This window comes from Pararobbsia alpina (assembly GCF_902859895.1).
GTDB classification, from domain to species: Bacteria; Pseudomonadota; Gammaproteobacteria; order Burkholderiales; family Burkholderiaceae; genus Pararobbsia; species Pararobbsia alpina.
In genome coordinates this window covers 1-57,671 of record NZ_CADIKM010000016.1, presented here as the reverse complement: position 1 = coordinate 57,671, position 57,671 = coordinate 1, and the positions used below count along the sequence as shown (strand labels likewise).

The 57,671-nt window shown below is 62.5% G+C and carries 41 protein-coding genes and 1 riboswitch (1 of these 42 running past the window's edge); of the genes, 18 read left to right on the top strand and 23 right to left on the bottom strand.

The window, feature by feature from the left end:
- From HV670_RS16800 to HV670_RS16775, 6 genes are all read right to left on the bottom strand, one after another.
- Positions 1–1,545, bottom strand: the 5' portion of a protein-coding gene (locus tag HV670_RS16800) for a magnesium chelatase subunit D family protein (protein WP_175105932.1). It extends 705 nt beyond the left edge of the window; the window shows 1,545 of its 2,250 coding nt (coding positions 1–1,545); the start codon lies at positions 1,543–1,545; its stop codon lies beyond the left edge, outside the window.
- Positions 1,546–1,690: 145 nt separating this feature from the next.
- Complete coding sequence (locus tag HV670_RS16795) at positions 1,691–5,830, bottom strand: cobaltochelatase subunit CobN (RefSeq protein ID WP_246257540.1); 4,140 nt, start codon at positions 5,828–5,830, stop codon at positions 1,691–1,693.
- A 138-nt stretch (positions 5,831–5,968) separates the two neighbouring features.
- Positions 5,969–6,188: riboswitch (cobalamin riboswitch) on the bottom strand.
- 95 nt (positions 6,189–6,283) lie between these two features.
- Positions 6,284–7,798: an FGGY-family carbohydrate kinase gene (locus tag HV670_RS16790; RefSeq protein ID WP_175105931.1), complete on the bottom strand. Its 1,515-nt coding sequence runs from the start codon at positions 7,796–7,798 to the stop codon at positions 6,284–6,286.
- Positions 7,799–7,812: 14 nt separating this feature from the next.
- Positions 7,813–8,619, bottom strand: a complete 807-nt coding sequence (locus HV670_RS16785; RefSeq protein WP_175105930.1) for a BtpA/SgcQ family protein — start codon at positions 8,617–8,619, stop codon at positions 7,813–7,815.
- A 34-nt stretch (positions 8,620–8,653) separates the two neighbouring features.
- Positions 8,654–9,451, bottom strand: a complete 798-nt coding sequence (locus HV670_RS16780) for a DeoR/GlpR family DNA-binding transcription regulator (protein ID WP_175105929.1) — start codon at positions 9,449–9,451, stop codon at positions 8,654–8,656.
- 70 nt (positions 9,452–9,521) lie between these two features.
- Positions 9,522–10,391: an inositol monophosphatase family protein gene (locus HV670_RS16775; protein WP_175105928.1), complete on the bottom strand. Its 870-nt coding sequence runs from the start codon at positions 10,389–10,391 to the stop codon at positions 9,522–9,524.
- A gap of 105 nt (positions 10,392–10,496) precedes the next feature.
- Between HV670_RS16775 and HV670_RS16770 the strand changes: the two genes are divergently transcribed.
- Genes HV670_RS16770 through HV670_RS16750 form a run of 6 tightly spaced genes read left to right on the top strand, consistent with a single transcriptional unit; the run spans position 10,497 to position 16,285 of the window.
- Positions 10,497–11,447, top strand: coding sequence for an ABC transporter substrate-binding protein (locus tag HV670_RS16770; RefSeq protein ID WP_425511434.1), 951 nt, complete (start codon positions 10,497–10,499; stop codon positions 11,445–11,447).
- Between the two features lie 19 nt (positions 11,448–11,466).
- Complete coding sequence (locus HV670_RS16765; protein WP_246257537.1) at positions 11,467–13,071, top strand: sugar ABC transporter ATP-binding protein; 1,605 nt, start codon at positions 11,467–11,469, stop codon at positions 13,069–13,071.
- A 10-nt stretch (positions 13,072–13,081) separates the two neighbouring features.
- A complete protein-coding gene (locus tag HV670_RS16760) occupies positions 13,082–14,149 on the top strand; it encodes an ABC transporter permease subunit (protein WP_175105927.1) in 1,068 nt (355 codons plus the stop codon).
- 58 nt (positions 14,150–14,207) lie between these two features.
- On the top strand, positions 14,208–15,104 hold the full coding sequence (locus tag HV670_RS16755; protein WP_175105926.1) for an NAD(P)-dependent oxidoreductase: 897 nt from the start codon (positions 14,208–14,210) through the stop codon (positions 15,102–15,104).
- Positions 15,105–15,143: 39 nt separating this feature from the next.
- The gene (locus HV670_RS30585; protein ID WP_217478446.1) at positions 15,144–15,479 is read left to right on the top strand and encodes a hypothetical protein; all 336 of its coding nucleotides are present in this window, start codon (positions 15,144–15,146) and stop codon (positions 15,477–15,479) included.
- Entirely contained in the window at positions 15,377–16,285 is a 909-nt protein-coding gene (locus HV670_RS16750) for a M42 family metallopeptidase (RefSeq protein ID WP_217478445.1), read from the top strand. Before HV670_RS30585 ends, HV670_RS16750 begins: the two co-directional genes overlap by 103 nt.
- A gap of 88 nt (positions 16,286–16,373) precedes the next feature.
- Here the strand turns inward: HV670_RS16750 and pgm are convergent, their stop codons facing one another.
- From pgm to HV670_RS16730, 4 genes are all read right to left on the bottom strand, one after another.
- Positions 16,374–18,041, bottom strand: coding sequence for a phosphoglucomutase (alpha-D-glucose-1,6-bisphosphate-dependent) (pgm, locus tag HV670_RS16745; protein ID WP_175105925.1), 1,668 nt, complete (start codon positions 18,039–18,041; stop codon positions 16,374–16,376).
- Positions 18,042–18,172: 131 nt separating this feature from the next.
- Positions 18,173–18,370, bottom strand: coding sequence for a hypothetical protein (locus HV670_RS16740; protein WP_175105924.1), 198 nt, complete (start codon positions 18,368–18,370; stop codon positions 18,173–18,175).
- Positions 18,371–18,423: 53 nt separating this feature from the next.
- Complete coding sequence (locus HV670_RS16735; protein WP_175105923.1) at positions 18,424–23,994, bottom strand: trifunctional serine/threonine-protein kinase/ATP-binding protein/sensor histidine kinase; 5,571 nt, start codon at positions 23,992–23,994, stop codon at positions 18,424–18,426.
- A gap of 379 nt (positions 23,995–24,373) precedes the next feature.
- Positions 24,374–25,117, bottom strand: coding sequence for an SDR family oxidoreductase (locus tag HV670_RS16730; RefSeq protein ID WP_175105922.1), 744 nt, complete (start codon positions 25,115–25,117; stop codon positions 24,374–24,376).
- Positions 25,118–25,247: 130 nt separating this feature from the next.
- Here HV670_RS16730 and HV670_RS16725 point away from each other — a divergent pair, with 130 nt between their 5' ends.
- Positions 25,248–26,168 carry a LysR family transcriptional regulator gene (locus tag HV670_RS16725; RefSeq protein ID WP_175105921.1) on the top strand — a complete coding sequence of 307 codons (921 nt, stop codon included), beginning with the start codon at positions 25,248–25,250 and terminating at the stop codon, positions 26,166–26,168.
- Between the two features lie 166 nt (positions 26,169–26,334).
- On the opposite strand, the gene HV670_RS16720 is transcribed toward HV670_RS16725, so the two are convergent.
- The 5 genes from HV670_RS16720 to HV670_RS16700 form a co-directional block, all read right to left on the bottom strand.
- On the bottom strand, positions 26,335–27,861 hold the full coding sequence (locus HV670_RS16720; RefSeq protein ID WP_175105978.1) for an FAD-dependent oxidoreductase: 1,527 nt from the start codon (positions 27,859–27,861) through the stop codon (positions 26,335–26,337).
- A gap of 541 nt (positions 27,862–28,402) precedes the next feature.
- The gene (locus HV670_RS16715; RefSeq protein WP_175105920.1) at positions 28,403–29,785 is read right to left on the bottom strand and encodes a sugar ABC transporter ATP-binding protein; all 1,383 of its coding nucleotides are present in this window, start codon (positions 29,783–29,785) and stop codon (positions 28,403–28,405) included.
- 95 nt (positions 29,786–29,880) lie between these two features.
- Positions 29,881–30,891 (bottom strand): sugar ABC transporter substrate-binding protein, encoded by a 1,011-nt coding sequence (locus HV670_RS16710; RefSeq protein WP_175105919.1) that lies wholly within the window; start codon positions 30,889–30,891, stop codon positions 29,881–29,883.
- 32 nt (positions 30,892–30,923) lie between these two features.
- Positions 30,924–31,925, bottom strand: coding sequence for an ABC transporter permease (locus tag HV670_RS16705; RefSeq protein WP_175105918.1), 1,002 nt, complete (start codon positions 31,923–31,925; stop codon positions 30,924–30,926).
- 324 nt (positions 31,926–32,249) lie between these two features.
- Positions 32,250–38,048 (bottom strand): ATP-binding sensor histidine kinase, encoded by a 5,799-nt coding sequence (locus HV670_RS16700; RefSeq protein WP_217478444.1) that lies wholly within the window; start codon positions 38,046–38,048, stop codon positions 32,250–32,252.
- A 533-nt stretch (positions 38,049–38,581) separates the two neighbouring features.
- Between HV670_RS16700 and HV670_RS16695 the strand changes: the two genes are divergently transcribed.
- The gene (locus HV670_RS16695; RefSeq protein WP_175105977.1) at positions 38,582–39,289 is read left to right on the top strand and encodes an aspartate/glutamate racemase family protein; all 708 of its coding nucleotides are present in this window, start codon (positions 38,582–38,584) and stop codon (positions 39,287–39,289) included.
- Positions 39,290–39,323: 34 nt separating this feature from the next.
- Here HV670_RS16695 and HV670_RS31080 read toward each other — a convergent pair whose 3' ends face one another.
- Positions 39,324–39,671, bottom strand: coding sequence for an EamA family transporter (locus tag HV670_RS31080; RefSeq protein WP_246257557.1), 348 nt, complete (start codon positions 39,669–39,671; stop codon positions 39,324–39,326).
- Positions 39,672–39,722: 51 nt separating this feature from the next.
- Here HV670_RS31080 and HV670_RS16690 point away from each other — a divergent pair, with 51 nt between their 5' ends.
- Positions 39,723–40,019, top strand: a complete 297-nt coding sequence (locus HV670_RS16690) for an ABC transporter permease subunit (RefSeq protein ID WP_246257534.1) — start codon at positions 39,723–39,725, stop codon at positions 40,017–40,019.
- 1,624 nt (positions 40,020–41,643) lie between these two features.
- On the opposite strand, the gene HV670_RS16685 is transcribed toward HV670_RS16690, so the two are convergent.
- Positions 41,644–42,660 (bottom strand): zinc-dependent alcohol dehydrogenase family protein, encoded by a 1,017-nt coding sequence (locus HV670_RS16685; protein ID WP_175105916.1) that lies wholly within the window; start codon positions 42,658–42,660, stop codon positions 41,644–41,646.
- Positions 42,661–42,787: 127 nt separating this feature from the next.
- Here HV670_RS16685 and HV670_RS16680 point away from each other — a divergent pair, with 127 nt between their 5' ends.
- Positions 42,788–43,699, top strand: a complete 912-nt coding sequence (locus HV670_RS16680; RefSeq protein WP_175105915.1) for a LysR family transcriptional regulator — start codon at positions 42,788–42,790, stop codon at positions 43,697–43,699.
- Positions 43,700–44,013: 314 nt separating this feature from the next.
- Here HV670_RS16680 and HV670_RS16675 read toward each other — a convergent pair whose 3' ends face one another.
- Positions 44,014–45,276 (bottom strand): transporter substrate-binding domain-containing protein, encoded by a 1,263-nt coding sequence (locus HV670_RS16675; protein ID WP_175105914.1) that lies wholly within the window; start codon positions 45,274–45,276, stop codon positions 44,014–44,016.
- Positions 45,277–45,601: 325 nt separating this feature from the next.
- Here HV670_RS16675 and HV670_RS16670 point away from each other — a divergent pair, with 325 nt between their 5' ends.
- Positions 45,602–45,940 (top strand): hypothetical protein, encoded by a 339-nt coding sequence (locus tag HV670_RS16670; RefSeq protein WP_175105913.1) that lies wholly within the window; start codon positions 45,602–45,604, stop codon positions 45,938–45,940.
- Positions 45,941–46,031: 91 nt separating this feature from the next.
- Here HV670_RS16670 and HV670_RS16665 read toward each other — a convergent pair whose 3' ends face one another.
- The 4 genes from HV670_RS16665 to HV670_RS16650 form a co-directional block, all read right to left on the bottom strand.
- Entirely contained in the window at positions 46,032–46,751 is a 720-nt protein-coding gene (locus tag HV670_RS16665) for a 2OG-Fe(II) oxygenase (protein ID WP_175105912.1), read from the bottom strand.
- Complete coding sequence (gene ada, locus HV670_RS16660; protein WP_175105911.1) at positions 46,748–47,911, bottom strand: bifunctional DNA-binding transcriptional regulator/O6-methylguanine-DNA methyltransferase Ada; 1,164 nt, start codon at positions 47,909–47,911, stop codon at positions 46,748–46,750. The genes HV670_RS16665 and ada overlap by 4 nt, the downstream gene beginning before the upstream one ends.
- A gap of 250 nt (positions 47,912–48,161) precedes the next feature.
- Positions 48,162–48,917 carry a class I SAM-dependent methyltransferase gene (locus tag HV670_RS16655; RefSeq protein WP_175105910.1) on the bottom strand — a complete coding sequence of 252 codons (756 nt, stop codon included), beginning with the start codon at positions 48,915–48,917 and terminating at the stop codon, positions 48,162–48,164.
- Positions 48,918–49,033: 116 nt separating this feature from the next.
- Positions 49,034–49,417 carry a VOC family protein gene (locus HV670_RS16650; protein WP_175105909.1) on the bottom strand — a complete coding sequence of 128 codons (384 nt, stop codon included), beginning with the start codon at positions 49,415–49,417 and terminating at the stop codon, positions 49,034–49,036.
- Positions 49,418–49,600: 183 nt separating this feature from the next.
- Here HV670_RS16650 and HV670_RS16645 point away from each other — a divergent pair, with 183 nt between their 5' ends.
- Together HV670_RS16645 and pal are read left to right on the top strand one after the other, a co-directional pair.
- Positions 49,601–49,957, top strand: coding sequence for a sugar ABC transporter ATPase (locus tag HV670_RS16645; protein ID WP_175105908.1), 357 nt, complete (start codon positions 49,601–49,603; stop codon positions 49,955–49,957).
- 71 nt (positions 49,958–50,028) lie between these two features.
- Positions 50,029–50,577, top strand: coding sequence for a peptidoglycan-associated lipoprotein Pal (gene pal, locus HV670_RS16640; RefSeq protein ID WP_175105907.1), 549 nt, complete (start codon positions 50,029–50,031; stop codon positions 50,575–50,577).
- 93 nt (positions 50,578–50,670) lie between these two features.
- On the opposite strand, the gene HV670_RS16635 is transcribed toward pal, so the two are convergent.
- Complete coding sequence (locus tag HV670_RS16635; RefSeq protein WP_175105906.1) at positions 50,671–51,636, bottom strand: threo-3-hydroxy-L-aspartate ammonia-lyase; 966 nt, start codon at positions 51,634–51,636, stop codon at positions 50,671–50,673.
- A 326-nt stretch (positions 51,637–51,962) separates the two neighbouring features.
- Here HV670_RS16635 and HV670_RS16630 point away from each other — a divergent pair, with 326 nt between their 5' ends.
- The 5 genes from HV670_RS16630 to HV670_RS16610 all read left to right on the top strand — a co-directional run bounded on the left by HV670_RS16630 (position 51,963) and on the right by HV670_RS16610 (position 57,049).
- Complete coding sequence (locus HV670_RS16630; protein ID WP_175105905.1) at positions 51,963–52,517, top strand: type 1 glutamine amidotransferase domain-containing protein; 555 nt, start codon at positions 51,963–51,965, stop codon at positions 52,515–52,517.
- Positions 52,518–52,535: 18 nt separating this feature from the next.
- A complete protein-coding gene (locus HV670_RS16625; protein WP_175105904.1) occupies positions 52,536–52,829 on the top strand; it encodes a DUF1488 family protein in 294 nt (97 codons plus the stop codon).
- A gap of 613 nt (positions 52,830–53,442) precedes the next feature.
- Complete coding sequence (locus HV670_RS16620; RefSeq protein WP_175105903.1) at positions 53,443–54,501, top strand: branched-chain amino acid ABC transporter permease; 1,059 nt, start codon at positions 53,443–53,445, stop codon at positions 54,499–54,501.
- Between the two features lie 2 nt (positions 54,502–54,503).
- Complete coding sequence (locus tag HV670_RS16615) at positions 54,504–56,288, top strand: branched-chain amino acid ABC transporter ATP-binding protein/permease (protein WP_175105902.1); 1,785 nt, start codon at positions 54,504–54,506, stop codon at positions 56,286–56,288.
- Complete coding sequence (locus HV670_RS16610) at positions 56,285–57,049, top strand: ABC transporter ATP-binding protein (RefSeq protein ID WP_425511433.1); 765 nt, start codon at positions 56,285–56,287, stop codon at positions 57,047–57,049. Before HV670_RS16615 ends, HV670_RS16610 begins: the two co-directional genes overlap by 4 nt.
- Positions 57,050–57,671 lie beyond the last annotated feature (622 nt).

The window sequence follows — 57,671 nt, the reverse complement described above, 5'->3', positions numbered from 1 at the left end:
GACCTTGTCATGGAGATCGTCCCGCGTGACCTGGAGCCGCCCCGGCTCGCGAAGGATCGCATGACGCAATGTCGCATCCACGGCGAGGTGCTTCGGCCGCACGGCGGCGACTGCATGCGTGTAGGCACCGCGTGCCGCGGCCGTGGCGATGCTGCGGCGTCCTTCGGCACCCCCTTCGTCGCGGCTGGCGATGCGCAGCGTGGGCGCCTCGGTCGCCGCGCCCGTGGCAAAGACGGTCGTAGCGGCGGGTGAGGGTTCGCCCTGTGTCGAGGTGGAACGCGTATCCGCCTGTACGTCTGACGAATCTTCGGCGTCCTTCGTTTGATCGGTACCGTCCTCTAGTTCAGCGTTCGCTGATGCATGGGCATCGGCTTCGGTATCGACAGGTTCATCCGCGTGTCCTTCCGCTCGCGGCTCCGATGGATCCTTCTCGTCGTGCTGGCCCGCGCCCTGAGCCAGGTCGTCCTGCTCGTCGGTCCCGGAGCTTGAATCCTTGGCTTGTCCCGTGGGTGCCCGAGCGGCGTCGCGCATCCGATCGAGTGCTTCCTCGAGACGCTCGCGATCGAGGCCCGGCTGTTCGAACGGTTTGCGCCGGCGCCGGTGTGGCAACACGAGTTCGGCCGCGGCGGCGATATCGTCGACATCGACGACCAGGCGGCCTTCGAGAGCCGCATGTGTCAACGCGACCTTGTTCAAGGTGATATCGGCACGCAAGCTGGTCGCGCCGAATTCGCAGCACAGCGTGCTGACGAAATCGAGCAGGGAATCGGGCAGTTCGACATCCAGCAGCCGCGCACGCGCGTCGCTCACACGCTGCCGCAGGATTGCCGTCTCGCCTGCCCAACGCGCGACAAAACCCGGCCTGTCCGCATCGAATGCGAGCCGGCGGCGGACGACCTCGCTTCGCACCGCGGGCACATCGGGTGCCGCCACTTCGACCATCATCGCAAAGCGGTCGAGCAGTTGCGGCCGCAGATCGCCTTCTTCGGCGTTCATCGTGCCGATCAGCGTGATCTGCGCCGGATGGCTGATGGACAGGCCTTCACGCTCGATCGTATGCTGGCCCATCGCCGCCACGTCGAGCAGCGAGTCGACCAGATGGTCCGGCAGCAGGTTGACCTCGTCGATATAGAGCATGCCGCGATGCGCGGCCGCGAGCAATCCGGGCTGGAAGGCGCGCTTGCCGTCCTTGAGCACGCGCTCGAGGTCGAGGCTGCCGAGCACGCGGTCTTCGGTTGCGCCGAGCGGCAGATTGACGAAGGGCACCGGCGCGAGTACGGTCGTATCGGGCTCGACCGCGTCGATCCGGCTGCATGCTTCGCATTGGCCGAGCGCGGCGCCGGGCGCGCAGTTGTAAGGACAGCCCGGCACGCGTTCGATCGGCACGAGCAGTTCGCGCAGGCCGCGCGCAGCGGTGCTTTTCGCGGTGCCTTTGTCGCCGCGTATCAGTACGCCGCTCAGCGACGGGTTGACCGCGCACAGCAGCAGCGCTCGCTTGAGCGTGTCCTGTCCGACGATAGCCGTGAATGGAAAGATGGAATTCATAAACTCGGCCGACCCTGCTGCGAGGTCCGTTGCATGATTCCCTCCATTGTGGTCTCGGTTGCCATCTTCAGTTGCCGCGCTCGTTTGACATCCTCATTGACCCTCTTCACTTGCGCGCTTCGCCGTCGATCTTCACTATCCGTCTTCATTCACCGCGCCCTTCGAGCTGCGCATCGCTGTCGAGATGGAGCTGCGTCAGCGCGCTTAGTGTGCGCGCATCGGGCTCCTCCCACATGCCGCGCTGCGCGGCCTCGAGCAGGCGCTCGGTGATGGCCTGCAAGGCCCAGGGATTGCTCTGCGACAGGAATTGCTGGATGCCTGGATCGAGCGCATAGGCTTGCGCGACGTCTTCGTACATCCAGTCGTCGAGAATGCCGGCCGTTGCGTCGTACCCGAACAGGTAGTCGACTGTCGCATTGAGTTCGAGTCCGCCCTTGTAGCCGTGCTTCTGGATGCTTGCAAGCCACTTCGGATTGACCACCCGCGCGCGGAACACGCGCAGCGCTTCCTGTTTGAGATCGCGCACGCGCGGATTGGCCGGGTCTTGCGTGTCGCCGAAATAGTGGCGCGGGCGATGCCCGGTCAGTCCCTGGACTGCGGCGATCATGCCGCCGTGAAACTGCAGGTAATCGTCGCTATCGAAGATATCGTGTTCGCGATTGTCCTGGTTGTGCAGCGCGATCTCGACACCGGCAAGCCGGGTGCGGAATGCATCGTGGGCGCTCGTGCCGTATTCGCCGCGCGTGTAGGCATAGCCGCCCCATTCGATATAGGCGCGCGCAAAATCGTCGCGCGTCTGCCAGTTCTGCTCCTGGATCAGCGGCAGGATTCCCGCGCCGTAGCTGCCGGGCTTCGCTCCGAAGATCCGGTACAGGGCCTGGCGTTCGGCGGCTTCGAGCGGATGCTTCGCGAGCAGGCCGGCCTGGACCTCGGCGAGATAGTGCTTGCGCACGAAGTTCACTTCGGGCGGTTCGTCGAGATGCGCGACGTGCTGGATCGCGTCGTCGACCAGGGCGATCAGATGCGGAAACGCATCCCGGAAGAAACCGCTGATGCGCAATGTCACGTCGATGCGCGGGCGTCCGAGCTGGGCGGCCGGGATGGCGGAAAAACCCGTCACGCGCCGGCTTTCGGCTTGCCAGACAGGTTTGACGCCGAGCAGGGCGAGCACTTCGGCGATATCGTCGCCATGCGTTCGCATCGCGCTGGTGCCCCAAACACTGATGCCGATCGATTCGGGGTAGCGGCCGCTTTCGTCGAGATGCCGGCGCAACACTTCGTCGGCGAGGCCCTCGCCGATGTTCGAGGCTGCCATTGACGGAATCGCGCGTGGGTCGACCGAATAGAAATTGCGGCCGGTCGGTAGCACGTGCGCCATGCCGCGGGTCGGGGCACCGCTCGGGCCGGCGGGCACGTAGCGGCCGTCGAGGCCGTCGAGCAGGTGGTCGATCTCGTCGCGGGTCTTGTGCAGGTTCGGCACGAGCGCAGCGCCGATGAATTCGAGCACGGTCCGCAATGCTGGCGTCGCGTGGCGTTTTAGAACGGACGATACGCTGGAGTCGATTGCGGTAGCGGCAAACTCATGTGCGTCGAAGTCGACGAGCAGTGCGCGTGACAGCGCGAGAATCGCATCGATCGCGTCGGCATGCGTGTGGAGTGGGCGATCGGAAACGGTGGCGAGTACCTGATCCGCGTTGAGGCGCGCACCCTTGTCATTTTGCAGGGTGTTCCAGTCGAGTTCGAACAGGCTGGCGACCGATTCGGGGAGACTCGGCGAATCGAGATTCGGAATGCGCGTGAGTGCGGCCAGCAGGTCGATCATGATCTCTCCTGAGGGGATCGCGCCCAGCGTGTGCAAGCCGTCGCGAATCTGTGCGGCGCCGAGCTCGCACAGGTAGCCATCAAGATCTTCGATCAGGTGCGCGAAGTCGCTGCCTGCCATGCCGGTGAGGGCCGCAGGGATGTCCGTAGCGTCACCCGGTGGCGCGTGTGAGTCGACATGCCCATGCTCATGCTCATGCTCATGCTCATGCTCATGCTCATGCTCATGCTCATGCGACATCGCAGGGGAAGAGCGGTTCACCTCGCCTTTGTGGTCGTGTCCGTGAGCATGATCATGTGTGTGGGCATGAGCTTGACGGTGCGCTCCGTGACCGTGAACATGATCATCGTGGTCGTGGTCGTGGTCGTGGTCGTGGTCGTGGTCGTGGTCGTGGGCATGACCATGATCATGCCCATCCTCATCCTCATGATGATGATGGTGCGCATGCAGGAGATCGAGGTCAGTGTCGAGTTTCGCCTTCCGGATCAGATCCCATATCTGCTGCTGCAAGAGCGGCAGCTTGACCGGGTCGAGCGCCTCGACCTGGTAGTACTCGTCGACCAGTTGCACGAGTTCCGCGAGCGGCCCATAGGTATCGGCCGTCGTCATCGGTGGCATCAGGTGGTCGACCACGACCGCGTGCCCGCGCCGCTTGGCTTGCGATCCTTCACCGGGATCGTTGACGATGAACGGGTAGAACAGCGGCATGTCCGCCAGGAACGCATCGGGATAGCAGTCTTCCGACAAGCCGACACCCTTGCCCGGCAGCCATTCGAGCGTACCGTGCTTGCCCACGTGGACGATCGCATCGGCGCGCCATGTATCGCGCAGCCACCGATAGAACGCATGGTAGTGGTGAGTCGGCGCAAGGTCCGGCTGGTGATAGATCGCGTCGGGGTCCATCCCATATCCGCGCGGCGGTTGCAGTCCCACAAACGCATTGCCGAACGTGAGACCCGAGATCATCAGGTCCCCATTCGTATCCGCATAGGCTTCGCCGGGTGCCGGACCCCACTGGTCCAGCATGCGCTGGCGCAGGTTGCCCGGCAAGGCATCGAGCCAGCGTGCGTAGTCCGCGAGTGGCACGCGCGCCGCGGCCGTTCGCATCTGTTCGGCCGTCAGGAAGTCTTCGTCATAACTGCCGCGATCGATCAATTGCTGCATCAGCGCATCGCTGCTCTCGGGCAGGCCATCGATCCGATAGCCGCGCAGCTGCATCGCACGCAGGATAGCCATCAGGGACGCGGGCGCGTCGAGGCCGACCGCATTGCCGATCTGGGCGGCCTTGCCACTCGAATTGGTGAAGACGAACGCGATGCGCTTGTCGGCCGGCGAGCGCGTGCGCAAGGCCGCGAGACGTAACGCGAGCCCGGCGATCCGCTCCACGCGGTCCGGCACGGCTTCATAGATTGCTTCATGGCGAGCCGCGGAGGCCGCGGCCGCCGGCGCGACGCTTCGAGCCGGCGCCTTGAACGACAGCGGCACACCGATGATCCGCCCGTCGAACTCCGGCAAGGCGACATTCATCGCGGTATCGAGCGGGTTCAGCCCGCGCGGCGACTGTAACCATTGTTCCCGGGTCATGCCGCTCGTGATGGCCTGCAGCACGGGCACGCCGAGCCGTTCGAACACATTGGCATTGCCATGATCCGCGCGTGCCGGCCCGTCGACGGTCGTGTCACCGATCGCGAACGAGGTCGTGTTGATCAGCAGGTCGATCCCGCCGGCCTGTTCGAACAGACCCAGCGCGAGCGGGAAGTCCTCCGCATCGGTTTCGCGCAGCGAGTGCGTGAAAACCGGCAGAACGTCGGCGCCTCGCTGTTCGAGCGCGTCGACGAGCGCATCGATGAAATGGAGGTTACCGCTGGTCCAGTGCGCCCGATAGAAGAGCAGGCCGATCGCCGCGGTGCCCGTGCGGCGACCGGACCTGAATGCGGCAAGTGCGGCTTCGGGCGTCGCGCCCCGGCGATAGACCCCATGCTGGGGCAGCGCACGCGGCGCTTCGTAGCCGAGCGCCGTCAACCAGAGCCGGTCCGACAGGTAACGCAGGCTTTGCGCGGCATTGTCGACACCGCCGGCCTGCCAATAGGCGTTCGCATCGCGCAGGATATCCGCGGGTACGTTCGAGAGCCGGTCGAGTTCGGGGTCGGTCTCGCCGGTCCCGCTGAGCGCCACGAAGGCGCACCCTTTTTCGCGTGCGCGCAAGGCAAGCGTGGCGAGCCCGGGGACTTCATTGGCGCGGCCCAGCACACGCACGATGACGATCCAGCTCGAACCGAGATCGCTGTCCAGCCAGGCACTCATCGTGTCGGTGCGGGAAACGGTGTGCAGAGACACGCCGCGTAGAGCGATATCCGGATCGCCGATCGCGTGGGCTGCGAGCTGCAACGTCGCGAGATCGGTATCCGCGTGCGAAAGCAGCACGATTTCGCGGGTCGCGGGGCGGGGCATGTCAATGGTCATCGGGCTTGCTGCGCGTCAATGGCCCGGGTGCGCGACGCATGACACACGCGTCGCCGTCCGGGCTCGGGCACCGGCATCCGTCCCCGCGGATTCGGCGGTCGGCGGCCACGGGGGCTGGAGATTCCAGCACTCCCGCAGGATTCGCCACTCGCGTTGGCCGGTATCCGGGCTGGCGATCAGGCCTCATTCGCCTTCCCGCGGATGCAGTGGCTGTTGAATGAGGCAGGCCGAAAACCTCGACCGGATCGCTTACCGTTGCGGGGGCAGCACAGGTTGGCGTCCGCGGACACGCCCTGTTTCCCGTTTAACTGCGCGTGCCAGAACGCACGCGCGAGCACCAAACGCGCCGGTACGATAGCACAGGACACCCCAACGGTGCCGATTCCCGCCCCTGCCGCCAAGGCTGGCGAGGCAGGGGAACCGCGTCACGGCGGGACTGGAGACGCGCCTTCGTCAGCCGAGCAGATGCATGAGGTCTTTCGTATTGAGGTAGAGCTCGCGGAAGATCCGGTGCTGCTTGTCGTAGACGGCCCGTGTCGAAGGGTCGGGGCTGACCTGTGCGGCGATCGGGTTGGCGCGGTGGATGGTGTCCGCCGTCAGCACGCCCGCGCCGATGCCCGCCAGCAAGGCGCTGCCGAACGAGGCGCCGAAGGTCAGCGACGGCACGTCTTGCTCGAAGTTGGCGCAATCGCTGACTGCCTGGAGCCAGAGCGGGTTCTTCGTGCCCCCGCCGACGGCGACCACGCGTCGCGGCGAGGCGTGCGCCTCGGCATAGGTTTCGAGCACATGCCGTACGCTGTTGGCGATGCCTTCGAGCGCCGCACGGTAGAGGTCGCCGCGCGTGTGCGTGAGATTCAGGCCGAGCACGCAGCCGCGTGCATGCGGATCGTGGATCGGCGTGCGCTCGCCCGACAGGTAGGGCAGCATGATCAGGCCTTTTGCACCGGGTGGCGATTGCGCGGCTTCCTGTGCGAGCATGCCGAAGGCCTCGTCGGCCGGCAGATCGCGCGCGAACTGTTCGCGGAACCAGACGGTCAGCGTGCCGCTCGTCGCAAGGCCCGACGAACTCGTATGGAGCCCGGGGAACAACCAGGGGGCATACCAGAGACGCGGATCCTGCACGGCACGGTCCGTCACCTGAATGATGAAGATCGTCGAGCCGTACATCATCATCATCTCGCCGGCGGCCAGCACGCCGACGCTCACGGCTTCGGCGGCCGCATCCGCCGTGCCGGCGATAACCGGCGTGCCTTCGGCAAGCCCGGTCTGCAGCGCGGCTTGCTTCGTCACGCGGCCCGCGATATCGGTCGTCCACGCGAGCGTGGGCAGCTTGTCGATGTCGATGATGCCGCCGTCGACTTCATCGGCCAGCGTGCTTGACCATTGCTGCGTTCGAATGTCGTAGAGCGGGGTGAACGATGCCGCCGTGTAGTGGTCGAGCACCGTCTCGCCCGTCAGCCGATAGACGAGGTAGGTCGTCGAAGAGACGATCTTCGCGGCCTGCGCATAGTGTTCAGGCTCGTTGCGCTTGAGCCAGAGAATCTTCGGGCCGACCGACTGCGACGTGAGCGCATTGCCGCAGTGGAGCAGCAGGCGTTCGCGTCCATATAGCGTGTTGAGTTCGTCGATCTCCCGGCTCGCACGCGTATCGACGCCATAGAGCACGGCATGACGCAAGGGGGTGCCATCACGGTCGAGCGGCAGCATGCACGGCGCAATCGCGCTGCACCCGACCGCGCGAATCCGGCTTGCGTCGATCCCCGCCTGCGCGGCTTGCTCGACAAGCTGCTTCGACAGCAGGCAGAAGTCGCCCCACCAGTCAGTCAGCGGGTCGTGTTCGGCCCAGCCGGGCTGCGGCACGCGCATGCGATGGGGTGTCGACGCACGTGCGATGACCGCGCCGTTCGCGTCGATGATCGTCCCCTTCGACTCGAACGTGCCGATATCGATGCCAAGCAGATAGTCCATGGCTCGGCGCGGCCTCAGGCGCGCGCGATATGCGCGAGCCGCATGAATTCCTTGGCGCGTGCGGGGTCGACCGGATTCCACGTGTTGCCGTCGACCTTGAGTGACGAACCGACGATGCAGCCGTCGGCGACACGGAAGACGTCGCCGACCGTTTCATGCCGCACGCCGGTGTTCGCGAGCACGGGAGTCGTCGGCAGGACCGCCTTGACGCCTTCGAGTTGTGCCATCGGCGCGGCTTCGCCGGTGATCGCACCGGACACGAGCACCGCATCAGGAATGCTCGAGAACACCGCCGAACGTGCGCGATCCGGCAACGGGCGGGCGTCGAGCGAATGCGCGAACTCGGCCGACAGGTTGTAGAGCATCGCGACATCCTTGCGGCCGAGACGGTTGCGATAGCGCATCGGCTCCGCGGAACGGCCGACCCAAGGGCCCATGTCGGACGCATAGAAGCCCGTGCAGATTTCGCGGATAAACGAGGCGCCGGTCGCGGCGGCGAGCGCGATCGAACTCATCGGGTCCCAGAGCACGTTGACACCGAACGGGACGGTGATGCGCGGGCGCAGTTGGCCGATCACAAACGCCATCGTCGAGGTCGAGGCCATGTCGACGTTCAGTTCGTACGGGCGATCGTTTTCATTGCCGAACATGACGGCATCGACGCCAGCGGCCTGCAGTGCGTCGAGGTCCTTGCGTGCTTCGTCCACGATGCGCGCGACGCCACCCTCTTCGTCATAGAGCGGCGTGCCGGGTAGCGGCAAGAGGTGGACCATGGCGATGACCGGCTTGGTATCGCCGAACACACGTCGGAAGTTCGTCATTTGGATAGCTCCGTGGGCACAGCATTCAGAATCGCTATGCGTACAAGATTTGCGCAAAGCGGCTTTCATACGGCGCGACAAGCGCGCGCGCGGGTTCATCCGTCACGAGGACATCGATCGCATCCAGCGTGCATACCGACACCAGCTTGCGATGGTTGAATTTCGTGTGGTCCGCGATGGCCACGCGCTTCTTTGCGCGGGCCAGCGCGACCTTCTTGAGTTCTGCTTCGTCGACCGTCGAGTTCGTCACGGCCTCGGCATCGATCGCGTCGGCCGAGAGGAAAAAGATATCCGCATGGATGCCGCGCAGCATGCCGTCGGCCCATGCGCCAACGAGGCTGAAGAGGCCATTGCGCACCCGGCCGCCGAGCAGCCAGACCTCGGTCGGGCCGCGCGCAGCGGCCTCGGCAACCTTGAGGTCCATCGTGATGAGCATCAGCGGCCGGCCGGCGAGCCGCTGCGCGAGCGCGAGCGCCGTGGTGCCGGAGTCGATGATCACCGTCGAATAATCTGGCACCAGTTCGGCCGCGACCGCGGCGATGCGCTTCTTCTCCTCGAGATTCGCGCGACGCTTCTCTGAGAACAACGGCTCTTCATCGGGAGCGTCCTCGACGGCCGTACCGACCGACATCACACCGCCATGCGTGCGCCTGATTTTTCCTTCGCGTTCCAGCGCGCGTGTGTCGCGTCGCACCGTCGCGAGCGACGCGCCGAGCATATGGGCGAGTTCGTCGGTCGCGAGGCGCCGATGCTGATTGACCAGTCGCATCAAGCGCTCGCGGCGCTCCTCCGGAAATACTCCGGGGCCCTCCTGCACGGATTCCGTTGTCATGTTGGCTACCTCAGTGAGTGGGATTTTTTCATGCAAACAATCACATGTCAACATTATCAATCACAATAGATCACAAAAAAGCGTGGCCATTGCTTGCGACGACGATGCGATCGAGCATGGCCTGATGGACACCCGGATTGGCCGCCAATATATGTCCGGTCGTCAGCCAGGTGTCGCCGCCGGCGAGATCGGATATGCGGCCACCCGCTTCACGCACGAGCAGCGCACCTGCTGCGACATCCCAGAGTTTGAGCGAGGTTTCCCAATAGCCATCGAGGATGCCTGCCGCGACATAGGCGAGGTCGAGCGAGGCGGCACCGGGCCGACGGATATTGCGGCAGTCGCGCCAGATCGCGCGCAGCGCGGCGAAGAACGCCTCGGCGTGAGGCGAGTCGGGCCAGGGCAGGCCGGTGGCGACCAGCGCCTGGTCGATCGTGGAGCGCTCGGAAACCCGGATCGGCGTGCCATTGAGAAATGCGCCGCCGCCTCGGGTGGCCGTGAAGGTCGCGTCCTTGGCCGCATCCATGACGACGCCCGCGACGAGTTCGAGTTGGCCGTCCTGCGGGCGCTTTTGCGCGGCGGCGATCGACACGGCGTAGTGCGGCAGGCCGTGCAGGAAGTTGGTCGTGCCGTCGAGCGGATCGATGATCCAGGTTATCGGGCCGCTACCCGTGCGGTCGTGCCCTTCTTCTGCAATCACGCTGTGATCGGGGAAGTGCGCGAGCAGCGTCCTGATGATGGCTTCCTCGGCGCCGCGGTCGATCTCCGAGACCAGGTCATTGGGCTTCTTGTGAACGATCGTCAAATGTTGGCGCTGCTGGCGCCCTTGCTGGATCACGTCGCGGGCCTGCCCGGCCGCCTCGAGTGCGACGGCCAGCAGGGCCGCGGGTTCGGTACGTTTTCCTCGGTCGCCGGCAGCACTTATTTGGGTGTTTGACATGATTTATACTGTTTTACTTGGATCGAAGATGATTGACAATGCAGTTTTGTGACTGTTAAATGGAGCCACTCTATCACGCTGTCTATTTCATGGAGAGGTTCCCCGATGTCACCGATGTTCAAACAATGGATGGCCGTGGCGATCGCGGCGTGCGGGATGTTTCTGCTGCCTTCGGCGCACGCCGAGAAGAAGCTGACCTCAGTCGGCATGACGGTCGGTGTGCTCGGCAATCCCTTCTTTTCCTCGCTCGCCAAGGGTGCGACCGATGAGGCGCGCAAGCTCGGCGGTCCAGACGTCAAGGTCACGGTGCTCGCCCATAACTGGGACGTCAGCAAGCAGGTCAGCCAGATCGAGAATTTCATCGCGAGCAAGGTCGACATGATCGTACTCGACCCGGCCGATCCCAAGGCACTTACGCCGGTGCTCGCCAAGGCGCGCGCGGCAGGCATCACGGTGGTCGCGCTGGATGACGCGTCCGAGGGCGTGCAGTACACGATCATGGCGGATAGCGTCGCGGCGGGCCGCAACTCGTGCGAATACCTTGCCAAGGAGATCGGCAACAAGGGCAACGTGATCCTCGTCTCGGGCCCGCCCGTCACGACCGTGTTCGACCGCATCAATGGCTGCAAGGAAGCACTCGCGAAACATCCGGACATCAAGATCCTGTCGGATGACCAGGATGCGAAGGGTACGCGCGAGGGTGCGCTGCAGGTGACGCAGGATCTGCTGACCCGGTTCCCGAAAGTCGATGCGATCTACAACATCAACGACCAGTGCGCGATCGGCTCGCTGCTGGCTGTCAAGCAGGCGCGGCGCACGGGCATTATCCTCACGTCGGTCGACGGTTCGCCCGAAGCCGTGAGCGAGATCAAGAAGCCGCATTCGATCTTTGTCGCGTCGTCCGCGCAAGACCCCAACGAGATGGGTAGGAACGCGGTCGAAGTCGGCTTCGGCATCATGAACGGCAAGGCGCCCGCGCAGACCCTGGTGCTCATGCCGACGCCGGTGATCACGAAGGAGAACGCGTCGACCTACGTCGGCTGGAAACCCCTGTAAGCACCCGAGTACGCCCTTCATGCCAGCTCAGACGACGCCCTCTCACATGCCGCACGATCGCGCGCGGCCGGTGCTGGAAATGCAAGACGTCAGCAAGCGTTTCGGCGCGACGAGTGCGTTGGCCGGCGTGAGCCTGCAGGTCCATGCGCACGAGATCCATGCGCTCATGGGCGAGAACGGTGCGGGCAAGAGCACCTTGATGAAGGTGCTCGCGGGCGTGATCACGCCGGACGCGGGCAGTATCAGCATGGACGGCCAGACCATTGCGATTGACGGCCCCGCGTCCGCGCGAGCACACGGCATCAACCTGATCTATCAGGAACTGAGCATTGCGGCGAATCTCAGCGTCGCGCAGAACGTGTTCATGGGCAGCGAGCCGAGGTCGCGGTTCGGCCTGCTCGACAAGCAGGCGCTCCATGCGCGGACCCGGCAGATCCTCGACCGGCTTGGCGCATCGTTCGCTCCTGAAACACCGGCCGCGTTGCTATCGATCGCGGAGCAGCAGCAGGTCGAGATCGCCCGCGCGCTGATTCATCGCAGCCGCGTACTGATCATGGACGAGCCGACCGCGGCACTGTCGGAGCGCGAAACGGAGCGATTGTTCGGCATCATCCGGAGCCTGCGCGAGGAGGGCATCGCGATCATCTATATCAGTCACCGGATGGACGAAGTCGACCTGCTTGCCGATCGCGTCACCGTGCTGCGCGATGGCCAGCGAATCGGCGAAATCCAGAAGGCCGATATCGAGCGCGGCCGGATCGTCCAGATGATGGTCGGCCGCCCGCTCGCCGAACTGTTCCCACGTGAGGAACGATTCAAGGCGGGCGATTGTGTACTGGAAGTCGAGCGCATCGCAAGCGAGCAGGTTCATGACGTGTCGTTCAAGGCCTACAAGGGTGAGATCGTCGCGCTCGCCGGGCTGATCGGAGCTGGCCGCACGGAGCTCGCCCGGCTGGTCTTCGGTGCTGACGTGCGGCGCAGCGGCACGATCAGGGTCAATGGCGCCGAGGCCAGCATCCGCAGGCCGCGCGACGCGATCCGCGCAGGCATTGCCTATGTCCCTGAAGACCGCAAGGGGCAGGGGCTGTTGCTCGATATGAGCGTCGGCGCGAACATGACGATGAATGTCGTAAAGCGCTTCGCGCGCTTCGGCATGGTGAACCGCGCGGCGATGGCCCGGGTGGCCGCCGAGCTCAAGGTACGCCTGAACGTCAAGGCTGCGAGCCTCGGCATGCCGATCGCGGGCCTGTCGGGCGGCAACCAGCAGAAGGCCTTGCTCGCACGGTGGCTGGCGATCAAGCCGGTGGTGCTGATTCTCGACGAGCCGACACGCGGCATCGACATCGGCGCCAAAATGGAAATCTACAATCTGATGCGCGAACTCGCGGCGAGTGGCGTCGCGATCGTCTGCATCTCGTCGGACCTTCCCGAGGTCATCGGCATCGCGGATCGCGTGCTTGTCATGCGCGAAGGCCGGATCGCCGCGGAACTGAGCCGCACGGAGATCTCGCAGGAGCGCGTGATGGCCGCCGCGCTCGAATTGCCGCAAGCAGACCGGCTCGTGGTCCCTGAGCATATCGATGCGCAGACCGGCCGAATGTCCTTCCGACCCGATGCTTCCTAGCAGAGCAGACATGACATCGAACTCGACGAACGTCGCCGCAACGGGCGGCGTGGTGCCGCCCAACAGCACGCAGAAGGTTGCGCTGCTGGCTTCACTCGGCATGCTGCCGGTCCTCGTGGTGCTGTATATCGGCTTTTACGGCGCGATGTATCTCCATGACCCTGGTGTCGCGTCGAACTTCATCTCACAGTCCAATACGATCAACATCCTTCAGCAGGTGTCGATCAATATGGTGCTCGCGATCGGCATGACGTTCGTGATCCTGACCGGTGGCATCGACTTGTCGGTCGGCGCGATGCTGGCCTTCTCGGCGGTGGTCGGGATGATCGTCGCGACACCGGGCGCGGTCACCGGGTCACTTCTCAACACGCTGCCGCCCTCGCTCGCGCTCGCCGCATTTCTCGGCAGCGGCCTGCTGATGGGCCTGCTCAACGGCGCGGTCATCGCCTTTCTCGACTTCAGCCCGTTCATCACGACACTTGCGACGATGACGACTATCCGTGGGCTCGCCTACCTCGTGGTCAACGGTTCGAATGTGCTGAACACGGACATCACGTTCGGGTGGATCGGCAACGGCGTCATGCAAACGCTTTTCGACCGGCAGACCGGTTTCGACATACCCTGGCTCGTCGTGATCGCGGCGATCGTCGCGGTGGCGAGCTGGTTCATCTTGCGGCGCACCGTGCTGGGCGGACATATCTATGCTGTCGGCGGCAACGCGCAGGCGGCACGCCTGACGGGCATCAACGTCTCGCTCGTCCTGGTCTTCAGCTATGCGGCGTGCGGCATGTTCTCGGGGCTCGCCGGGGCGATGACCGCGGCCCGCCTGCTGAGTGCGAATGGCAATCTCGGCGTCGGGTATGAACTCGATGCGATCGCCGCGGTGGTGCTCGGCGGTACGCGCCTGACTGGCGGCGTCGGCTCGGTGCTCGGCACGGTCATCGGTGCGTTGATCATCGGCGTGATGAGCAACGGGCTCACGATTCTTGGCGTGTCGTCTTTCTGGCAATACGTGGTCAAGGGACTCGTCATTCTGGCGGCGGTTTTTCTCGATCGCATGCGGCAGCGGCGGGGTTAGACGAACCGCGTGCGCGATTCGCCGGACCGGACCGCTTCACTTCAATGAGGATATTTTCGTGAATATTGCCTTCATCGGGCTCGGCGCAATGGGCGGCGGCATGGCACGCAGCCTGATCCGCAAGGGGCATCGGCTCGCCGTATTCGACGTAGCGGCATCGGCACGCGGCGCCTTCGCCTCGCTTGATTGCCGCGTGGCCTCTTCGCCTGCCGACGCGGCTGCGCACGTCGATCTTGTCATCACGATGCTGCCGACTTCCGCGCACACTCGCGATGCCCTGTTCGGCGAGCAGGGCGCATGCGACACCCTGCAGCACGGTGCGGTCGTGATGGAGATGAGCACCGGCAGCCCCTCGCAGATGCTTGCGATCGCCAAGGACCTCGCTGCCCGGGGCATCCGCATGGTCGATGCGCCGGTGAACCGGACGCCCCCGGAAGCGGAAACCGGCACGCTGCTCGCGGTGGTCGGTGGGGCCAGCGAGGATGTCGAGGCCGTCACACCCGCATTGAATGCGCTTGCCGATACGATCCACCATGTCGGTCCGCTCGGCAGTGGCATTCGCATGAAGCTCGCGAACAACTACATGTCGATGATCAACCTGCTGTTGACCGCGGAAGGGCTGATGCTCGCTGAACGTGCGGGCATCGACCGGCGCACGGCCGCCGATATCATGGGCGCCGAAGGTAACGGCGCGAGCAACGGGCAGTTGACGACCATCTACCAGCGCAAGGTGCTGGCCGGCGACCTTACCCCCGATTTCCGGCTCGGCATGTGCCTCAAGGACATCACCCTCGCGCTCGAACTCGGCAGCGAGCTGGGTCTGCCACTTGGCCTCGGCGCCGCCGCCCGCAGTGTATTCGGGCTCGCTCGCGCTTGGGGTCGCGAAGACCAGGACTGCACCGCGATCCTGCCGATGCTGCATGAGATCGCCAATTCGAAGAACGTCGTGTTTTGACGATCGAGCCTCCCACGGACCTATTGCGTACCTATCACGATGACACTTTCCGACGTCGCACCGAACTATGACGGCCTGTTTGACTGGCTCAAGAAACTCTGCCTGATCTCCGGTCTTTCCGGCTATGAGGACCGCGTGCGTGAGGCGATCGCCGAGGAGCTCGTGGCTGACGGCACCTCGATGCTGACCGATACCTTTGGCAACCTGATCGTCACGGTGCCGGGGCGCCGGCAGGATGCACCGCGTGCGATGATTTTCGCGCATAAGACCAGATGGGCCTGGTCGTGCGCCGCGTCGAGGAGGACGGCTACCTGCGCGTCGAACGCCTGGGCGGCGTGCCCGAGCGTGTGTTGCCCGGCTTGCAGGTGGTCGTGATCAACGAGGTCGGTGAGGAGATTCTCGGCGTGATCGCGACCAAGGCACACCATGCCGTATCGCCCGACGAGAAGTACGAGGTGGTGCCTTACGAGAAGTTGTTCATCGATATCGGTGTCGATAGCGCGGAAGAGGTCAAGGCACTGAAAATCCAGATCGGCGCACCCGTGACCTACCGGCCGACGCTTTCACGCTTGCAGAAGCACCGCGTGACGGGCACCGCGCTCGACGACCGCGGCGGCTGCGTATCGCTGATGGCGCTGGTCAAGGCCTTGCAGGCCGATCCCGCCGACGCCACGCTGGTTGCCGTGTTCTCGGTGCAGGAGGAATTCAATTTGCGCGGTGCCATGGTGGCGGCGAACCGCGTGAAACCGGATTGCGCGATCTCGATCGACATCATGGTCGCGAGCGATACGCCCGACCTGAGTACGCGCGGCGAACTCGCCCTCGGCATGGGGCCGTCGCTCGGGATGTACAGCTTTCATGGGCGCGGCACCTTGAACGGCACCTTGCCTCATCCGGTGCTGCTCAAGCACGTTGTGGAAAGCGCTGCGAAAGCCGGCATGCCGCTGCAGCGCAGCGCGCACTGCGGCTGCCTGACCGATTCGTCGTACGTGCAATTGACCGGCGACGGCGTGCCTGCGATCGACATCGGCTACCCGGCGCGCTATACCCATACGCCGATCGAAGTCTGCGACCTGCGCGACATCCACAGCGTCGCGCAATTGCTCGAAGCCGTGATGCGCGATTTCACCCCGGGCTTCAGTTTCGCCCGGAAAGGGCCGTTCGATCGCTATCGGTCGTGAGCGGCGTCTTTTCGCGCACCTGTCGGGCGGTCTTCGGAGAATCCACGAAGAGGGTCTAATCGGACCGCCCCCGTCTACCAACCACCGATCAGCCCGCCAGCGCCGCGTCCACCAGCGTTTGCGCTTCGGCGATGACGCGTTGCAGATGTTCAGGGCCGTTGAAGCTCTCCGCATAGATCTTGTAGATATCTTCGGTACCCGATGGACGCGCCGCGAACCACGCGTGGTCCGTGACGACCTTGAGACCGCCGAGCGACGCATTGTTGGCGGGCGCGGTCGTCAGCACGGCCTGGATCTTCTCGCCGGCCAGGTTGGAGGAACGGACCTGTTCGGGAGACAGCGCGCCGAGCTTCTTCTTCTGTGCCGGCGTGGCCGGTGCGTCGATCCTGTCCGCGGCGGGCGAGCCGAATTCCCGAGTGAGTTCCTGATAGACCTCGGCCGGATCACGCCCGAGCTTTGCGGTGATTTCGGCCGACAGCAAAGCGGCGGTGATGCCGTCCTTGTCCGTCGACCACACCGTGCCGTCACGGCGCAGGAACGATGCTCCGGCGCTTTCTTCGCCGCCGAAGCCGAGTGAACCGTCGAGCAGTCCCGGCGCGAACCATTTGAAGCCGACCGGCACCTCGTACAACTGCCGGCCGAGCTTGGCCGTCACGCGGTCGATCATGCTGCTGCTGACGAGCGTCTTGCCGACCGCCGCATCCTTGCGCCATTCAGGGCGATGTTGATAGAGATAATAGATCGCGACAGCAAGGTAGTGATTCGGCGGCAGCAGCCCCGCGCTCGGCGCGACGATGCCGTGGCGGTCGTGATCGGTGTCGCAGGCGAACGCGATATCGAAGCGGTCCTTGAGCTCGACGAGTCCCTGCATCGCATAGGGTGAAGACGGGTCCATGCGGATCTTGCCGTCCCAGTCAGCCGTCATGAAACGGAAAGTCGGATCGACCTCGTCGTTGGTGATCGTGAGATCGAGCTTGTAGCGATCGGCGATCGGCTGCCAGTAGTGGACACCGGCTCCACCGAGCGGATTCACGCCCATGCGGATTTTCGAATCGCGCAGCAGGTCGAGGTCGAGCACATTGACGAGATCGGCGACGTAGGCGTCGATGAAGTCATGCCGATGCGTGGTCGCCGCGCGGACCGCCTTTTCGAAAGGCATCCGTTTCACGTCCTTGAGTCCGCCTTCGAGCAGGGCATTGGCGCGCTGCTCGATCCACTTCGTCACATCGGTATCGGCAGGGCCGCCGTTGATCGCGTTGTACTTGAAGCCGCCGCTATCCGGCGGATTGTGCGAGGGCGTGATCACGATACCGTCGGCTAGACCCGACGAACGGCCGCGATTGTAGGTGAGGATCGCGTGGGAGATCGCGGGTGTCGGCGTGTACTCGTCGTCCTTGGCGATCATCGTTTCGATGCCGTTGGCCGCGAGCACTTCGAGAGCCGTGACATAGGCCGGGTAGGACAGCGCGTGGGAGTCGATGCCGATGAACAGCGGGCCCTCGATTCTCTGATGGACGCGATAGTCGCAGACCGCCTGGCTGACCGCGAAGATATGCGCTTCGTTGAACGTGCGTTCAAACGACGAACCGCGGTGGCCGGACGTACCGAACGCAACCCGCTGCGCGGCGACCGAGGGATCGGGTCGCTCGGCGTAGTAGGCCGTGATGAGCTTGGGAATGTCGACGAGTCCGGACGAGGGAATCAGCTTCCCGGCACGCGGGTCGACCTTGCGGGGGGAATCGGTCGGGGCATTCATCACTGTCTCCTCTGGGGATACTGTCGCTGACGGATGAAACGCTTGGGGTCGTTGAGTAGGCTACCACCAAAGGAAAGCACAATCTGGACTCAAAGGCGATGCCAATCGCATGTGCCTTTCCACGTTGAACGCTATCTGTCCTGAATCCTTCCCATCTCCGGACACATGGCCGGTGTCGCGGCCGGCACTTCATGGCCGATCCACGCCAGGCAGACATCCGCGGCATCGCCCGCTATCTCAATATGGCATTGCTTAATTCCGGAGTACTCGACGAACAAATGAACTTTTCGAGGACCGATCAGCACCGCGTGCTTATCAAGGTAGACCATGCGGTCCCAGCCAGTATCTCGTTCGAGGCGACCGGCGACAGGCAGTTACTTTCTCAGGCCACAGGCAGCCCCTCGGTCTCACTGGATGGGGCGTGTTCGACTTCCCCCCTCGGAAGAACGAGTTGAAAGACGGCGCCACGAGGCACGTTTGCGCTCGCCCACAGTCGTCCTCCGTGCGCCTCGACGATTGAAAGGCAGATCGACAGGCCCATGCCCAGGCCATGTGCCTTCGTTGTATAGAACGGATCGAACACGCGCTTGACCTCCTTCGGGGGCAGTCCCGGTCCAGAGTCGCGCACGGTGATAGACACGCCATCCGATGAATCCGCGGACGTGCTGATCAACAACTCGCGGAAGCCCGTGCTCATTGCGCTCATCGCTTCCACGGCATTGACGATCAAGTTGAGCATCACCTGTTGCAGCTGCACGCGATCACCCAGGACGAGTGGCAAACCCTCGGCGAGTACAGTCAGCACGGAGACGTCGCTTTTCGCCGCTTCGCCCTGCGTCAGTTCGATCACCTCGCGGACCGCTTCGTTGATGTCCACCCTGTCCTTGCGTGGAGGCGCTTTTTTGATCAGATCGCGAATCCCGCTGACAATGCCGCCGGCTCGCATTGCATTCGTGACAATGCGATCGAGCGACTGCCTGACCTCCTCCAGGTTCGGCGGGGTGGTGCGCAGCCACCGTATGGCAGCCGAAGCATCCACTGATGTCGCGGCGATCGGCTGCTGGACCTCATGGGCGATCGAGGCCGTGAGCTGCCCCATCGTCGCCGCCCGGTTCGAGTGCGCGAGCTCCATCTGCACTTCGCGGTAGCGCCGCTCGCTCTCGAGCGCTTCGGCTTCCGCCCGCTTGCGCTCGGTTAAATCAAGCACGAAAGCGACACCTTGGTTCGCACCTACTTCGAACATCGCCACTCCGATCAGGACCGACGCGCGGCTGCCGTCCTTCCTGGTAAACTCCTTCTCGAAGGGCTGTAACGCCCCCGTCATCTTGAGCTCCGGGACTCGTTGTTGTATGTCGAGGTCAAGCCACTCGGGCGGCGTCAAATCCTTCCAACGCACGCGCCCTGACACCAGGTCCTCGCGGTCGTATCCCACGATACGGAGAAATGCGTCATTGGTCTCGAGGATTTGACCTGTCAGGTCCCAGATGAAGATGCCGACAATGTTGGCATCGACGAGGCGCCGGATCCTCGCTTCGCGCTCTGCGAGATCGCGGTACAGGATCGCGTTCTCAAGCGTGATCGCGGCCTGCGAGGCCAGCAGTTCCAGCACCGTCACGCGCTCCGGCGTGAACGCATGCGTGACAAGATTGTTCTCCAGATACAACAGGCCGATTAAGGCGGAACGCCGCACAAGCGGCAAACACAACACCGACTTCGGTTGCCGGCGGACCAGGTAGTCGTCTGCCGAAAAGGGGTTGGACTGCGTCGCATCATCCAGCAGCACCCGCTCCTGGCAGCGCCGTGTGTAATTGATGATGGAAGCCGGCCGCGCGGGTTCGGTGGGTGCCTGATTCAGGTGCCACCGCACGTGAATCGTCTGCTGCTCGACGCTTGCTTCGGCCGCGAGGACCAGGCCCTCGTTGCGCATAAGCATCAACTGGCCGGTCTGCGCACCGGCGTTTTCGAGCAGGATGTGCATCAGCGTGTCAACCAAATCCTCCAGCACGATATGGCCCGAGATGGCCTGTGAGGCTTTGGTGACCGACAGCAGATCCAGTTGCGCGCCGTCGCCGGTCAACGTGGCGTCAGGTGAGCCCGATGTTTCGCGCGAGGGCGGCATGCGCACGTCGAGTTGCCTGACCTTGCCGTGGGCGCCCCACCGTGCAAAGCAGCTGCGCGCTTCGTCAAGATGGGCACGTGCGGAGGTCGTCGCCCCGCGCGCAGCATAAAATTCCGCCGCAAGCTCGTGCGCGATGCCTTCGTTCTGGACGAAGCCGTGCTCGCGGGCCGCTTCAATCGCCTCGTCGTAGAGACGCATGGCATCGGTGACTCGCCCTTCAACACGGGCGATCTCGGCCGACACCAGCGCGTGCTTGTCGGCGAACGTCGGTGGATAGTTTTCGGCCCACTCGCGCAGCTGCGCCTGGTGCGCTGTCAGGAGCTCGGGCCACCCCGCTCTCTCGTCGGTGGACGCATTCTCATAGAGCGCGGCCACCGTCAGCGCGGCGAAGTAAAAGTAGTCGACCACCTGGAACTGGCCGACCAAGGCCCACAGCCGCGGTTTTGCCTGTTGCGAGGCACCGAGGGCGGCTACGTAGTCACCCGCCAGGAACCGCGCCTGTAGTTTGATGATCCAGTACCCGCAGACCAGCGCGCTTACCCGGTCGTCCGTCAGTTGCGCCTCAAACTCCGCTTCGTCGAACTGCGCGTCGCTGAAAGTGGAAAAGGTCGTGGTCCGGCCTTGCAGGGTCGCGATGAGGCGTTGCTGACTCACGATAAGATCCGCCATGTCGCGAAACCGAGCCTTGCGCACGAAATCCAGGCGCCTCTCCGACTCGCGCCACACCGCGTCTAGCGGATCGTTCCGCAGCAGAAGGTCGGTGCCGAGATGGAGCATGCCGTAGCAAGCAAAGGTCAGATCCCCCGTCTCGATCGCCGTGCGAAAACCCACCCGAGTGAAATCAATCGCGTTCGCGATCGGCTGCGTCCAGACGGCAACGCGTCCCATCGCAATGTAAACCTTGGCCCGATAAGCAAGGAAACCATGCTTCTCGACCAGATCGCACCCGAGCTTGCTGAAACGGTACCCCTCTTGGTACCGGTGAAACACCGGGCCGAGGATGAAACCGAGAAAGCCACACGCATGCGCGGACCCGCCACTCGTGCCGTGCCGCAAGCTGATGTTCACCATGCGGCACAGTTGAAGGCAAAGCAAATTGAAGTCGGTAAAGTAGGCAGCGTCGAAGAGGGCAGACAGCAGACGCATGGCGGCCTGCAGCTCCGGATGGGTCATCAGCGGTAGGTCGATGAGACTCTCGATCGGGCGCCCGGCCAGGTTGCGCCAGACCGTCTCATACTCCGCCTGGACCTGTTCCTGGGTCGGGTGTGCCGGGAGGTCGATGCCGAACAGGCGCAGGCAAGCAAGCGCGCTGTCGACAGCCTGCGGGTTCTCCGACTTCACGATATGCAACTGGACTTCCAGGTGATAGACGGCCGCTCGGTCAAGTTTCGATGCGCAGCGCTGCAATAGCTCCTCGATCAATTGCTCGGCCTGGTCGAAGCGACCCGTCAGAAACTCGCACTCCGCGCGTTCGAGCCACAGGCTGAATATGAGTTCGTACTGGCCGCCCCAGTCGCTGCCATCGAGCAAGTCCATGCCCGCCGCCAGATACACACAGGCCGACGCATAGGCCGCCGAGGCTTTTGCCCGACGTCCTGCACGCAGATCGAGCGCCGCCACCTTCACTTTCTCGTTACGCTCAATGAGCAGTCGAGCACCCCTATTGAACTGGTTCGCAACATCAAACACATGCTCGGCAAGTTCGTCCGCCGTCATACTCGCCAACAGCGCGCGGCCGATGCGCAGGTGAACGCCGGCACGGGAGGCTTCAGGAATCAGCGAATACGCCGCCTGTTGGATCCGATCGTGCAAAAACTTGCCGCTGCCGCCAGTGCGCACGAGCAAGCTTTCGCGTACCGCCGACGCGAGGCCTTGCTCGACTTCGCCCTCGCCCAGGCGCAGTCGTACTGGAACCTCCGAATGCTTGGCGACCAGTGCGAGCTGGCGCAAGTCGAATGTGTTGCCCAGGCAAGCCGCCAACTGCAGCGTTTCCTGCGCTGGCACCGGTAGTCGACGCAACTTTCCCACCATCAGCTCGACGACGTTATCGGCGAAATCCTTAGCCTTGATCTGATCCAGGTCCCAGTGCCAAGCGCGATGTTGCAGGTCCTGCCGAAGTAATCCCTCGTTGTGCAGCGCATCCAGGAACTGGATAAAGAACAGTGGATTGCCCTCGGTGCGTTCGTAGACCAGCCGCGTGAGCGGCTCGCAGGATGCGGGTGGCGCATGGAGCGCGTCGGCCACCAACTGGTTTAGATGCACGATCGACAGCGGCGTGAGCAAGATATCGATGACCGGGGTGCCACTGCGGCGAATGGTCTCGAGGCTGGTTAGGAGCGGATGCGCCGCGTTCACTTCGTTGTCGCGATAGGCGCCGATCAGCTGCACATGGCGCGTGTCCGGGTGCGTGAGCAGGTGCTCGATCAGCGCCAGGCTGGCCGTATCGATCCACTGCAGGTCGTCCAGGAAGAGGACCAACGGACGTGCTTCGCGCGTGAACGCCGTCACGAATTGCCGGAACACCATGCGAAAGCGGTTTTGCGCCTCGATCGGCGGCAGCGCCGGGACGGGCGATTGTGCGCCGATGATCAACTCGATCTGAGGTAGCACTTCGACAATGAGCTGGCCGTTGACCCCGACCGCCGCCTGGATCTGTTGCCGCCAGCCGGCGATGCGCGCCTCGGTTTCGGCCAGCAGTTGCCGCACCAGTTCGTGAAACGCTTGCGTGATCGTGGCATACGGAATATCACGCTGGTACTGATCGAACTTGCCGGCAATGAAATAGCCATGCGCCGCGACAATCGGCTTGCGCAATGCGTCGACCAGCGACGTCTTGCCGATGCCCGAGTACCCCGAGACGGTCGCCAGAGCCGCTTGTCCGCTTGCCGCCATGCGCTCGAAGGCGTCGAGCAGCCGCTCGATTTCAGCGCCGCGCCCGTACAGTTTGCGCGGCACCTGGAAGCGCTCCGGGATATCGTCCTTGCCGAGCGGGAACGGCTCGATCCGGCCCGACGCTTGCCACTGCGCCAGACACCGATCGATATCGGTCAGCAGCCCGTGCGCGCTTTGGTAGCGGTCTTCCGGCAGCTTGGCCAACAACTTCATCACGATATCCGACACCTGCTGCGGTACCTCGGGCGCGAACTCGCTCGGCGGCACCGGCATGCGGGCGATATGGCAATGCGTCCATTCCAGCGGATCGTTGGCCTCAAATGGCAGCTCGCCGGTTAGCATCCGATAGAACGAAACGCCCATCGAATAGCCATCGGTCCGGTAATCCACCGCGCGATTCATGCGGCCCGTTTGCTCGGGCGACACGTAAGCCCAATCGCCAGCGGGTACGGCGGCTTCCTCCGGCGAGAGGGAGTCGGGCTCTTCGGCCGTCGCAAAGCGCAAGTCCACCAGCAGCGCTCGGCCAGTCTGCGGTTCGACGAGAATATTGGCGGGGCGGATATCGCGATGGATGAACCGCGCGGCATCGATAGCCACCCATGCATCGGCCAGATGGTGGCCGATGCGCAGGCAAAGCGCGACGTCCATGCGCGGTTCACGGCCCAGCACGGCTTCGAGCGCCTCGCCCGCGAAGTCTTCCAGGACCAGCGCCATGCCGCCGCCCTCGTTGATTAGCTCAAGGGGTTTGCCCACGCCTTCGCTATTTATCGATCGCAACAGCAAGTATTCGCGTCTCAGACGGGCGTATTGGGCTGCGTCGGCGTTTTCCGCAGGCAGCTTCAGCAGCACCGGCATTCCGTCCGTCAAGCGGCGGCCACGGTAGAGGTCCGAGCCCGCTGTCGCGCAGATCCGGTGAAGGATCTGACAGTTCGCGATGGTCATTGCCTCCCCCTTTTTTCCGCCGGCGGACTTGCCTGACACCTGTACGCTCGGTATTTTCGATTTTGCCTAAAACGTGAGATCGGATGGGTGTTGGCCAGAATCATCATTTCGTAATCCGGAACGACTTGATGACTAGTTTACTCGGTCGCCGATCAGATGCCGGTCTTGCCGCTGTCGCTGCTCGCCCATGCCATTCGCTATACCGGGGCAGTGGTTGCACCCGCGCTCACTGCACAAGCGTGCGTCGCGACGGCTGCCGCGAATCCGGGTGTACACATCCGCTTAGAACGGAGCGTGCCGAGACTTGACATACAAGCGGATGATCCACGCGCTAAATCGGGACGGCGACGTCTGCAGGCTTTGAAGAAAGCCTTCAGCTTCAGGCCACGCCGCCATTCGCACGCAGGATCTGGCCATTGACCCAACCGGCATCAGCGCTGGCGAGGAACGAGACCAGCGCGGCGATATCTTCCGGTTGGCCCAGGCGCTGCAGCGGCGGCATGTTCGCGAAGGTCTTGATCTGCTCTTCCGTCTTGCCGTCAAGAAACAGCGACGTTGCGATCGGGCCCGGCGCAACTGCGTTCACTGTGATGTGGCGGCCGCGCAGTTCCTTCGCGAAGACGTGGGTGAATGCCTCGACAGCGGCCTTGGTTGCGTTGTAGACCGCATAGCCCGGCATGTTGAGCGCGAGCGTCGTGCTCGAGAAGTTCACGATGCGGCCGCCTTCGTTCATCCGCGCGGCAGCTTCACGCAGCGTGTTGAAAGTGCCGCGTACATTGATCTCGAAGGTCTGGTCGTAGAGTGCATCCGACGTATCGGCAAGCGGGACCGTCTTCAGCACGCCGGCGTTATTTACCAGCACGTCGATCTTGCCGAGCTGCTGTTCAGTGGTCTCGAACATCGCGCGGACTTCGCCGGCGTCCGCGACGTTGGCCTTGACTGCAATTGCGTTCGCGCCTTGGGCAGAAAGTTCGGCGACCAGCGCCTCGGCTTCCTTCGAACTCGACGCGTAGTTGATGGCAACGGCGAATCCGTCGCGGGCGAGACGCCGCGCAACCTCGGCGCCGATTCCGCGCGATGCGCCCGTCACGATGGCAACCTGGTTGTTTTGAGGGGTGGTCATGGTTTGCTCCTTGTTGGTGATTCAGGTGGTGAGTGGGTGAAACGAATATTCGACCATCCGTCGAGAAAGATAATTAGTAGCAAACTGCTATCATCGTTCCATTTACTTCAACAATAGGGGGCGAGCGGAGATGGACCGCTTCCAGGAAATGCAGGTGTTTATCCGGATCGCTGAGCGCGGCAGCTTTACCCGTGCGGCAGACGATCTGCAGATTCCCCGTGCCACGGTCACCAATCTGATGAAGCGGATGGAGGAGCGGCTCGGCGCGCGATTGCTGGAGCGCACCACGCGCACGGTACGCCTGACCCACGACGGCGAGGCGTTCTATCGGCGCTGTGTGCGCCTCGTGGCCGATATGGAAGAAGCGGAGGGTTCGTTTCACAACGTCGCGCCAAAGGGGCTTTTGCGCGTCAATGTGCAGGGGACGCTGGCGAAGCACTTTGTCGTGCCCGCATTGCCGGATTTCGTCGCGCAGTATCCCGGCATCGAGCTTCATATCGGCGAGGATGACCGCCTGGTCGACCTGGTGCGCGAGGGGATCGACTGCGTGCTGCGGGCCGGCACGTTGCAGGACTCGTTGATGGTCGGCCGGCGCGTCGCTTCGATGCCGCAGGTCACCGTGGCCAGTCCCGCCTATCTCGCGCAATTCGGCGAACCGGCAACGCCGCAAGCGCTTGAAGGCCATCGCGTGGTCAATTACATCTTGAGTGGCTCAGGGCGGGCGTTGCCAATGGAATTCACGATCAACGGCGAAGTGATCGAGATGCAGTTACCATCGATCGTGTCGGTCACCGGGGCGGATCTGTACACGGGCGCCGCAGTGGCCGGCCTCGGCATGGTCCAGGTGCCCCGATACCGGGTGGCCGGTGAATTGTCGGCCGGGACACTGAAAGTTGTGCTCAGCGACTTTCCGCCGTCACCGATGCCCGTGTCGGTGCTGTATCCGCAGAACCGTCAGCTTTCATCGCGGGTCAGGGTATTCGCGCAGTGGCTGCGCGATATCTTCGAAGCAGGGGCTGAGTACGGGCGCTCGGCGAGCGTCGGCTCGTGACCCACGAACGTCTCATATCAGTTTGCGATACTTGAGCCGTACCTGCAGGCGTATGCTCGGAACGACGCCAACGGCGATCGCCGCAAGCAAGGCACGCTGCAACATTGAATGAGCCACTTCTAGTCAAATGACTGCTCGTTCACGCAGGGCAGGCTTCGTTCTGGCGTCAAGGTGAGTCCCGTTCCATCTCGACTTCTGCCCGCAGACTTTCTGCATCGCGATAGATAGTGGCCACGGCGAGGACTCGTCCGTCTCGCTTGTAGCGCAGCGCACAGTCGCGTCCTGCGATATTGCCGTCAACCGAGATCTCATCCCAGCTGTCCGCGTGCCCGACATAGTTGATCGGGACATCGTAGTGCTGGCTCCAGAAGAATGGCACGGCGTCAAACTTCTCATGTCCGCCAATCAAGTTCATCGCCGCCGTTTGTCCCTGGCGTTGAGCGACAACCCAATGCTCCACGCGAACGGCCGCGCCGCTGTGCGGATCGGGCCAGCGAGCGATGTCGCCGGCAGCGAAGACGCCAGGCGCGCTTGTCTGCAAGCAGGCATCGACCATCACGCCGCGGTCGATCGCGAGGCCGGCTTGCTCGGCCAGTGCCAGTCGTGGCCGCACGCCGACGCCGACCACCACCAAATCGGCCTCCACGTTGCCGCCTGCTTTAAGGGATACCTGCTGCGTGTCGATCGCGCTGGCGGTGTTCCCGAGATGGAAGACGACGCCGTGTTCCTCGTGCAACCGCTGCAAGAATTCACCCATCTGTGGCCCCAGCACACGTTCCATCGGACGCCGCTCTGGCGCCACGACGTGTACTTCAAGTCCACGCGCGCGCAATGACGCCGCCACTTCCAGTCCGATGAAGCTTGCCCCCATCACGACCACGCGCCGCGCGCGCGCCGCGCGAGCGATGATGGCGCGGCAGTCGGCCAGCGAGCGAAGGGTATGCACATGCGGCAAATCCATCCCGGGGATCGGCAAGCGAACCGCTTCGGCTCCCGTGGCTAGCAGTAAACGGTCGTAGGGCACCTTGCTCCCATCCGCGAGTTCCACTTCCTGCGCGGCGAGGTGAAGGCGTGCGACGCCGGCCTTCAGCCGCAGATCAATGCGTTGATCTGCGTAGAAAGCGTCGTCGCGAAGCGGCACCCACTCCTCAGGCGCGCTGCCGGCCAAATAGTCTTTGGAGAGATTTGGCCGGTCCACGGGCGGCGCCTCGTCGTCGCTCAGCATCGTGAGACTGCCAACGTAGCCGAGGCGCCGCAGACGCTCAGCAGCGGCGAAACCTGCTGCTCCAGCGCCGACGATGACGATCTTCTGTGGCGCTCCGGCCGGCGCGGACACGGAACCGGCGGGTGGAGTTTTTTTGTGCAGTACGACAACCTTGTCGCTCCGAACCTCCGTGGACCAGCACGCGACAGGGCTCAGGGCCGGAGCCCGTACCGCTTCCCCCGTGCGCAGGCTGAAGCAGGCGTGATGCCATGGGCACCGTACCGTGTCCCCGACGATCAACCCTTCGGCGAGCGGGCCGTGGTAGTGAGTACAGGCAGCGTCAATAGCGAAGAATTCATCACCGAGCCGTGCAATCAGCACCGCCTCATTACCGACGTGACCTGACAATAGGCCAGCTTCGCCGAGCGATTCGATGGGCACGCCCTGCGCCAGATCAGGACCGCTTTCATTCGGTGTCTCACCGCTCATGTCGACCTCCGTGGGCACGACCACCAGCGCGCTGGGCAGCGACCGCTTCTTCCCATGGTAGCCCAGGTTCATCAGAACACCGCCACCGGCGGCAAACACAAACAGCACCATGGCGTACATCGTTAAGCTCGGTAGGCCGACCGTTGCTGCGGCGTAGATCAGCGGCGTCACGGCCGATGCCGCGAGGCAGCCATGCAACATTGCAAGCGATGTGGGCGGATAGTCCTTGCCAGCAAAGCGGATGCCAGCCACCACCAACCCGCCCCGCGTGCTGATGGCCAGAAGTCCATCGCAGTCGTCCGCACCCTATCGGGTCCGACGCTCAACGAATGGCCGCTCATGAGCGAAGCCTGGGACCGGAGTCGACTGCGGATTCAACCGATGCGCGAAGTACACCATTCCCAATGGAGACAGGTGTGCTTAAACCTACCGCAAGCGGACATCGTCCTCATTCGCGCCGACACTACCAATATTGCTCTTTTGAAATAACGTTCCCGGAGCTGTTGTTACCTGGATGGACCGCAGCAACGTCGATGCCCTCCTAGTCGCTAGACGAAACCATTGCAAGAGCCCGCGCCTCATCGAACGTTTCGCGCGGTCCGTCGGCAACGATGCGGCCCGCCCGCATGCAAACGATTCGCTGTGCAACGGCGAGCACCTCGTCAATGCCAGAACAGTTGAGGCAGACGGCGATCCCGTCCGCCGCCAGGGCTTCGATCAGCTTATGAATTTCGTTTTTGGCCCGCACATCCACGCCGCGCGTCGGATCACTGAGTAGCAGGACGGCGGGCGACTGCTCCAGCGAGCGGGCAAACAGGACGCGCTGCTGGTTTCCGCCGGACAGATGCCCGACAGGCGCGTCGGCTACGTTCAGGCTCACACTGACCTGTGCCATGCGGTCGCGCGCGAGGCGGCCGAGCCACCCCGAACCGGGCCAGCGCCAAGCTGCGCAACGGCGGAGCGGCGCCGTAGCAATGTTCCATACCGGCGAGCGGTCCAACCAGAGTCCCTCCAACTTGCGGTCTGGCGGCATGTAGACCAATCCGGCCTGCAAGGCGTCGGCCGGACAGCTTAACCGAACCGGCTGCCCGCTCACCTCGATTGCGCCCTCAAGGGGCACAGCCCCGCCAAGCCCCCTCAGTAGCGTGTCGATGCCGGCCCCTTCAAGGCCGACAAATCCGACAATATCGCCGGCATGCACAGTTAGGGAAAGCGGTCCCAACCCAGGACCGCGAAGCTCCCGCGCCTGCAGCACCAGCCGACGAGACTCGCGCATTGCCGGCGCATGATGAACCGAAACGTCGCCTACCATCGCCCGCGCGATACCTGAAACGTCAATCGTCCCGCGCTGCCAGATGCCGGCTACCTGCCCGTCGCGCAGAACAGTAAGCCGGTCGGCGATGCGCATGGCCTCATCCAAACGGTGCGAGACGAACAGCACGGCTGTGCCCTCGGCTGCGAGCGCCCGGATGACCGACAGCAGCGCCTCCGATTCCCGCATTGATAGCGCTGAAGTCGGCTCATCAAGGATCAGCACGCGCCCGCCCGAGAGCAGTGCCCGGCCAATCTCGACGAGCTGGCACTGCGCAAGCGACAACTCGGCGACCCGCGCATCGAGCGGAACGACGAAGTCGAGGCGTGCAAGCGTCGCTGCGGCGGCAGCGCGCTGGCGTCGCTTGCTGAGCAAGCCACTCCAATGCAAGGGAAGCGCCGCTGCGGTCACGTTCTCAAGCACGCTGAGGTCGGGAAACAGCATGAGGTCCTGGTGGACGACCGAGACGCCGACGCGCAGCGCGGCCGTCACGTCGCCGCCGGGCAGGATGCGCCCGAGCACTTCGACTCGACCTTCGTCGGGCGCCACCGCACCTGAAAGGATGCCTATCAGCGTCGATTTACCCGCGCCATTGGCGCCGACCAGCGCCATAACCTCACCCGCGCGAAGGCGCAGCGAGACGGCGCGGAGTACTTGCACTCCGCCATAGTGCTTGCTCACCGCGTGCGCGGCGATGGCGTCCAGAGTCATCCGGCGAACCGCTTCTCCCGCTCAAGGTAGTAGCCGACGTTTTTCTTCGTAACGATCTCATTCTCCATGAAATAGTTGCCGCCCGGCAGGTCGAGCTTCCGCCCGTTCAGCGCGACACGCTGATAGAGATACATAATGGGCAGATAGCCCTGCATGTACGGCTGCTGGCCCACCGTGCCGTCGATCACACCGTCGCGAATCATTTCCAGCGTTTGATAGATCAGGTCAGTGCCGACAATCGGCCACTGCGCCTTAATTTCTTGTTTGACTAACCCAGCTGCCGCAGTATCCTGTCCGCACAGCGGCATCATGGCGGTCAGGTTGGGATGACTGCGGGCGATGTCGCGAATGGTAGATCGATCGCTCCCCATGTCGCTTGGATCGGTGTTGAAGACGCCGACAATCTCGAGACCGCCCGCCGTGACGCCCCTCTTTGCGCCTTCGATGCGCCGATCCAATGCGAGCATGCCGGGCGCGCAGTTGGTCATCGCCACCGCGCCGCGGCCACCGGCCAGCTTCGCCAACATGCGCCCCTGCGCCTCCGCCGCTCCGACCAGATCCTGACCGAAGAACAGTTCGCGGCCACTGCGGGGCGAGTCGCTATTGGTACAGACAACCACGACACCGCGGTCAATCGCGTGCTTGATCGGCGCGATCCAGGCATCCGCCTCCAGCGGGATCACTGCGATCCCCTGGTAACCCGTCGCCACGAGCTGGCGGAACTGAGCGATCTGAGCGACGGTGTTGGTGTCGGGCACGCCGGTCCACAGCACTTCGACGCCGAGCTGCGCCCCGGCATCCTGCACACCCGCCCTGGTGGGCGTGTAATAAGGAGCGGTCGTGTTGGAGCAGGTCATTGCGAGCTTGACCGGCCTGTTCATGTAGGACCGCACCCAGGCGGCCCAAGGTCGCGTTTCATCCGCACGCGCCGCGCCCACTCCCAGGATGCCCGCCGCCGCGCCCGCCGCGGCGCCTTGCAGAAAGCCCCGACGATCGAATGATGGCATTGACGTTTCTCCCTTTGATGTGGCGGCCGTCGTTATGAACCGCCCAGACGGTTGGATGAGGCACGGCGCGAAAGCCACGTTAGTGCCATCGAGGCGATCAGCACCATACCGGAGACGCCCTGCGTCCAGCTCGGCGGTATACCCCAGAGGACGATTAGGTTCTGGAAGACACCAATTACGGCCAGGCCGAGCAAAATACCGAGGATCGAGCCACGGCCGCCGGTGAGACGCACGCCGCCGATGATCACGGCCGCGAGCACCGAAAGCTCATAGCCAGTCCCTGCCGTCGGACCGGCAGTGTGCAGATAGGCGAGCGAGCACACGCCGGAGAGCGCCGCCATGAAACCCGAGAAGGTCAGCAGCACCAGCCGCGTGCGACCGACCCGGAAGCCGACGAGATGGGCCGCGAGTGGATTACTGCCGACGGCGAGCAGGCGAAACCCGAAGGCCGTGCGCCGCACCACGAGTTCCGCAAGCAGCGCCATTGCCAGGAACACTAGCGTTATGACGGACACGCCGCACACCGTCCCCTGGCCAAAGGTGTCGAAGAAACCTGGCAGTGGCGACACGACCCTGACGGGCGAGCCGCCAGCGAGGACAAGCGCGAGCGCGCGGTACACGCCCAGCGTTGCCAACGTCACGACTACGCCCGGAACGCGGATCATCTGTGCGACCGTCCCGTTGACAAGGCCGCAGCCGAGCCCCGTCCCAAGTCCGCAGGCGATTGCGAGCCAAAGTGGGGCGTCGTGATGCAGCAACAGCGCGGTGACGACGGCGGCCAAGCCGAACACGGACCCCACTGATATGTCGATCTCTCCTGCCATCAGCGTCAGGCCCACGCCGATTGCGAGGAAGCCTAAGAACGTCAGGCTCTGCAGGATGCCGGTCAGGTTGTCGATCGTCAGAAAGTAGGGGCTGCTCGTTGCTCCGACGATGAAGAACAGCAGAAATGCGGCGGTGATACCGCGCTCTTCGAATACGAGCCAGGACCGCCACCACGGCGGCTCGGGGATGACTGCCGCCCCTTCGCACACGCTCTTTTTTCCCGGCGAAGTCATAGCAGCCAGATCACGACCTCCCGTCGCATTCCCCGCTCGGCAGTCCGTCCCCCTCATGCCGCGGCCGGCAGGCGCGCGGTCAACTTTTGATAGCCGATTTCCTAGGCGAGGATGCATGGATAGTTTCCAGGCACGGCTGCGGCACGGCAATCGTCTCTGCCGGCTTTGGTCGCTTTGAAACACCCGTCATGCGCTAATTGCCGCAGCGGCGGCATTTCGGCCCCCTAATTTCTTCCGCCGCACACGCACGGTGTTTGCTCAGCTGAGGGCACATCGTCGCCGTTTGACGGCCATTCTAACTCAAGCTGACGTTACTCCGGGCACAGTGAATTGGAAGACAGTTCCGCATGGCGCGCCGGGCGACGCCCAGAAGCGCCCGCCATGGGACTCAATGATCGATCGGCAGATCGAGAGCCCCATGCCCATGCCGTCGGGCTTCGTTGTGAAGAAGGGATCGAAAATGCGTTGCGCGATCGCCGGGTCCAGCCCCGGGCCGGTATCCTCGACCGCCACGCACAGCTCGCCCTGATCAACGACTTGCGAGGTTATGGCCAGCTTCTTCGGGCGATCCGTAACCGAGCTCATGGCTTCAATGGCGTTCATGGTCAGGTTCAGCAGCACCTGCTGCAACTGAACTCGGTCGCCGAAAACCGGACCATCAGCAGAGAGATCGGTGCAAAGCACAACGCCGTGCCGATGCAGTTCGCTGCGTGTGAGTGCCAGCACTTCCTGGATTGCATCGTTGATGTCGAGCTTCGCCAGCTGCGGCCCCGATTTCTTGGTAAGCGCCCGGAGACCACGGATCACGTCCCCCGCGCGCGTGCCTTCCTCCACGATCCGCTCGACCGCGCCGCACGCCTCAGGAATATCCGGGTGGTCCCGGTTCAGCCAACGCAGGGCTGCCCCCCCGTTGGTGACGACGGCGCTGAGCGGCTGGTTGATCTCATGGGCAATTGAGGCCACAAGTTCGCCCATCGTCGTCAGCCGCGTCACGCGGACGAGTTCGGCTTGGGCGTTTCTCAGCGCCTCCTCGGCGCGCCTGCGTTCGGTGACGTCCATGACCGTGCCGACGAATTCAAGATCGCGGGCCTCCGTGTCGAGCTGCCCCACGCTTTGCAAGTGCTTGACTGATCCGTCGGGCAGGACTATTTGATACTCATGTTGGAACCGACTTCTTTCGCGCACGGCCCGTTCGAGGACTTGCTCGAATGCGGGCCGATCTTTGGGATGAACGCGATCCATGAATGTCGCGTAGGACGGCTGCGCTGTCGCGGGATTGAGGGCAAAGATGCGAAAGTGTTCAGCCGACCAGAAGACCTCGCCGGTACCGACCGTCCAGCGCCAACTGCCAGTGTGGCTGATCTGCTGTGCTTCGGCGAGTGAGGTCTCGCTTCGCCGCAATTCTTCCTCGGCATGCTTCCGATCGGTGATGTCGACCACGACCCCCGCAAACAGCGGATCGCCCCCTACAACCGGGATCACGAAGGCGCTGGCATCCACCCAGATCACGCCGCCGTCCTTGCGCCGGTATCGCTTCTCGACATGTTGCGGGTATGGATCGTCCGCGTCGCGCGCTGCATTGATCACCTCCGTGGCGGTGCGGTCATCCTCGTGGCTGATGTCGACGGGCGAGAGGTTGCGCAACTCCGCCTCAGAATAGCCGGTCATTCTCTGAAAGGCATGGTTTGCTGCGACGTAGCGTTCATGCGAGCCAGTCAAAACCACACCGACCGGGACGCTTTCAAACAAATTGCGCCAGCGATCTTCGCTCACGTGCAGTTGGGCGTAGAGTCGGGCGTTCTCCAGCGAAATCGCGGCTTGTGCCGCCAGCAGCTCCAGAATCGCAATTCGCTCTGCGGTGAACGCGTGCGAAGTCAATGTGTTCTCGAGATAGAGTAGTCCGATCAGTTGCCCTTGCTTGATCAACGGTAGGCAAAGGATCGACTTGGTGTGTTGACTGCGTAGATAAGCGTCGTCGGAGAAGAGATGGGGCTTGGAGGCATCATCGACGATGATGCTTTCACGAGTGCGAATAACATAGCGGAGAAGGGATTCGGGACAAGTGGTCCCGACGATTGACTTTCCGTACAGCACGACTTCGGTCTGATCGCCGATGCTCCGGGCCTCAGCCTGAACCGAATAGTCATTCTCTGCCGACAGTATCAGTAAGCCGCGATCCGCGCCAGCGTGCTGGAGCACGATGGTCATCAGCCGTTCGATCAACCTGGGTAAGACGATCTCGCTGGACACTGCCTGAAAGGATTTGACGACGCTGGCGACATCGAGGTGCTGGACCGGTGTGCCAATGGTCGCCCACGAGCGATCTCTTTCTTCAGCGCCCAGATGCGGATGAAGCTGCTCGAGCTGCCTGGCCTTGCCCTCCGCCCCCCAGCGGAGGTAACAGTACTTGGCGTTCCGCAGATACGCGTTGGCAAAGGTCTCATAGCCGCGGGCCATGTAGAACCGCGCGGCCACCTCATGGGCCAGGCCCTCGTTTTGGACGAAACCGTGGTCGTGGGCCAAGCGAATGGCCTGTTGATAGAGGCTCATTGCATCAAGGTCGCGGCCCTCAAGGCGCGCGATCTCTGCTGCGACCAGCGCATGCTTGTCGGCGAATGTCGGAGGGTAGTTGTCGGCCCACTCGCGGAGTTGGTCGCGCAGCTCCAGGAGTTCGCCCCACCGCGGCCGGTCGCCGGCAGAAGTCCCTTCATAGAGCGCCGCAATTGTCAGCGCGGTGTAGTAATAGTAATCGAGCAAAGGGAAATGGGCGGTCGAGGACCAAAGCAGGCTTTTCGCCTTGTCAGCTGCCGCGAGAGCCGCGGCGTAATGCCCCGACAGGAACCGCGCTTTCCCTTTCGCGATCCAGTACCAGCAGATCATGGTGGGCTGCCGGTCCTCGGTCAGCAGGGCCTCGAACGACGCTTCGTCGAATTGCGCGTCAGTGAAAGTGGAGAAATTTGCGGTACGGCCCTGCATGGTTGCGATGAAGCGTTGCTGGCTTACAATGATGTCAGCAATGTCGCGGAACTTGGCCTTCCGCACGAAGTCGAGAGCAATCTCCGACTCGCGCCACACCGCATCGAGCGTATCGTTTCGTATCAGGAAGAGTGAGACGATATGGCTTATGCCGTAGCAGCCGTAGGTCAGGTCACCAGTTTCGATCGCGGCGCGAACGGACGCTTGGATGTATTCGATCGCGGTTGCCATCGGCCCCGTCCAGAAGGCAGCGATTCCCGTCGCGTCCTGAACCTTGGCTCGATAGCCGGGGAAGCCGTGTCTCTCGATCAGGTCGCATCCGAGCTTGGCGAAACGAAATCCCTCAGCATAGCGATGAAAGGCCGGTCCGAGGATAAATCCAAGGTATGCACAGGCATGCGCAAAAGCGCCAGTTGCGCCGTGCTGCATGCTGAGGTTCACCATGCGGCACTGTTGCAAGCAAAACAGATTGCGATCCGTAACGTAGGCAGGGTCCGAAAGAGCGGACAATAGACGCATCGCCGCCTCCAGTTCCCGGTCCTTCATCAGAGGAAGTTCAATCAGGTCCTCGATCGAATGCCCTTTCACGTTGCGCCAGACCGTCTCGTATTCGGCCTGAAGCTGCTCCCGGGTCGGGTGTGCCGGGATGTCGATACCGAATAGCTTCAAGCAGGTGAGCGTATCGTCTACTGCTTGCTGGTCCTCCGACTTTACGATGTGGAGCAGGACCTTCAGGTGATAGACGGCTGCCAGATCGACCTTCGACGTTCCGCGTTGCAGTAGCTCCGCAATCAGGAGCTCCGCTTCGTGCAATTCACCGGTCAGAAACTCACACTCCGCGCATTCGAGCGTTAGGCTGAACGTCAACTCGTAGCGGCTGGCCCAGTCCTTTTCGCCCAACAGCGCCATGCCGGCCAAAAAATACGCGCACGCCGACGCATAGGCCGCTGACCCCTTGGCTTTTCGCCCGGCGCGCAAATCAATCATCGCCACCTGTGCTTTTTCGTCCCGGTCGGCCAGCCCAACGGAGCCCCGATTGAGCTGGTTTGCAACATCGAAAAGATGTTCGGTGAGCTGGTCCGCGGTCATGCCCCCCAGCAACACACGACCGAGGCGCAGGTGGACTTCGGCACGATGTTCCTCAGGGATTAGTGTATATGCCGCCTGCTGGATTCTGTCGTGGAGGAAGGTGTAGGAGCTCTCGAGGCGAATGATGAATCCCGCACGCACGGCCTCCCAGAGTGCTGCGTGGATCGCCTGCTCGGGTTCCCCGAGAACCATGGTCAAGGTGGCGATCTCCGCGGCGTTCCCCAAACAGGCGAGCTGTTGTAATGCTTCCTGCGTCTCATCAGGCAGGCGGTTCAGCTTCCCGGCCATGAGATCCGCGACGTTGTCAGTGTGGCTCCTCGCGCGGATGCGATCGATGTCCCATTGCCACGCTGGCACGACGAGATCGATCGCGATCAGCCCCTCTTCGGCCAGCGCCGTCAGGAACTGGATGGCGAAGAACGGATTGCCGCCAGTCTTCTCCTGCACAAGTTGCGCAAGGGGTCGCACAGGTTCCTGTTCGCAATGCAGTGCATCAGCGATGAGCCGCTCGACATCGTCGAGGCAGAGGGGCGCCAGCACGATTTGCTGGACCCGAGTTCCGGCACTACGGATCGCGGCCAGCGTCCGCAGCAGCGGGTGCGCCGGGCCGACCTCGTTGTCACGGTAGGCCCCGACAAGCATCAGGTGCTGCACCTCAGAGTGCGTCGCCAAGTGCTCGAAGAGGTCGAGTGTCGCTGTATCCAGCCACTGCAAATCGTCAAGAAACAACACGAGCGGGTGCTCCTTGCGGGCAAATACGCCGAGGAAGCGCCTAAACACGATCTGGAAGCGGTTCTGTGCCTCCTGCGGCGGCAGGTCCGCGATGGGTGGCTGTTTTCCAATCACGAGAACCAGCTCGGGAACGAGCGTCAGGATGAGCTGGCCGTTCGGGCCCAATGCCTCGCTCAGGGCATCCCGCCATTGGCCAAGCTCCGCCTCGCTCTGGCCTAGAAGTGGACGGACAAGGTTCCGGAAGGCTTGGGCGAGGGTTGCATATGGGATGTCGCGCTTGTACTGATCGAACTTGCCGGATGCGAACAGGCCACGCGGCGGGACCAGCGCCTTATGCAGTTCGTTCACTACCGACGATTTACCGATCCCGGAATACCCAGAAACTACGACCAGTTCGGGCCTGCCGTGAGTCACCACACGGTCGAAGGCCGCCAGCAGGCAGTCGATCTCGCGCTCGCGCCCATATAGCCGCTCCGGGATCAGCAGACGGTCCGAAGCGTCCCGCTGACCAAGCTGGAATGGCGCAATGCTGCCAGTCGCCTGGCATTCCGCCAGACACCGCTGCAGATCGATCGTGAGGCCGGCAGCGGTCTGGTAGCGGTTCTCGGCGGTCTTGGCGAGCAGCTTCATCACAATCGCCGAGACGGGTCCCGGGATCTCGGCGACACGCTCGGCGGGCGGCACCGGTTGCCGGGCGAGGTGGCAGTGCACCCACTCCATCGGATCGGCGGCCGTGAAAGGCAGTGTCCCCGTCAGCATTTCGTAGAACGTGACGCCGAGCGCATAAAGATCGCTGCGGGAGTCGACCGAGCGGTTCATCCGCCCGGTCTGTTCCGGCGCCATGTAGGCAAGCGTGCCCGCGATTACCTCGGGTGGCGCCGGCGCCTGGTGCTCGCGGGGCAGCCGCGAGGCGATGCCGAATCCGGTTAACCAGACGCCGCCGCTGGCCGTGTCGACCAGGATGTTGGCCGGCTTGAGGTCCTTATGGATCAGTCCCCGGGCGTGCAGCCGACCGACAGCCGCCGAAAGCGCGACGGCGATGCGCAAAAAGTCCGTAACCATCCGCGGCCGGCCGAGTAGCCGCTCGAGCGGCTCGCCACCGGGGTCCGCCAACACAAGCACGGGCCGAACCTCGCGGCGGACAAGCTCGACCGGTCGCGCCGCCCAGTCACTGTCGAGGTCGGTCCGCAATGCGTATTCATGTTCAAGGCGCTGTAGTGAGCCGGGCGAAGGGTATTCGCCGGAGGGCACGACCAAGAGAATCGACGCTAGCCCGTCGCCGATGCCTCGATACAGCGTCAATGGGCCCTCCCGCAAAAGAGAGAGCGCGTAAGCCGAGAGTTCCATCACTGAGAGCCCTCTCCCAGCGCCAGCAGTAGCTCCGCTTGATCGCGGACGAAGCCTTCAATGTAGTGCCTGTCGCCATTCTAATGGACTTTGGCAACGCTGCGTATCGGGAGCGATGATCGGTCCGAACCGCGCGGGCGCCGCTAGATCGGGCGACACCTACAGGCCATATTCTGCGATCAAAGGCGATAGACCGGCCGTTCACAAAGTCGGCCCGTTCTTCGTCAGCTCAGCGGCCGGTAATTTCGCGGTCGACCAACGTTAGCAAGGCCGACGAGCAACACTTCGCGATTGCGAATTGAATGACCGCAACCCGATATAGATAGTCCGTTCCGCTTTCATTGATACTGGCGGCACTGGCAGCTTGCTGCCAGTGGACTACGGAAAACGCGGTAAAAACCTTACCGGCGCACTTCGAGAAAAGTGTGCCGGGCCTGCAAGAAACTGGTCGCTATACTGACCCAATCTTTTTCACTACCTCAAATGGCATGAAAACCATCGGCGTGATTGGCGGAATGAGCTGGGAGTCTTCTGCTGAGTACTATCGACTATTGAATCAGTACGCGAAAGCTCGTCTTGGCGGCCATCACAATGCGCGCAGCCTGATGGTAACTGTTGATTTCGATGTTATAGAAGCGCTCCAGCGGTCTGGAGACTGGAAGTCGCTCGGCAAGCATATGGCCGATGCCGCCCAGCAGTTGGAACGCGGCGGAGCCAATATCGTTATCCTCGCGACGAACACCATGCACCGCGTGCATGCATCCATCGAAACCGCAATCGCGATTCCGTTTCTGCATATCGCCGATCCGACGGGTGGAGCATTGCGAGCTGCCGGTATCGAGCGCGTGGGCCTGCTCGGCACACGCTATACAATGGAACAGGATTTTTACATCGGACGGTTGCACAGCAAGCACGGTCTCGATGTTGTCGTGCCTGACGATCATGGCCGTACCGACGTCCACCGGATTATCTACGATGAACTGTGCCATGGGATGATCAACCCGGAATCACGGAAAATTTACCAGGAAATCATCAAGGAACTTGCCGAACGAGGCGCCCAAGCTGTCATCTTGGGATGCACCGAGATTACACTACTGATCCGTCCGGAAGATTCGGCACTGCCTGTATTCGATACCACTGCGTTACATGCGCGAGCCGCCATAGACTGGGCAGTTCAATCCGGTTTACCCGGATAAGTGAAGTACGGACTCGACGTAAAAACAGAACTGTTCAGTGTCGGCCAAATTTCGGCAACACGCCGATTGTCGCTTCATGGCCGGTGGCGGCCCGAAGCACCAACAGTCCGCTACGCCGTCGACCGTTTGCAAGCCGCCGGCCTAAGCCTCCAATGCCGGCTAACAGCAGCGCACCACCGAGCCATTGCCGTGGCTCCAACTGTTCGCCAAAGAACAGGGCGACGAGCAGAACCGCGGTCAGCGGCTCCACAAGGGTTGCCACCGTCAACGCATGGCAGTGGGATGCGTGGTGGGTGTCTTGCGTGCTCTGGCTCAAAAACGAACTGAAGCGCACGGTTCTAGGTCTGACACCTCGCACGGCGCTGGAGAAATTCAAAATCATGCAGATGGTCGATGTTCATTTGCCCCCACGACGACGATCGCGACGGGCGCCGTGTACTACGGACTGGCGCTGCTGCTGCGCCCGGTTCCCGGCGGATCGATCAATGAGGACCTCGCCGACGCACTGACCGGCAAGGTCGCCGGCGTCGTGCCGACGAGTCTACTGATTCTGCTCGCGGCTGTTGTGATCGTCTGGATTCCTTTTAAACGTTCGCCGGTCGGGCGCGCGGCGTACGCCACCGGCTCGTCCGAATCCGCGGCCTTCCTGTCCGGCATGCCGATTCTGCGTGCGAAGTTCGCGAGCTATACGCTGGCAGGCCTACTCGCCGCGATTGCGGCCTCTTTCTGACGTTCTTGTTCCAGGGCGTAGCGAAAGGCGTAGGAAGAAGCTGTTGTCGTTTGCTGTTCGCGTCGCTGGCAAGGCCGGCATTTATCATCGACCAGCGACCGCGATTGTCAACGATTAGAGCCAGAGGAACTCTACAAGTCACTGACCTGATAGGTGACCCGTGCAACTGTCGGGCGCAATCGGACACTAGGGTTGAGCGTCAGGGCCACTCCTGAAAAGCAGGTTTCAGCGTCCGGTTTGGGACACCTCTTTCAGATGATTCTGTCGGGCTGGTTTTTATCCTGTCGCGTCGGACAGTAGTCGACCCGGAGTAGTCGGTCGAGCGATCGTTTGTACCGGCGGCTTTTCCGCCATTGGCGGACGGTCGCTGTGCATCGCAACAGGCTCCTTGCAACCCGATTGCCGGCGGTTTCGCATAGTGTTACTTAGAGGAGTTGCTTCACGACGCGTCGGTCCATCTAGAAAGCTAACCGCGTTACAGAAACCGGCAGGAACGCTTGGTTCCTAGCCTGCGACGTCCATTTGGCGAGGGAGGGGACAGTGCACTATTCTTGTAAAGAGCAGGATGCAGCGGAGCCCCTTCTGCTCACGCAAATTCGGAGCCTTGTCGATCAAGAAACTAATGGTTGCCAGTTTGTAACCCAACGAGGGCGAAATGCAGCAAACCGCCTCTAAGCATGCGCTTGTCTTGATGGCCCTGATGTGTTCGGGGACCCTTTCGCTGTCCGTTTCAGCACAGTCGGAGTGCGCTGCGACGAACGAGGGCCTTGACCAAATATGTAACGTAAGTTGTCCGCCCGGCGAAACCGCTGCCTGCAAGGAGGGTATAGGTTCCAGCGCTCCAAAATGCGTATGTTCCGGCACCAGCACCTCACTTGATCCAACCGTTAGCGGATATCGCGAAACCCGTGCGCCGCGAACCAATGGACATTGACGATACCTACCAGCACATTGTCTGAACCGGTTACACCGCTGACAGGCAAAGAGGCCGACTAAAGCGCTTTCCATTCAGGACGTCTCACGCATCGCACGCCTGCACTGCTTTCAAATCTTGATGACGATGTCCGCGACTTGCTTCTTGATCATTTTTCGCATCGGCAGTCCATCGTCGCCTCGGTGAACGTTGAGGAAAAAAACCTCGCGTTCCCGCGCGGCATTCCTACGTCTTCAAGTGTCTGAGCGTTGTCACTTCCATTCCGAGATCTGGTTCGTGTGAACATCGAATTGCTACGCCGGTTCGGCAGGTGCGACCTCATTAATTGATCCATCTTTTTTGCGGGGCCAAATGCTGTTCGGCGGAGCCATGTCCACACTGGTTTGAGTGTCCGTTCTGCGCGGTTCTTCCGTCACGCGGGATGCTCCATCGATTGTCTCTTCATGGCCGCTCACTGCCTGACAGCGATTGACAGCACGCGACCCAAAACGGACCTCCGGCGTGCGGGAAAGCGGACGAATTGCGCTTCGCGCCGCGAAGGAGAGGGTCCGAATGTTCGCTAACCGGAAATCGGACGCCACATTCCTGCCGCTATCGCAGCACGATCTCTGCATATCAGTGGGCACCGCCACGAAAGGGCAAGTGGAGACTACCCTTCGTTTCGGGCTGCAGAGGAATGCGAAATCGACACTACGCTTCAATCTCGCTCACGTCGATGACCAGCTTGCCAGCCGCCTGTCCTGCTTCCAGCTTGCGATGCGCATCGGCCACTTGCCCCAGACTGAAACGCTGCGGATCCAGTAACGGCTTGATTTGACCATCATCCACGAGACGCCTGATCGCATCGAGGTTCAATCCCTGCGCTTCGCGGTCCTGCCCGAACATAATCGGGATGAGCACCAGTACTGTATGCAGATTGGCGCCTCGCAGATACAAGGGAGCGAGATTGTGCGTCGCTGCGCCCACCACGGTGATCACGTCGCCTGCAGGACGGATCATCTGAAAAGCTGCGTCCAGCAATGGACCCCCTACGGTGTCGAAGATGACATCGAAGCCCTTGCCGTCGGTGTACTTGTCAACAACCTCTTTTGCGTCGGTCTGAGCCAGGTTAATGCATACAGTGGCGCCCAGCTCTTTGGCCAGCGCGGCGCTTTTGTCGCTTCTCACTACTGCAAAGACCTGAGCACCGGCTGCCTTCGCCAATTGAACCGCGACATGCCCCACGCCGCCAGTGCCGCCGAGGATCAGCACCTTCGTCTTCGCGTCCAACTTGACCTTGTCGTGCAAGGCGAGCCAGGCGGTCGTGGCTACCAAAGGTAGAGCGGCGGCCTGTCTGAAATCCAGCGTGCGTGGCTTGAGCGCAATCAGCGCCGCATCCGCCACGATGTACTCCGCCAATGCGCCAGAAACGTCGCCATTTGGACCCTTGAAACCACCGGCAAACCCGTAGACTTCGTTCCCCACGCTAAATTGCGTGACATCAGGGCTTACAGCCTCTACCACTCCGGCGAAGTCAGTCTGAAGTACTGCAGGAAACTCGGCCGGGGTCATCGGCAATTTGGCTTTCCGCACCTTGGTATCGATGGGATTGACAGCGGACGCCGCGACTTTGATCAATACCTGCCCCGCGCAGGGCACGGGCTTGGGCAGATCGACCAGCTTAAATACGTCGGGAGATCCTTGCGTAGTAGCAATGACAGCTTTCATCTGATGGTCCTTAAATCAAAACACGGATAGGTGGGCGATAAGGACCATTTTATTGAACGCGGAAATAACTATAAAGGTAGAATTTGGACGCAGACTGCGAACTGTGAGTCATTAATCGAGGTGTGGCGTGCGTTTAACCCAGAAAGTATCCGGTGTCGAAGAATTTGTCCGGGTTGCCGAATCATTGAGCTTCGCGCGCGCGGCCGAATCCCTTGGACTGACAAACTCGGGGGTATCCAAGGCGATTCGCTTGCTGGAAGGCAGATTGGGTGTGCGACTCCTTAATCGCACGACCCGCAGTGTCAGTCTGACGGATGACGGAAGCATCTTCTATGAGCGAGCGAGCAAGTGGGTTGCTGAGCTAGAGGAGATGCAAAGTTCGCTTTCTCCCGTCGATGCCGAATTGACGGGCTCCATCAGGATCGAAATGCCGGTGGCGTATGGCCGCGTATTGTTCATGCCGCATCTTGCGAGATTTTTGGAGCGTCATCCCAAGTTAACCGTTGAAGTGCGAATGAGCGATCTGTACGCTGACCTTGTTGCCGAAGGCATTGATCTTGCCATACGCATCGGTGAATTGCCGGATTCGGACCTGGTCGCCCGCCCCCTCGGACGCGTCAGTCTAGGGACATTCGCATGTCCGCGTTGCCTTGATCTTTATGGCAGACCACAGCGCCCTCAGGACCTGCTGTCTCATCGGCTAATTTCTTTTGTCCAGCCGTCGGGGCGTGCCAAAACGATGCTATACCTCGACGGTGACAATGAGATCGTTATTGATGCCGCCCATGCAGTGGCGGCATTCAATAACGGCGAGGCAACGACGGATGCGACGATTAACGGAATCGGTATCGCGCAATTGCCGGTGTTTCACGCTCAGGAAGCGCTCAATCAGGGGCGGCTGGCTCAGGTTCTGGAGGGATGGGATGCACCAGGTCCCTCCATTCAACTGGTGTATGCCTCGCGCAAACATCTTTCCAAACGGGTAAGCGTGCTGATCGACTTCATCACTGACGAAGTAAAACGGACGGGGCTCGTCTGAGACTGGCGGGCACGATTGAAGATCATCTAGCGGGCCTCCTCACTGCCGCCCTGACGAGCGATGGCTTAAAGTGAGTTTGCCAAACCGAGTTAACTGGCTTGTCGACGGCCTGCAGACGGCCGGATTCGTGGTCCATTGTCGTCGACGTCATCAAACGCCGAGGCCCTATCCGAACCGAAGGGCTTTCCGTCGTCCTGCAACCGTCATCGCTTCTTCTAAAGTCCCTATGCCCGTGTTCGTCGCCATCCATCTGCCTCGGCTTTCGCTCGAGGTCTTCCGTCCGAGGTGGTCACTTTCAAACCGATGCATTCAATCTACTTCCCCTGCATGAACCAGTTTCCATAGATCTTTTCGTAGGTGCCGTCGGCGTACATGGACAGCAGTGCTTCGTTGATAGGCTTGCGCAACGGACTGCCCTGCGCCAAAGCGATGCCATATTTCTCGAGCCGGAACAAGGGGCCGACGACCAGCAATATGCCATTGCCCCGCTTCGCGGCCCAGTATTGCAGGGTAGGCGCATCATAGACGATCGCCTGCACATCGCCTTGAGTAAGCATGCGGATTCCATCGTCGGCGGTTTTCACATCGACGAACGGCAATCCACGCTGGGTCAGATAATCGGCGGCGATCGACCCTGCCGCGGTGCCGATCGTCTTCCCTGGCAGATCGCCCGGTCCGTGAATGTTGGTCTGAAGTTGCGTCACGGTTTGCGACGATGTCACGGTCGCCGTGAATTGGGCGATCAGCACGACGCCGATCAGCCACATCGCGGGAACCAAAAAACGCTTCCTCATGTTGGCGGCATCACGTTCGCCGTGCTCCCCCGTGGCGATGATCAGGATAGTCGCCCAGAGCCCTTCGCCTAATGCACGCAGGTAAGGCTTCTGAAAATTACGCTCTTGCTTGCGCTCGACGAGCCACAGTAAATTGGCTAGAAGAAAAACCAGGATGGCGGCTACGCCAAGAAGCTGACCGATGGCCCGCCAGGGAATGGAACGGAATGTGGCGAAAAACGCGCCTTCGTCCCGGGCACGCACCATGATCTGCAAGCCGGAATCAAAATAGGGAAGCGAGAAATCCACGATCTGCTCGCGTTCCGGTGTCATGGTGATGGCAGCTATCGCCACGTCCGCGTCGCCTTCCTGCACGGCACGCAGCAAATCCGACTGCGTCGGAACCGAACGCCACGCGAATTCGACGTGCATTCGACGGGCCACTTCGTTCCACAGGTCAATGCTGAAGCCGGCCGGCGGATCGGAATGTGGCAAGACGAACGGCGCCATTGCGGAGACCGCCACCTGCAACGGCCGATCTGCGGCGGATGGCAAGGCGACAGCACTTGTTGCGTCGTAAGCGACCGGAAGCGCCTGGTCACCGCTGCGAGGATCAAGACTGGGTGATTGATTGGTGGTGGAGCGCGGGTACGTGCTGCATTCAAGTCGTTCAGGGGCAGACGTGCCACACCGCCAGCCTGAGTCCGCAAGTGTGGCCCGTGCTCCCGGAACGAAAACGACAACCATCGATAGCAGCGTTACCCGAGTCACCGCCTCGACCAGCCAGCTTGAGATCCTGTTCAATGCGCCTCTCCCGAGGATGGGGCACCTGAAGCATCGCCTGTGTGTGCACGTTTCCGCTCGGTCGAGTGTCACGTCGAAGCGTGCCAACTGCTTTCGGTGCCGGCAGCCCCACCGGAAAATGATGCGCATGGAAAGTCATCCGGTAATGATAGCCGTGGTAGCCGCCCGCGGGAAGGCCGCTGCCTTGCTGCATCGCGATCGCGAGCGCATGGACGCCCGCCGAACGATTCAAGCAGTTTGTTGCATCCACCGGTTGAATCCGCTGGGAATAGGCGGACGGTACACTTCCATTTCATTTACATCGCGATCCGAAGTCCCAGACCTTATGCCGCCCCGCCAATCCCGCCGCCATCACTACAGTGTCTACGTAGTCGAGCTGTCGGCGCGCGTTTGGGACGAGCCGCGTTTTCGCAAGGCGAATCCTGACTACATGTTGGCCAAGCCCTGCGTGTATGTCGGGATGACCGGTCTCGAGCCGGATCTGCGCTTCGACAAGCACAAGGCCGGCATCCAGTCGAATCGCTTTGTGTTTGACTACGGCGTGCGTCTCATGCCCGAACTCTATGAGATGTACAACCCCATGCCCTATGCGGGGGCGCAGGAAATGGAGGTCGAACTCGCAATCGGCCTGCGCGAAGCAGGCTACGGGGTCTGGCAGGCCTGAGGGTCTACCAGGCAGGCTCGTCTCACCTCGCCAAAGCCGGGCGGATACGCGGTCTACTGCCGCGCATCGGAATCAGGCAGCGTCACCTCGCTCAACTCGCATCATGGAAGATCACACCGAGTGTGTGACGATGCCCCGAGCGTAACCGGCTCACCCCGTGACGCAGATTGACGCGATAGACGCCCCGCGCACCCTGCACGGGCCGGTGGTAAACCGCGAAGACCACCGCGTCGCCCTGCGCGAGCGGCACGACCTCGGGGCGGGACTGCATGCGCGGCCGCTGCTCGGTCAGCACAAACTCGCCACCCGTGAAATCGCGTCCCGGCTCGGAGAGCAGGATCGTGACCTGCAATGGAAAGACATGCTCGCCGTACAAATCCTGATGCAGGCAGTTATAGTCGCCAGCCGCATACTGCAGAAGCAGGGGCGTCGGCCGCAACTGGCCCGCGTCGTGGCACCGCGCGAGAAACGTTTCGAGCCGCGCCGGATAACGAACATCGATGCCCATGGCCTGGTTCCAGCGATTCGCGATCGGTGCCAGATGGGGGTAGAACCCTGCGCGCAATGTGGCAACGGGCTCGGGAAGCGGATAGCTGAAGTATTTGTACTCTCCGCGCCCGAAGCCGTGCCGTCCCATGACGACACGGCTGCGAAACTGTTCATCGAACGGATACAGTCCGGCGATCTCTTCACACTCATCGCGCGACAGCAGGCCAGGGATCGTCGCACAGCCTTGCGCATCGAGTTCGGTGCTCAAGGCCGGCCAGTCGAGGTCATGAACGGCGGCTCGCTCCTTCGCCAGCGTATTCATGCGCCAACCTCCGCCTCGTCCTGCGACAGTGCGTCACGCTGCCCGGCCGCTGTATCGCCGCCGCCCGCCGCGTCCAGCCCCTTGCCCGCTTCACGATCGAGCAGCGCCCGCTTACGTTCCACCCCCCAGCGATAGCCCGACACGCTACCGTCGCTCCGAACGACGCGATGGCACGGAATCGCGACAGCAAGGGCGTTCGCGCCGCATGCCTGCGCGACCGCGCGGACCGAACGGGGCGCGCCGATTCGGGTAGCCACCGCGCTGTAGCTTGCCGTCTCGCCCGCCGGAATCTCGCGTAAGGCTTCCCACACCCGTTGCTGGAAAGCCGTGCCGCGTACGTCGAGCGGCAGGTCGAGTCCGATGGCTGGCGCTTCGACAAAACCGACCACGCGTGCGACCAATTGCTCGAACGCCGGATCGCCGCCGATCAGGTTCGCACGCGGAAAGCGGTCCTGCAGGTCGCGCGCCAGCACATCGGGATCGTCGCCGAGCAGAATTGCGCAGATTCCGCGTTCGCTCTGTGCAACCAGGATCGAGCCGAGCGAACATTCGCCGATCGCAAAACGGATCTCCGCACCGGCGCCACCGTTGCGATAGTCGCGTGGAGTCATCCCGAGGACAGCATTCGATTTAGCATAGAAACGGCCATTTGAGTTATAGCCCGCATCGAAGATCGCCTGGGTCACAGTCTCGCTGCGATCGAGTTCGCTTCGTACGCGCTTCGCGCGATGCGCTGCCGCATAGGCCCGCGGGGTGAGTCCTGTGGCCTGCCGGAACACGCGATGAAAGTGGAAACGGCTCATGCCGATACGCTCGGCAAGCGTTTCAAGGTCGGGCAGGGTGTCCGATTCTTCGATGATTCGACACGCTTCGGTCACGATTGCCGCATGGTGTTCGGCGCGGGGCGGGCCGTCGGGCTTGCAGCGCTTGCACGGTCGGAAACCCGCGGCTTCGGCAGCTTCGCGGTTCGTGTGGAAGGTGACATTCTCGGGGCGCGGCAGCCGTGCCGAGCACGAGGGCCGGCAATAGACGCCTGTGCTCGCAACTGAGTAGAAGAAATGGCCATCGGCTGCGAGATTGTGCGCGACGACGTCCGCCCAGCGCGGATCGCACTCTGTCTCGGCGGCACGGGATGCCTTGTCTGCTGTAGTGGTTTTCATGATGGAGTCCTCTTAACAGTGGTCCGATGGGTCCAATGTATCGACGCGACCGGACGACCGCACTCCGTTGCTTGCTTTCGAATTCGAAGGCGAGCGCAGCCACTCCTTGATTCTAGGCCTCGAGACAGGACTCGGCGCGGGCCTCGGTATGGGACTTGGCACGGGCCTTGGTGCACGCCTGCGCCGCGAGAACCAGGCCGGGCTACCCTCGACACTGACGAGGATGGTCTCAGCATTGAGCGCTTGCGGGCTACGCAGTCCCGGCCAGCCGGACGTTCTTCACGCAGACAAGCAGAATCTCATCGATCCCGGCCATATCGGGCAGCCCTTCGGAGAACACCAGCGGCTTCTGGAAACGCATGCCGATCGGCATCAGCACCCGGTTGTACAGCCAGGCGGCGAAGCGGGGATGGTGGGTCAGCCCCCAGACGCCAAAATCCAGCAGGCGCGACGATTCCGGCTGCATGCCGTATGCGGCGCTGCGCTCGATCATCAGTCCGTGCTGTGTGAGCGTATCGCGCAGATGCTCGGGTTCGTAGCGGCGTCGATGGCCGACCAGATCGTCGAACGACGTCCATTTCGAAGGGTGCAGCGGAACCGATAGGAGGAGCGTTCCGCCTTCATGCGTGACACGCACCAGCTCGGCTAGTGCGCGTTCGTCGTCATCGACGTGCTCGACGATATCGAGCGCACATACGAGTTCAAACGACCCATCGGCAAACGGTAGCGCGCTGATCTGGCCGACCCTTGCGTTCGCGCCGTGCTCGCACAGGTTCCTGACGGCCGGCGCGCTGAGATCGACGAACTGCGTATGCTCGATCGGCAGCCGCGGCCGCAAGCCCGGCGCGACCTCGAGCCGCGTTGCGAAACGCTCGGCCAGCGGGCGCACGAGCGGCCAGGTATTGAAATGCTGGGCCTCCACAAGACTTGCGCCCAGCCATAGCGCGTCGTAGAACGCGCGGTTGGCCTCGATGAGTTGAGAATCGGTTCGTTGAGTGGGCAGCATCGGTCGCTCGGCGGTTGCGTCGCTTACGTCGACTACGTCGGTCGCAATGATTGAGCCAGGGTGGAGTGCAAGGCACGGCTCGAAGCCCGCCTCCCCGTCCCGTGTCGTCCGGAAACCTATCCGAGCGGCCTGGCAACGCTCAATTCGTGGCCGTCCGGATCGCTAATATGGAAATAGCGCTCGCCCCACGGCGCGTCGCTTGGCGCATGGCTGGGCGTCAGGCCCGCGTCCAGGGCCTTTTTGTAGATCTGATCGACGTCCGATACATGCACGATGAAGCGGCCCCATCCCTCGATGCGCTCGTGGGTTTGCGCGATCAGGTTCAGGAATGATGGGCCGCATTCGAGGCTCGTGAAGTCCTCGCTGGCCCCGCCGTGCCTGACCTCGAAGCCCAATGCTTCATAGAAGCGCACCGACGTGCGCATGTCGCGGACCGCGAGGGTAATGGCGCTCAGCGCTTCGATTCTTACCTGCTGTTCTTCACCGGCAGATGTATTCATCGATCGGGTCTCCGCGTCGTTCGATACATCTTAGAGGGCCAGGCGAGGTTTGGCGAGCATTCGGACGGCCACAGGCCGTCGCGTAATGCGTCGTTTTGTCAATGGGCTAGCATTACGCGGCGCCTCATAGGAAAATCCCCGTTCCGCGCGGGCAACGGCCGCGCCCGACCATGTGGTCTACCCATGAAGAATGTGTTACTGCCCGCCGTCGTGGCGCTGGCCGCCTGCTCGAGCGCGAATGGCCCCGGTATGAGCGGTCCCGAGGTCCGGGCGTCCGCGCCGTTGATCTACGTCCAATCGGCGCGCCAGCCGGACGACATCACGGCCTGCCTGCACGAGCGGGTCTTCTCGGTGCATGAGACGAGCGTGGGCAGCGCGACGGAGATCGCGATCGGGCCGCGCTCGAACGCCGTCGACTGGCTGATTACCCTGACGCCCTCAGGCAATGGTTCGATCGTCAAGGTTCAGAAGTCGGCGAATGCGTCTGACGACATTCCCGAACCGGAACTGCGGTTCGACATCGCGCGGTGTACGACCTGATGGGCTGCGGCCAGGGCATGCCCCGGGTATCGTTGCCGCCACGATCTTGCTGATGGACAGGAGTTTGATACATGAAGAAGTCGCGATTCTCCGTGCTGGCTATCGCGGTCTGCACGCTCGCACTCACGGCTTGCCATTCGAAAGTCTCACTCGACGAGAAGACGGCTCCCGCGAGTTCGGCAAGCGCGAGCCAGGATGCATCGCTACCTGGCGCCGCGGCACCGGGCGTGGCGGTCAGCGCGCCAGGCGTTCAGACGGATGCGCTCCACGATCCGGCGAGCCCCTTGTCCAGGCGCAGCTTCTATTTCGATCTCGACAGCTATGCCGTGAACACGGACGACCGCTCCACGCTGACGGCTCACGCAAAATACCTGCTCAGTGACCCGAAGCGACATTTGCTGATCCAGGGCAACACGGATGAACGCGGCACCACCGAATACAATCTGGCGCTCGGCCAGAAGCGGTCAGAAGCTGTGATGCGCACGCTCGAAACGCTCGGCGTGCCCGATAGCCAACTCGAGGCCGTGAGCTTCGGCAAGGAAAAACCGCTCGTCGACGGACACGACGAGGCGGCCTGGTCGAAAAACCGGCGAGTCGATCTCGTCTACGTCGCGCACTGAGGCGACGGCCTGCGCGCCAGGGGGACGGCGCCCGTCGCATGCTTGTCCTTGCAAATTTCCTAATATCGAGCAGGCCGCGAACTCGATCACGATCTAGAGGCTAGTCGTCAGCGCGCAGAACCGGTCCAGATCGATGTTCCCGCCGCTGACGATGATTCCAACGCGCTTGCCGAGCAGCGACGCCTTCATCTCGCGTGCCGCAGCGAAACTCAGGCAGCCCGTCGGTTCGACCATCAGCTTCATCCGGGAAGCGAAGAAGCGCATGGCATCGACGAGTTGCGCATCGCTTGCCGTGAGCACATCGTCGACGTCGCGCCGGATGATCTCGAAGGTATAGGCGCCGAGGTGCTGCGTCTGTGCGCCGTCGGCGATGGTCTTGGGCGTGTCGATATGCACGATCGCGCCCGTGCGGAACGACTGTTGGCCGTCATTGCCGGCTTCGGGCTCGACGCCATAGAGTTTGCAGGCAGGCGCAAGCGCTCGCGTCGACAGGGCCGACCCCGAAAGCAAGCCACCGCCACCGAGGCAGACGAACAGGGCGTCGAGCGGCCCCGTTTCCTCGAATAGCTCCTTGGCCGCCGTCCCCTGGCCGGCGATCACGTCCGGATGGTCGTACGGCGGGATCAAGGTCAGGCCTTCGTCTTCGGCAAGCTTGCGGCCGATCTGCTCGCGGTCTTCGGTGTAGCGGTCGTACATCACGATCTTGCCGCCGTAGCCTCGCGTTGCCGCAACCTTCGAGGCCGGCGCATCGTGCGGCATGACGATGGTTGCGGGCATGCCGAGCAGCGAGGCCGACAACGCAATCGCCTGTGCATGGTTGCCCGATGAGAAGGCGACCACGCCGGCGCGCCGCTGCGATTCATCGAACTTCGACAAGGCATTGAACGCGCCGCGAAACTTGAATGCACCCATGCGCTGGAAGTTTTCGCATTTGAAGAAAACCTCCGCGCCGATTTCCGCGTCGACCGTGCGTGAACGCATGACCGGCGTGCGATGGGCATGGCCCTCGAGTCGTTGCGCGGCGGCCGCGACGTCGTCAAAAGTGGGGAGTGTCAGCATGGGTGGCTCGCTCAGCGTGAAGCGTTCAATTATATCCGGACGCGTTTTGCGCCCTGGCATCCTCACTCAGGATCCACGGCTGCCAGTATGTCGAAATGACATAAATTGTGAGAAACACCTGTTTTCAATCGTTTGCGTAAAAAGGTGAGCAGACGTCCCCTCTCCGCTGAGGAATCCTGCTCGCCCACTTCCCCGTTTTGATCTCTCGGGCACATACCTTGCATGTTTTCCTATGCGGCATCCGTTCGCCGGGTCGACGATCGTTCGCTGATCCGCAACGACCGGCGCCGCGACAACCGCGACAATTCGTCATGGAGGACAGTCTGATGAGTGGAAATCTAAGCGGAATCAAAGTGGCAATCCTTACGACCGATGGCTTTGAGCAGGCCGAGTTGTTCGAGCCGAAAAAAGCGCTCGAGAAAGCGGGCGCGACGGTGCACGTGATCGCGCCGAAGGCAGGCACCGTGCAGGGGTTCAAGCACTTCGAGAAGGGCGATACGGTCAAGGCCGACAAGAGCTTCGACGAAGCCCGCGCGGAAGACTACGACGGTGTGGTGCTGCCGGGCGGCGTCGCGAACGGCGATGCGCTGCGCATGGTCGAGAAGGCCCGCGCGTTTGTGAGGACGGTCAACGACAAGCATCGACCCATCGCCGTCATTTGCCACGGCGCCTGGCTGCTCGTGTCGACAGGCATCGTGAAGGGTCGCACCGTGACGAGCTGGCCGTCGCTGCAGGACGACATTCGCAACGCGGGCGGCAAGTGGGTCGACAAGGAAGTGGTGCATGACGGCAACCTGATCTCGAGCCGCAAGCCCGACGATCTGCCGGCATTCAATCGGACCTTGCTCGAAGCCTTGGTCAACGTGCACGCGCATCACTGACGAAACGAGAGCAAAGCCATGCGTATCGAATTCCCGGCAGGCAAGCGCGAATGGAACGGCGCGGAGTTGATGGTCGATTTCGTCGCGACGGTCGACGGTGCCACGGTACTTTGCTCGATTTCGGCAGAGGCGCTCGAAGATCACTTCGGCGCGCCATCGCCGTTGGAAGCCGACATGCTGAGCGCGTTCGACGGTCATGTCCGGCGGATCCACTTGATCTGCCGGCGCACGCTCGAAGGCAGTGGAGGCGAGCCGGTGGTCCTGCGCAGCGGACTGATCAGAGTGTTCGATGCCCGGAACCCACCGGCCTGAACCCGACCCCGTCTCGTTTAGGGCAGGAAGGATGTCAATGCGGGCTCGACAAGGGAGGGGCATTTCGTGTGCCTGGCGCTCCGAGTCATATTGAGACCGGGATGGCTCCGGCTCTCCTCGATGCGCGAACCGACGCTCTTAAGCGGGTCTCGCTCTCTCTAGAGGCATCCCAACATTCTGCTTGCATCCATGCCGTCTGCGAAGGCATCACCACAAGATATCCACAGACTTACCAACAGAATTTGTGGATAAGTCAGCTGCTCCCGATACAGGGTTGTTCCTTATATGGATCGTTGCGCGTATGTGCGGAGGGCCATGACACGGGGCTTGGCGGCAAGGCTCGAATGTTCACATAGTGGATTGGAACCTCGTAATGCCCCCGGTGGGAATCTGACACAAACGTCACGATCGTCTCACTCGCGGGTTTCCGTCGGCCCGGACCAACACGCGGCGGAGCGCGTCGCGTTCGTGCTCCCGGGGATCCGGGTTGACGGACCGGATTCGAGAATGATATTGACATGGCACGACGATAACTGGCATATCGTCGAGGCACTTCAGTCGACGTTGCTGACGAAGGAGCGGCACCTTCGTCGGCCATCATTTTCGAGGACCTATGGACTTATCGATTGCCGCGATTCTTGCGCAGGATGGCATCACGAGCGGCGCCATCTATGCGCTGCTCGCACTGGCGCTCGTGCTGGTTTTTTCGGTCACGCGCGTGATCCTGATTCCGCAGGGTGAGTTCGTGTCCTATGGGGCGCTGACGCTCGCGAGCATCCAGACCCACAAATTTCCGCTGACCTGTACCTTGCTGCTCGTGCTCGGCGCCGCGTGTTTCGTGCTCGAGACCGTCGACGTATTGCGGCATGCCGGGCGACGCCGCCTGGCCGTGCGGCTGTTACCCATGGCCGCCGGCCGCTACCTGTTGTTTCCGCTCGCCGTGTTTGCGATCACGCATGCGCTGAGCGCGCGCGCGGCCTTGCCGATGGCCGTGCAGGTCGCGCTGACGCTGCTGGTCGTCGTGCCACTTGGCCCCTTCATCTATCGGCTCGCGTTCCAGAAGGTCGCGGAAGCGAGCACCCTGTTGCTGCTGATCGTATCGGTCGCGGTGCACTTCGCACTCGTCGGACTCGGCCTGCTGATGTTCGGCGCCGAGGGGTCGCGGACCGACAGTTTTTCCGACGCGACATTTTCGCTCGGCAGCCTGTCGGTCTCCGGGCAAAGCCTTGCGGTGATCGGCACGGCTGCGATCCTGATCGTCGCGCTGTATCTGTTCTTCGGCCGGACCTTGATGGGCAAGGCCCTGCGTGCGACGTCGATCAACCGGCTCGGTGCGCGCCTGGTCGGGATCGGCACGACACGCGCGGGCAGCCTCGCATTTACGCTGGCGGCCGCGCTCGGTGCGCTGAGCGGCATTCTCGTCGCGCCGCTGACGACGATCTACTACGATGCGGGTTTCCTGATCGGGCTCAAGGGCTTTGTCGGCGCCATCATCGGTGGCCTCGTCAGTTACCCGGCAGCGGCGGCGGGCGCGCTGCTCGTCGGACTGCTCGAATCGTATTCGTCGTTCTGGGCGAGTGCGTACAAGGAAGTCATCGTGTTCGCCCTGATCATCCCCGTGTTGCTCTGGCGCAGCCTGACCACGCCGCATAGCGACGAAGGCGAGGAATGAGCATGGCCACGATGCTGCGCAACAAGCTGTTCTGGGTGTTCATCCTTGTCGTGTTCGCATTGCCGGTCTTGCCGGCGCCCGTGCGTACGCCGGAATACTGGGTGACCCTGCTCAATTACATCGGCCTGTATTCGATCGTCGCCATCGGCCTCGTATTGCTGACCGGCATCGGCGGCATGACGAGCTTCGGGCAGGCGGCCTTTGTGGGACTGGGTGCCTATGCGACCGCCTTGCTGAGCACCGGCTATGGTCTGTCTCCTTGGCTCGGGTTGCTCGCGGGTCTGCTCGTGACGACCGTCGCGGCGATGCTGATCGGCGCGATCACGATGCGGCTGTCGGGCCATTTCCTGCCGCTCGGCACGATTGCATGGGGTCTTTCGCTGTTCTTCCTGTTCGGCAATCTCGATGTGCTCGGCAAGTACGACGGCATCAATGGCATTCCCGCGCTCGACCTGTTCGGCTGGCAGCTCGACAGCGGCCGGCGCATCTACTACCTGATAGGGGTCGTGGTGGTCGGCGCGGTGATCTCCGTGCAGAACCTGCTCGACAGCCGGCCCGGCCGCGCGATTCGCGCCTTGCGCGGGGGCGGGACGATGGCCGAGGCGATGGGGATCAACACCGCCTGGATGAAGGTCGTGATCTTCACCTACGCGGCGATACTCGCGTCGATTTCGGGCTTTCTGTACGCGCATTTGCAGCGTGCGGTGAATCCCACGCCGTTCGGCCTCAACTACGGGATCGAATTCCTGTTCATGGCCGTCGTCGGGGGCGTCGCGCATGTCTGGGGCGCGGTGCTCGGTGCCGCGATCCTTACGGTGCTTCAGGACTGGCTGCAATCATTCCTGCCGAAACTGCTCGGCAGTAGCGGCGATTTCGAGGTGATCGTATTCGGCGTGCTGATGATCGTGCTGCTCCAGTTCGCACGCGACGGTGTGTGGCCGTTTCTTGCGCGATGGTTTCCCGAACGCCGGCGCGCCGATCCTGTACGTGATGTACCGGCCTTGCCGCAACGAAGCAGGCCGACGGCGGCTGAGCCGCTGCTGGTGGTCGACAGGATCAGCAAGACCTTTGGCGGCCTCGTCGCTGTCAATGAAGTCAGCTTCACGGTCAAGGCCGGCGAGATCGTCGGGTTGATCGGACCGAACGGGGCAGGCAAGTCGACTACGTTCAATCTTGTCTCGGGGGTTCTTCAACCGAGCAGTGGCACGGTCATGTTTCATGGGGAGCGTATCGACGGGCGCCCCGCGCGCGCGATCGTCCGGCGCGGAATCGGCCGCACCTTCCAGCATGTGAAGCTGCTGCCGGGCATGAGCGTGCTCGAGAACGTCGCGATTGGTACGCATTTGCGCGGGCATAGTGGCGTATGGCGCAGCATCGTGCGGCTCAATGGTGCCGACGAGACCCGCCTGCTGGCCGAGGCGGCGCGGCAGATCGAGCGCGTGGGATTGGAAAAGCATCTGCATGACGAAGCAGGCAGCCTCGCACTGGGTCAGCAGCGAATCCTTGAAATCGCGCGGGCGCTCTGTGTCGACCCGACCTTGCTGCTGCTCGACGAGCCTGCCGCGGGCCTGCGCTACCAGGAGAAACAGGCGCTTGCCGTCTTGCTCAGGAAACTCAGGAGCGAAGGCACGAGCATTCTGCTTGTCGAGCACGATATGGATTTTGTGATGAATTTGACCGATCACCTGGTCGTGATGGAGTTCGGGACCAAGATCGCCGAAGGCAAGCCCGCGGAGATCCAGGCCAACCCGGCCGTGCTCGACGCCTATCTCGGCGGAGTTGAATGATGACGAGCGACACACCGCGTATCGTGCTCGAGGTCGCCGGACTTTCGGTCCGGTATGGCAAGGTCGATGCCTTGCGTGATGTTCACCTGAGCGTGCGTGCAGGGCAGATCGTGACCGTGATCGGTCCGAACGGCGCGGGCAAGTCGACCTTGCTCAATGCGTTGATGGGAGCGTTGCCGGTCCAGGGTCATGCGAGCGGGCGGGTCAGCTATCTCGATGAGGACTTGAACGGGGTCGAGATCGAGGACCGGGTCGCGCGTGGCATGTGTCTTGTGCCGGAGACGCGTGCGCTGTTTGCGTCGATGACCATCGAGGACAATCTGCAGCTTGGCGCGTGGCGCCGCAGGAAAGCGGGCACGCGGGACTATCTCGATCAACTCGAGACCGTGTTTTCGCTGTTTCCGAGACTCAAGGAGAGACGGCGACAGCTTGCGGGCACGCTTTCGGGTGGGGAGCGCCAAATGCTTGCGATTGGCCGGGCGTTGATGGGCAAGCCCGACTTGCTGATGCTCGATGAGCCTAGCTTGGGGCTTGCGCCGTTGATCACGCGCGAGATTCTTCGCATCGTGAGCGAGCTGCGTAAGACCGGGGTCGCGACCTTGCTGATCGAACAGAACGCGCGTGCCGCACTTCAGATTGCAGACTTTGGGTATGTGCTCGAGACGGGGGACATCGTGCTTGAAGGCGTGGCCGATGCACTTGAGAGTAATCCGCGCGTGATTGAAACCTATCTGGGTTTGGCCAAACGCGAAATGCCCTGAACGAGGGTGGTTGGCGGCCCGTGCGGGTGTGATGGTGGTCCATGCGGTCATGGTGGCGACGACAACAAGTCTGATGCTTTCCCAGCAGCAGGAGATATGGCCCCCTACGGCGACCAGGGGAGCACCAGGCATGACCCGCCCATCAAGGCGGAGCAGCGCAGGGTCAACGTGGCTCTATGTCGAGCGCTGCCTCGGTTTGACCACCTCATGGCAGATCGCGAGGCGCGCGCGCATGCCAACAAGGCTTCGACGGATCGGCCCTTCGCTTAGCGCTTGAGTCTCGGACACTGGCTCCAGTTGGCGAGCGTGCAGCGGGTGGCCCCGAGGCGGGCATCCCTTCGTCAACCTGGTCGAACATCTATCTGAACCATCGAACCAAACCGTCCATTGCAGCCCGAGGGTGCTCCTTGCGAATCGATGGAGTCCGCTGATATGTCGCACCCATCGTCTTCACGCCTACGCAATGAGACGATTCCGAACAATTCTCGAAGGCACTCACCACGCATCGATGGTGTGCGCTGATATGCCGCACCCATCGTCCTCATGCCTGCGCAATCAGACGATTCCGAACAATTTTGAGTTTGTGTTAAGCGCCGCGAATTAGCACCTTCTGACAGTATTT

What these genes read in the sequence shown, in the direction of transcription:
- HV670_RS16740 (WP_175105924.1), bottom strand. Translation starts at nt 18,370, where the DNA reads ATGGTCTACCTTGATAAGCACGCGGTGCTGATCGGTCCTCGAAAAGTT.
- HV670_RS16715 (WP_175105920.1), bottom strand. Translation starts at nt 29,785, where the DNA reads ATGGCGCTGGTCGGCGCCAATGGCGCGGGTAAATCGACGCTGATAGGC.
- HV670_RS16645 (WP_175105908.1), top strand. Translation starts at nt 49,601, where the DNA reads ATGAAGAATGTGTTACTGCCCGCCGTCGTGGCGCTGGCCGCCTGCTCG.
- HV670_RS16775 (WP_175105928.1), bottom strand. Translation starts at nt 10,391, where the DNA reads ATGTCAAACACCCAAATAAGTGCTGCCGGCGACCGAGGAAAACGTACC.
- HV670_RS16730 (WP_175105922.1), bottom strand. Translation starts at nt 25,117, where the DNA reads ATGACCACCCCTCAAAACAACCAGGTTGCCATCGTGACGGGCGCATCG.
- HV670_RS16760 (WP_175105927.1), top strand. Translation starts at nt 13,082, where the DNA reads ATGACATCGAACTCGACGAACGTCGCCGCAACGGGCGGCGTGGTGCCG.
- HV670_RS16615 (WP_175105902.1), top strand. Translation starts at nt 54,504, where the DNA reads ATGGCCACGATGCTGCGCAACAAGCTGTTCTGGGTGTTCATCCTTGTC.
- HV670_RS16630 (WP_175105905.1), top strand. Translation starts at nt 51,963, where the DNA reads ATGAGTGGAAATCTAAGCGGAATCAAAGTGGCAATCCTTACGACCGAT.
- HV670_RS16710 (WP_175105919.1), bottom strand. Translation starts at nt 30,891, where the DNA reads ATGCCATCATTCGATCGTCGGGGCTTTCTGCAAGGCGCCGCGGCGGGC.
- HV670_RS16765 (WP_246257537.1), top strand. Translation starts at nt 11,467, where the DNA reads ATGCCAGCTCAGACGACGCCCTCTCACATGCCGCACGATCGCGCGCGG.
- HV670_RS16770 (WP_425511434.1), top strand. Translation starts at nt 10,497, where the DNA reads ATGTCACCGATGTTCAAACAATGGATGGCCGTGGCGATCGCGGCGTGC.
- HV670_RS16625 (WP_175105904.1), top strand. Translation starts at nt 52,536, where the DNA reads ATGCGTATCGAATTCCCGGCAGGCAAGCGCGAATGGAACGGCGCGGAG.
- HV670_RS16790 (WP_175105931.1), bottom strand. Translation starts at nt 7,798, where the DNA reads ATGGACTATCTGCTTGGCATCGATATCGGCACGTTCGAGTCGAAGGGG.
- HV670_RS16650 (WP_175105909.1), bottom strand. Translation starts at nt 49,417, where the DNA reads ATGAATACATCTGCCGGTGAAGAACAGCAGGTAAGAATCGAAGCGCTG.
- HV670_RS16695 (WP_175105977.1), top strand. Translation starts at nt 38,582, where the DNA reads ATGAAAACCATCGGCGTGATTGGCGGAATGAGCTGGGAGTCTTCTGCT.
- HV670_RS16725 (WP_175105921.1), top strand. Translation starts at nt 25,248, where the DNA reads ATGGACCGCTTCCAGGAAATGCAGGTGTTTATCCGGATCGCTGAGCGC.
- HV670_RS16735 (WP_175105923.1), bottom strand. Translation starts at nt 23,994, where the DNA reads ATGACCATCGCGAACTGTCAGATCCTTCACCGGATCTGCGCGACAGCG.
- HV670_RS16620 (WP_175105903.1), top strand. Translation starts at nt 53,443, where the DNA reads ATGGACTTATCGATTGCCGCGATTCTTGCGCAGGATGGCATCACGAGC.
- HV670_RS16795 (WP_246257540.1), bottom strand. Translation starts at nt 5,830, where the DNA reads ATGACCATTGACATGCCCCGCCCCGCGACCCGCGAAATCGTGCTGCTT.
- HV670_RS16670 (WP_175105913.1), top strand. Translation starts at nt 45,602, where the DNA reads ATGCCGCCCCGCCAATCCCGCCGCCATCACTACAGTGTCTACGTAGTC.
- ada (WP_175105911.1), bottom strand. Translation starts at nt 47,911, where the DNA reads ATGAAAACCACTACAGCAGACAAGGCATCCCGTGCCGCCGAGACAGAG.
- HV670_RS16720 (WP_175105978.1), bottom strand. Translation starts at nt 27,861, where the DNA reads ATGAGCGGTGAGACACCGAATGAAAGCGGTCCTGATCTGGCGCAGGGC.
- HV670_RS16635 (WP_175105906.1), bottom strand. Translation starts at nt 51,636, where the DNA reads ATGCTGACACTCCCCACTTTTGACGACGTCGCGGCCGCCGCGCAACGA.
- pgm (WP_175105925.1), bottom strand. Translation starts at nt 18,041, where the DNA reads ATGAATGCCCCGACCGATTCCCCCCGCAAGGTCGACCCGCGTGCCGGG.
- HV670_RS30585 (WP_217478446.1), top strand. Translation starts at nt 15,144, where the DNA reads ATGACACTTTCCGACGTCGCACCGAACTATGACGGCCTGTTTGACTGG.
- HV670_RS16785 (WP_175105930.1), bottom strand. Translation starts at nt 8,619, where the DNA reads ATGACGAACTTCCGACGTGTGTTCGGCGATACCAAGCCGGTCATCGCC.
- HV670_RS16655 (WP_175105910.1), bottom strand. Translation starts at nt 48,917, where the DNA reads ATGCTGCCCACTCAACGAACCGATTCTCAACTCATCGAGGCCAACCGC.
- pal (WP_175105907.1), top strand. Translation starts at nt 50,029, where the DNA reads ATGAAGAAGTCGCGATTCTCCGTGCTGGCTATCGCGGTCTGCACGCTC.
- HV670_RS31080 (WP_246257557.1), bottom strand. Translation starts at nt 39,671, where the DNA reads ATGATTTTGAATTTCTCCAGCGCCGTGCGAGGTGTCAGACCTAGAACC.
- HV670_RS16665 (WP_175105912.1), bottom strand. Translation starts at nt 46,751, where the DNA reads ATGAATACGCTGGCGAAGGAGCGAGCCGCCGTTCATGACCTCGACTGG.
- HV670_RS16610 (WP_425511433.1), top strand. Translation starts at nt 56,285, where the DNA reads ATGATGACGAGCGACACACCGCGTATCGTGCTCGAGGTCGCCGGACTT.
- HV670_RS16780 (WP_175105929.1), bottom strand. Translation starts at nt 9,451, where the DNA reads ATGACAACGGAATCCGTGCAGGAGGGCCCCGGAGTATTTCCGGAGGAG.
- HV670_RS16685 (WP_175105916.1), bottom strand. Translation starts at nt 42,660, where the DNA reads ATGAAAGCTGTCATTGCTACTACGCAAGGATCTCCCGACGTATTTAAG.
- HV670_RS16750 (WP_217478445.1), top strand. Translation starts at nt 15,377, where the DNA reads ATGGGCCTGGTCGTGCGCCGCGTCGAGGAGGACGGCTACCTGCGCGTC.